Raw genomic sequence first — 57,440 nt, 5'->3', positions numbered from 1 at the left:
GGACTAAAAAAAGATGGATTTTTGGATAAGACTTTTGATGATACGCTCGAGATTTTTTATCACGGCACAATCGATAAGAAGGAATTCTTGGTTGAATAAAATTTCGTGCAGAATTTAATTCGTGCGTTTGATTCCCGCGCAAAATTCGGTTCATTGTAATGATAGAGCTAGAAAAATACGTTGCGGGCTTAATTTGCTTTTAGAATTCGGCTTTGATTTTGCTTGCCTCTCCTAAAGTGTAAATTTTATCGGGATTTGTGAGGCTATTTAAAACGCGCGCACCACTAGCGCGAAATTTCATTTTCGGAAGTAAAATTTTTAAGCGATTCGGCTGCATTTAAAATTTACACAATTTTTATAGAGTCCGTTTTAATTTTACGTTCCGTAAAATCCGCGCTAACTTATAAAATTCTATTTTTAGCTCTAAATATTTGCTTTTTTGCTACAACTTTATGATTTAAATTTCAAAAATTTCTCTAAAAGGAGTTAAACTCCCAAGCGCTATTGTCGCCTCGGTATGGGGGAGCCAAAATTTCGCTTTGTATCAAAGGCGAATCCTATGCAAAGTGCACGCTAAATGAGCAGGCGGAGCAAATAATTTCAAATTTAGCGGCGCCTGTCTTATCGGATGCCGCGAAGCTGCATATTACAAAGACGCGGCGAATACAAAAAATGGTCGCGAAATTTTACCTCAAGAGCCAATCTCGATTTACTTCACCAGCTCGTAATTATACTCTTTCGTGCCGTCGAGTAGATTTGTGACGTTGTAGCCTCGCTCATTTAAGGCTTTGGCGAGCTTGGCGCTGCGGTTGCCGCTGTAGCAGTGCGTGATTATCTTTTTGTCTTTGTTGGCCTCAAGCACGTCCTTGTAGTTTTCCAAAGGCTCGCCGTACGGGATATTTATCGCGCCCTTCATATGCCCCGCGTCGTAGTCCTGCTTCTGCCTAGCGTCGATGATCAGCACGTTCGGCTCATTTGCTATTTTCAAAAACCCCTTCGCGTTTATGCTGCCGACCTTATACAGCTCGTAGTCGTACTGCTTCACTCCGGGCGCGTTCATAAGCATGCTAAAGCCCTTTTGTTTAAGCAGATCAAGCGCCTTGCCGCTGCGATTACCGGTATTGCAATAAAGCACGACGTTTCTATCCTTGTAGGCGCTTATCTCGTCCAGCCTACTTTCCAGCTCCCCAAGAGGGATGTTGATCGCGTGTTTTATGTGGCCTGCGGCGTACTCCTCCGCGCTTCTAACGTCAATGACCAGATAATTTTCTTTTGCTCTATTGTCCTCCTCTATTGCTGATAGCGCCGCGCCGCTTATTGCATAGCCGCTAGGCTGCTGCGTCTCGGCGCCGCAAGTCGCAAAAGATCCCAATGCCGCCAGTAAAACCGCGCTTTTTAAAATTTTGTGAGAAATAAATTTCATATGTTTCCTTTGAATTTTAGCTTTTAAAGCGGGAGATTATATCAAAAATTTAGCTAAATAGTGTGAATTTGTGCGGAATGCGTTAGATTATGCCGACGCGAGATTTGCCGACGCGAAAACGCGAAAGAGACTCAAATAAAAAACTTTTGCCAAAATAGCTTAAAGGCTCGTAGATAAAGATGCTTTGCGCAAATTTGTCTTTTTGAGGCGAAGCAACAAATCCAAAAAACTCACATTTGCCCGAAGGTAAATTTTCTACTTTTGCTAATTTTCATTATTTTTCAAGTATAAGTAAGATATAATCCCAAACTTTTCGGGGCGCCGTTGCGGCTCTTAAAGGGATTAAGATGGTGTCAAGAGAGAGACTTGAACTCTCGACCTCCGGCTTATGAGACCAGCGCTCTAACCAGCTGAGCTACCTTGACACGAATAAAGAAACGGCAGTATAGCTAAATATTCTTATTTTTAATTGAAACACTTTAAAAGGAGAGAAAATGAATGCGGCTTTGATTTTATTAGTCGTCATAGTTTTGTTAGTTTTGGCGTTAGTGGGCGTTTACAACTCGTTCATCGCTAAGCGCAACCAGGTGAGAAATATCGCTTCCACCGTCGATACGCAGCTTAAAAAGCGCTACGACCTCATCCCAAATTTAGTTAGCGCTACGCGCGAATATATGAGCCACGAAAACGCCGTGCTAACGCGCGTTAGCGAACTTCGCTCACAGGCGATCAACGCGGCTTCTAACGCGGATAAATTTAAGCTAAATAGCGAAATTTCGGCTCTTTTAGGGCAGATCCGCATCGCGGTGGAGGCGTATCCGAACCTCAAGGCTAACGAATCCTTTGCCAAGCTACAAAACGCGTTAGGCGAGTGCGAGGAGCAGATCAGCGCCGCACGCCGCGCTTATAACGGCGCCGTTACGGTTTATAACAACGCCTGCGAGATGTTTCCTACCAATATCATCGCTAGCGTTTTCAACTTCGCCAAGGCAGAATTTTTCGCCGCCAGCGAGCAAGAAAAGCAAGCTCCGAACGTCTCTGAGCTTTTCAAAAAATAGGCGCGAGACGTAGAAAATTTACGATGAAATTTTAAAATTTTATCGCGAATAACGCTTAGTGCCACAAGGCTAAATTTATAGCGAGCAAAACAGATCGCGCGCAAAATATATGCGCTTTAAAGGGTTTGCTTCGCACCCCCGCCTGCTCGTCATCTCGTTTGAGATATTTTGCGATGCGCGGTACTTAGAATTTTAACAATAAAATTTATAAAACTAATTTGATTTGTATTTTCTCGGCGCGCAGGAGCTTGTTTTAATAAACGGCGCAACGCCAAATTTTAAAAGTCTAAATTTCGCAGCGTAAATTTTGGCTAGCTTGCCGCCGATGTTACTTGCAGAAGCGGCGGCAAAAGTAACGCCTCGTTAGTTGTGAGTAATTTTACAAATTTGCGCTTCGGTCGCAGTTGCGAGATCCTTCGGTGCAAGAGCGATCTGTTTTCCGCGTACGCCCGCGCTAACGTAAATTTTCTCCTGCGTTAGCGCTCGCTCGTCGATGAAGGTGCGGAAGTGCTTTTTCATCCCAAGCGGCGAGCAGCCGCCCCTGACGTAGCCCGTGACCTTTTGTAAATCCTTCAAATCCATCAGCTCGCAACGCTTCGCGCCGCAGATGTGCGCTAGCGCCTTGAGATCCAGATTTAGATCACCTTGTAGGCAGGCTACGACATATTCGTGATCCGCCGTGCAAACTATCGTTTTATAGACACGTTCGATCGGCTCGTTCACGCTGTTTGCCACGTGCACCGCGTCTAAATTTAAAGGATCCACCGCATATTCTTTGATCTCGTAGGGAATTTTCAAGCTATCCAGTACGCGCGCAGCGTTTGTCTTTGAACTCATTTCGCCTCCTTAAATTTAATAGCGGATTTTGTTTTCTTTCAAAAAATCGCGCAGATCTTCGTATTCGCTCTGATCAAAATAGCGCCATTTGCCGGGCTTTAGCGTTCCAAGGCTCATTCTGCCGAATGCCGTGCGCTTAAGCTCCACGACGTCCAGATCGAAATAGCCGAAAAATCTACGCAGCTCGCGGTTTTGGCCCTCGTTAATGATCGCTTTTATCTTCGTATAACCGCCGCTGCTAGGCATTATGCGATAGCCCAAAAAGGGTTTAAATTCCATCGATTTGATCTTGCTTTTGGCGTGCGCGCCCTTGCTCGCATCTGCGGCGAAAAAGCCTTCGCGGATCGCCGTTACGACCTCCTCCTTCACCTCGCCTTTTACCTTTAGATAGTACTCTCGCTCGATGTCGCTGTTCATCAGCGCCGTAGCGATCGCGGGCGCATCGGTTAGCAGCAAAAGCCCTTCGCTTGCAAAATCCAAACGCCCTACGCTAACAAATCTACTAAACCCCTCCGGCAAGCTATCGTAAATCGTCCGCCTGCCGCGATCGTCTTTTTTAGTAACTAACTCGCCTTTGCGTTTGTTATAAACGATCATCGTAAATTCCGTCTTGGGCTTGATAAGGCGCAAGCCTATGCGGATCTTCTCCTCGCCGCTAACCTCTATAAAATCGCTAACGACGCGACCGTTAATGCTAACTTTGCCCTGCTTGATCAGCTCGTCCGCCTCACGGCGCGAGTAGCCGGTGTTATGGGAGATAAATTTATTCAGACGCATCTTTTGCATTATTTTAGTCCCAAGCTCGTTAGATCGTGAATATGCAAGATCCCCGCGGGCACGCCATTTTCGACTACGGGTAGGACTTGAATTTTGAATTGCTCGATCAAATTTAACGCATCTATTGCGAGCATATTTTTATCATCCAGCATTTTAGGGTTTTTGGTGGCATATTTTAGCGCGCCGTCATTGATGTCAAAATCCTCTCGCATCAGCGCACGCCGCAGATCGCCATCACTTAAAATCGCCTCAAGCGCGCCCTTTTCGTTCACTAACAAGACGGTGCCGAGCTTTCCGTGCGTCATAACGTCGATAGCTTGTTTTAGGCTGGCGTTACGGTTTGCGAGCGGCAAATTTTTACTTTGCATCACGTCCTTTACTTTGACGAAAAGTCGCTTGCCTAGGCTTCCACCGGGATGAAAATTTGCAAAATCTTCTTTACCGAATCTACGCTGTCTCATCAAACAGATCGCTAACGCGTCTCCTAACGCAAGTGTTAGCGTCGTAGAAACCGTAGGCGCGGCACCTAGCGGGCAAGCCTCTTTGACGATACCAAGGCTTATGAACTCATCGCTAACCTTACCGAGCGAGCTGTTTTTATCGCGCGCCATCGCGATGATCTTCACGCCGAAGCGTTTGAGATGAGGCAGAATTCTAACCAGCTCCTCGCTCTCGCCGCTAAAGCTGATCGCAAGCACCATATCGTCCTTGCCGATCATGCCCAAATCTCCGTGCAGCGCCTCGGTAGGGTGGACGAAAAACGACGGCGTGCCGGTGCTGGCAAGCGTCGCAGCGATCTTGGCGCCTATGTGTCCGCTCTTACCCACGCCGGTGACGATTACCTTGCCCTTGCAAGCTAGGATCAAGTTTACGGCTCGCTCAATTTCGCCGCCGATAAGATCCACATGCCGCAAAAGCTCCGCTCCTTCGAGCCTCAGCACCTCTCGTGCCGTATCTAAAATTTCACTCATTCAACCTTCTTTTTAAAATTTGCCTTCATTTTGTGCCTCTTTGCGCCGCGTCTAAATTTGAGCTAGCTAAAATTTCACGCCTTTGAAATTTACACCATAAAATTCTAATCTACAAAATCGCCGCGCTCCCCTGCCTGCTCACCGCAGGCTTGCTAGACGCTCTTTAAATTTTGCTTTACGCCGAAATTTTGCGCTCGAAATTTTACTTGCCGCTTTGAAATTCCAACGCTGCAAAGCTCGCTCACATCGCAAAATTTCAGACCCGAGCGCTAACCGGCGCCATTAAAATTTCACTTGCCCGCCGCAGATCGAATCCGCCTTGCACGCTAAATTTAGCCTCGCTTACATCAAATAAATCACCGGCACAATGGTCGGATATTTTTTGATCTTTCTAAAGATGTGCTTTCGCACAGCCTGGCGAATCTTGCCCTCCAGCGCCCAGTGATCGAGCAAAATTTCATCTTTTAAATTCGCTAAAAACTGCTCGATGATGCCCTGCATCTCTTTGGTAAAGTGCGCCGTTTGGTTATCGGCAACGAGCCCGTAGGTGATGACGCGCGTCTGGATGAGCCTTTTTTCGTTTTTGTCGATCTGCGCGATGATTACCGCGACGCCCGCATCAGCTAAATTTTGACGGTGCTTGACGATCTCGTCGGAGATCTGCTTGTTGATCTGATTATCGATGAAGACCTTGCCCGTCTTGACGGTCTTGACGCGCTTTAGATATTTTTCGCAAACCTCCATCTGATCGCCATCGTTCATCAGATAGATATTTTTCTCCTCGATGCCGCACTCCATCGCAGTTTCTTTGTGCTTTACGATGTGGTTGTACTCGCCATGCACAGGTAGGAAAAATTTCGGCTTTATCAGGCGCAGCATAAGCTTTTGCTCCTCGATTGAGGCGTGCCCGCTTACGTGTATCTCGCTGAAGTCCTGATACGCGACCTTTGCACCGCTTTTTAGCAGATAGTTAAGCACGGTCGAGACACTACTTTCGTTGCCGGGGATCGCCTTAGCGCTGATGATTACCTGATCGGTGGATTTGATCTTGATATATTTGTGCTCATCCGTCGCCATGCGGTACAGCGCGCTCATCGTCTCGCCCTGCGAGCCGGTGGTTACGATCAAAACCTCATTATCGGGGTATTTGGAGACCTGATCGGCATCGACGAAGATTTTTTTGTCTAAATTTACATATCCAAGCTCCATCGCGGTAAATAAATTCCGCTCCATGCTTCGCCCGATGACGCAAACCTTGCGGCCGTATTTTACACCGCGCTCAATAGCCTGATAGACGCGGTGGATGTTTGAGCTGAAGGTGCTCATTATCACGCGCCCCTTACAGCTTGAAAATATCGTATCAAAGGTCTTGCCTACCGAGCTTTCGGACTTTGTGATCCCCTCTTTGTGCGAGTTCGTGCTATCGCTCATCAAAAGCATAACTCCGCGATCGCCGTAATAAGCTAGGCGGTTCAGATCAGTCGGATAGCCGTCAATCGGCGTGTGATCGATCTTAAAATCGCCCGTATGGATGATCGTGCCCGCTTTCGTTGTGATTGCAAGCGCGCTTGCATCGATAATCGAGTGCGTTATATGAATAAACTCAACCTCAAAATCGCCGATCTGATAGAGCTGACGCTTCTGCACGGGACGGAAGTAGCTACGCTCGGCTTTTAGGCCGTGCTCTTCAAATTTATTGCTTATCATCCCCAAAGGAAGCGGCGTAGCGTAGATCGGGAATTGAAATTCTTTGAAAAAATATGGCATCGCGCCGATATGATCCTCGTGCGCGTGCGTGATAATGATGCCTTTGATCTTGTTTTTTATCTTGCGAACGTAGTCAAAATCTGGGATCAAAATATCCACGCCAAGCATACTCTCCTCCGGAAAGCTCATGCCCACATCGACGATGATGGCACTCGTATTGGTCTCAAAAACGGTCATATTCGCGCCGATCTCGCCCAGTCCGCCAAGCGGCGTGATACGCACCGTCTCATCGCTGCGGTTAGCATTTTTAAGCGGATGCAAGCGCTCCTCGTGGATCAGCTTATTTTCCGCGATCGCCTCTTCCATCGCCTTTTGCCACGGCTCGTTACCAGTAAGACTTTTTGGCATATTTGAGCGTTTTTTGTGCTTTTTCTTTTTCTGAGCGTCTGAAGAGTTGTCGTCTAAGGCGTTAGAATTTGCGCTTTTTGCGTTATTGCCGTCTAGTTTTGCGCGGCCCTCGCGGTTTAAATTTGAACCGCCCGCGCCGTTTTCGTTGCTTTTTGGGTATGCGCCGCCGAAATGCGCACCACTCGCGCCGTTCGAATTGCCGTTTGACGAACCGCTAGCAGAATTTGATCCGTTGCGGGAGCCGTTTTTTGGACCCTTTGAAGGAACGGAATTTTGCCCGTTTTTCGCGCCTTTGTTTTTGCGAGAGCCGTTTTCATGCTCGCCGCCGAATTCTGCGCCGCCCGCAGAGCCCTCGCTTGCGATAGATTTTTTTAGATTTTCCTTGCGTTTTTTATAGCGATTGCTTTTTTTGAGTCGTTCGACGCCGTTTTCATTTCTGTTTTCTTCCATCTTTTACCTTTAAATTTTTAAAAATTTCTAAAAAAAGGGTGGAATTTAACTCGTGTGCCCGAACTGTGGGCGGAATTTTCAAATTTAAAAAGATCTCTTCGGCTAAGCCTCTATCAAATTTTGCGCTTAAATTTTTAATAAGCGTCTTTCGCGGCGCGCTGAAAGATACGCGCAAAAAGCTTTTAAATCTCTCGTATTCATCGGGGCTTTGCGGCTTGCCGCGCATCTTCGCATCGCGATCGTTTATGCCAGCTTCGGGATGCAACGCAAAATGAACGCCTCTAAAATTCCTGCGCTTTAATAGCCGCATAACCGACGAAGTCACCTTCGGCGCGGGCTCGAAACAGTCGGGCTCAACGTTGAACAAAAGCTCGCAGCCGCCCGCAAGATCGGCCAGGATCGAAAGGGCGCTAAAATCGCTCTGTCCGGCTTTGGCGCAGAATTTTAAAGCGACTTCCTTTTGGATCATCACCAAAAATCCGCTGCATAGCTCATCGTCGATCGCCTGCAAAATCATCTTCGTAGCGACGTAGTAGGGCAAATTTGCGACTAAAAAATATTCGCCGCGTTCAAGTCCCCGCTCCTGCCAAATCCGCAAAGCATCGCCCAAAACGAGCTCAAGCTCGCCGCTAGCGATCTGCTGCGCAAATTTAGCGCTTAAAATTTGATATAAATCTTCATCTATCTCGAAACTTTTTAATCTGTAAAATTCCAAAAGCTTACGAGTTAAATCACCTAAGCCAGCCCCGATCTCAACGACATTCTGTACATTCTCGGGAATCGCTTGGATGATCTTGTTTAAAACGGCTTCGTCTTTTAAAAAATTTTGCCCGAACTCTTTTTTCGCCCTAATCATCGCGAGAGTCTAGCCAAATTTTACTTATAAAGTCATTATGTTAAGTAAAATTTGGCTAAAATCATAAAAAATTTTATTATGAAGGGCTGCTTTGAATAGATTCGCAAAACGCATAATCCCATGCCTAGACGTCAAAGACGGACGAGTAGTAAAGGGCGTAAATTTCGTAGGTCTCGTGGATGCGGGCGATCCGGTCGAGATAGCCAAACGCTACAACGAAAAGGGCGCGGATGAGCTGTGCTTCCTAGATATCACGGCGTCGCATCTGGGGCGCGATACGATCGTGGACGTCGTGGAACGGGTTGCGCGCGAGCTTTTTATCCCGCTGACCGTGGGCGGTGGCATCCGCACGATCGATGACATCTCTCGCCTGCTAAACGTCGGCTGCGATAAGATCAGCCTCAACTCCGCCGCGATAAAAAATCCGAATTTAATAGACGAAGCGGCGAATAAATTCGGCTCGCAGTGCGTCGTAGTCGCGATCGACGCGAAACGAAATTCTAGTGAAATTTCGCGCGGCGATTTACGCGACGCGATACGGAATTTGAACGCAAATTTACGCAACGAAGCACAGAATTTTAGAGAGACTTCACGCAGCTCGCAGGGTGAAATTTTAACTGGGAACGGCGGGCCTTGCGGCTATAGCGTGTTTATAAACGGCGGTAGGCTAGATACAGGCAGAGACGCGCTTGCTTGGGCGAAAGAGGCGCAGGAGCGCGGCGCGGGAGAAATTTTGCTCACGTCGATGGACTGCGACGGCGTTAAAAACGGATTTGAGTTAAATTTAACGCGGATTTTTAGCGCGCTTGATATCCCTGTGATCGCAAGCGGCGGTGCGGGTAAAATGGAGCACTTTAAGGACGCATTTTTAGCGGGCGCAGACGCATGTTTGGCAGCATCAATCTTTCACTTCAGAGAAATCGAAATCAAGGCACTAAAAGCGTATTTGCGAGAACAAAATATCGAAGTGAGACTGTAAATTTGGCCAAGTTTATACCGCAGGATTGAAACTTAGCCGCCAAAGCAACCAAACAATTAATTTTATTTCAGCCTTTCATTATCTTGCAAGTTTTTTGACAAGTATGATTTTGCTTAGATAAAATTTATTCGTTTTAGCTAAATCATAAGCTTTTTTAAATACTTTTCCATCTTCTACCCGCCACCTACGCTGCTACCATTATGGAAGGTAAGGGTATAGCTCTCCTAGATATTTGCTTAATTTGATTTTAATTTTATCAGATAACTTACCACGATAAAATTTCAAAATTTAGCTTTAAATTTATCGTCATTTTGCTATGATTAGTGAAAAATAACGAAAGCGTGAATGAGTAAATGATAATATCTGCCGGACGAAATGAAATTTTTGATTTTGCCATGCCTATGGGCGTAGGGCTAGTGGATATGAGTATAAATTTGACTAAATTTTTATGCGAAAATAGAAAAAATTTGCCGAGCGAGATCATTTTCGTGGGTTCTGCAGGGCTATACAAAGAGGGTAAAATTCTAAAAATTTATGAAAGCAGATCGGCTGTAAACTACGAAATATCAGCGCTTTATGGGCTTTCATACTCTCCAATTAGCTATGAAATTCTAGCTAGGAATTCTACCAATGTTTCATATGAAACAATAACTAATAGCTCAAATTTTATCACGACCGATAAAAAATCTGCGCTAAAATTTTTTGAACGAGGTTATTTTTTAGAGAATATGGAATTTTTTGCGGTTCTTAAGGTAACACAAAAATTTCAAATTCCCGCTTACGGAATTTTTTGTGCGACGAATTTTTGTGATTCAAATGCTCACGTAGATTTTTTAAAAAACCACGCCGCCGCAAAAGAAAATTTAACTAAATATATAAAAACCAAGGCATTAATTTGAAAAATATCTTTGATTTTACGATGAAAGAGCTTGAAAATTTCGTCGAACCAAAATTTAGAGCCAAGCAAATTTGCGAATGGATTTACAAAAAGAACGTGGACGACTTTGCACAAATGCTAAATCTACCAAAAGAAATCCGCCAAAGTTTAGCCCGAAATTTTTATTTAGATCCACTTGAATGCGTCAGATCCGAAACAAGTAGCGATGGCAGTATCAAATATCTTTTCGCTCTTAAAGACGGCAAGACGATAGAAAGTGTCTTATTGCCGATGAAGGATGAGCTGCGAGATGAAAACGAAAAAATTATAAGACACGCGCGCTACTCAATCTGCGTAAGTTCGCAAGTGGGTTGCAAAATTGGCTGCAGCTTTTGCCTGACAGCAAAAGGTGGCTTCGTACGGAATTTAACTCCAGGCGAGATCGTGGCTCAAATTTGGCTCATCAAGAAAATGAACGCGATCCCGTACGAGCGCCGCGTCAATGTCGTATATATGGGGATGGGCGAACCGCTTAATAACCTAGACAACGTTGCCAAAGCTGTGCAAATTTTAAAAGAAAACGACGGACTCGCCATAGCGCCGCGTCGCCAAACGATAAGCACTAGCGGACTTTCTACGCAGATAAAAAAGCTTGGCGAAATGGATCTTGGCGTGCTACTCGCGATCTCGCTGCATGCAGTGGATGACGAACTGCGTGAAAAACTAATGCCGATAAATCGGGCCTACAATATCGCATCGATCATGCAGGCGGTGCGCGAGTTCCCAATCGATCTGCGAAAGCGCGTGATGTTTGAATACCTAATGATCGATGGCGTAAACGACCGCTCAAGCGATGCCAAAACGCTAGTGAAGCTTCTGCACGGCATTCGCGCAAAAGTAAATCTGATCTATTTTAATCCGCACGAAGGCTCAAGCTTTGGCAGGCCAAGCCCTGAAAATATGGTGAAATTCCAAGATTATCTCTGCGCGCACGGCATTACTTGCACGATCCGCCAGAGCAAGGGGCTAGATATCAGTGCGGCGTGCGGACAGCTCAAGCAAAGAAACGAACAAGGTAAAATTTCGGCTCAAAGTGGTATCAGTGCCGATAAAATTTCGAACAAGTAGAGGAAAAATTCGGCGATTATTTTCAGATCATAAGGCAGATCAGTAAAAAATTTATAACGGAGTAGCAATGGACGCGCAAAAATAATGGAGGAGATCGGCGTCTTCTTAGACAGATCGCTGCTTAAAAAATCCAAGATCACAAAGGCGGAAATTATCCGCTTTATCGAGGCAAAATGGGCGGAGGCGGACGATGAGAAATACCGCGTCTACGCCTCATACATCTACGCGGCGCGCATGGTAAATGAGTACAAATGGGCGGGCGACGCCCCAAATATGTTGCGCTGGCTAGGCGAGATGGATAAGCACGCCAGAAGCAATGAAAATCCGCCCTATGTGAGCGATTATTACAAAGGCGAGTGCTGCTTGGAGTGCGGCGTGGAGCGGGAGGCGCTTAAATTTTTGCGCAAAAGCTACGAAGCTAATGAAGAGTATCTTTTCACCCGTAGCCCAAAGGTCGCGGAGTTTTTTAATGCGCATCTTGCAGAACCTAAAATTTTACCTAAATTTGAAGATGAGGAATACGAGGACTTTAGCTTCCCGCTGCGACTGGAGTATTTCGGTAAAGCTTTAGAGCAAGAGGGCGAGTTTCGCTGCACCTTTTTAGATGAAGACAGCGAAGAGACGGACGAGCCAAGCCGGGCGCAATCGGACGCACTAGAGTTTCTAAAGCAAAATCAGGAAGAAATTTTAACGGGCATCTTAAGCGAAATTTTAAAAAACTACCCAAAATGGCAGGAGATCTACGACTATCCGAGCGAGACGAAAAGCGATTTCATGCCAGGCATCTGCACGTCGCAGGAGCTTAGCGAACTATTGGAGCTGCAAAATATCTATATCCTAGACAGCGCGAAAATCGGCTTTGAGTTTAGCTGCTCGTGGGACATGGAGCATGGCCTAGGCGTGATGACGCGCAAAGGCAAGGTCGTAAATATCGGCGAAGCAGAGGTGGCGTTTTTAGTTGTTTGAATTAATAGGTAATTTTAATAGCATAAAATTACCTATTAATTACTTTTAGCTAAAACTACGCATTTTTTCTTTATTTCTTCCGCAACAATAAATATCTATGCAAATACAAGAATCGCAATAGTATAAATTCGCGAATTTACAATCATGATTATATAAAGCGTGATAAACATAGAATTTATTCACAGATGCCACACATCTCCTCTTTGGTATTTATAAAATTTCACGCATATATGCTGTCGTGCCGACATTTCTATATTTCCATGCCATCAAACTTGCAGTTGCAAAAGGAATACCAAAATAATCCGCAAGCTTTTACTTATCTCTTGGTTTCAAGTTTTTATACTGTAGGATATCAAAGACATTCAATAATTATCGCCCAAAGCTCATACCTCTACTTGGTGGTGTTATCTTTATTGTGCGCTCTTGTTTTTTACTATTCTCTAAATTAAGCACTCTCTTGCAATACTCTCCAAAAGAAGCTACTACCACTCCCGTTCCCATGCTTGCTATCAATGCTGAGTTTTCTAGATTGACCAAGCCTCCGGTTCCACCTTTTTGCTTAAATAAAAAATTAGCATATTCGTCAAATTCTTTTTTGCATATTCCATGTTCTTGATTGTATTTTTTAAAAGAATCGACATCGGATTTGAAATCTTTTATACTACCGCCCAACCTATCTTGAAGCATCCAGTATTTATGAGCTTTGAGTTCAAATTTATAATTATCTTTGCTACCGAAAATAAATATATGAAACCCGCCGTCTAACCAAGTTGAATTATATGTCTTTATGGCCTTGGCGCTTTCTTCCCAATCTTTATATTTATTCTTTTCTAAGGATAAATTCTCAAATGCTCTTTTAAACTCTATAAGTAAAAACTTCCCATTATTATGAGTTAGGACATCGCCTAGTTTTTCTACATCGCCATCAAATGGAGCTATATCGATGCCTAACAAACATTGCTTTACAAAATAATACTCTACTGTTTTTTCCCACCACAACATTTTCATCCTTTATTCAAAATTACTAATATTCTAATTATGAATTATAGCTATCACAAAATAAAATCGTCTTAAAATTTTCAAATAACTATAGATGAGAAATTAATAAATTAATGCCGTTGTAAGCACAAAATTTTATAAAAACCAGTAAAAGCAAAATCCTCGTCATAAAAATAATCATCGCCGCTTCAAAATTTTATTGAGTTGCTTAAATTTTACCTATTTTCGCGAGATTATAAAACTCTTTTGCGGCATCAAATTTGCTTTTTATCTCGTATCGTTCGCCGCTCAGTTCAAAGCAAATCGCATTCGCGTGCAGTAGCAATCTCGGCGCTCCCGTCGTTCTGATCCGCTCCGTCTCATCCATATTTTTATCCAATATCAGCTCCGCTTGCTCTCGAGAAAGCCCATACAGCGGCTCTCCCAATATCGGCGCACCCGCGGCGAATAGATGCAGCCTGATCTGATGCTGCCTACCCGTCAGCGGATAGCACTCAATCAGGCTAGCGTCTATGTCCGAGAGATATCGCAGCGGGCGAATCAGCGTGATCGCCTCCTTGCCGTCGCGCGATATTTTCATACGAATTTTAAGATCGGCAAACTCGTCGCTAGTGGCGATCGGAGCATCGATCACAAATCCCTCAAAATCCTTTAAAAATTTCAGTTTCTCGCTAAATTTTGCGTATTTTGTAGGCTCGAATTTTTTCAAATTTACACAGCCCGTAGAAGTATCCAGCAAAGATTTAGCCACAGATAAGGCGCAAGGTTTATGTCCGTTATCCGCGCTACTCATCGCGATAGTGGGTTTAAGCTTATCACTCACGCCGCAGGATAAGGCATCAAATTCAAATCCGCCGCCAACATCGCCAGTAGGAGCGCCAGAATTAAATTTAGCTTGCGCGCCGCCAGATAGAGTGCTGCACCATAATCCCCTACTCGCACCATTAGACAAGATATTAAATCCAAATTTATCGCCCGCTCCTTTTAAAGCTCGCATATCGCGCAGATCTGATACGCTACTTGGTAAACTCACAGCATCGCCCGCAAATTTTGATCCGCAAATTTCATCAAAGCCTAGAGCATAGCAACTCTCTATCTCACCATTGCAAGCGGCACTTTGCAAATCAGCTTGCAAGCCCTCTCTCAAATCCCCTCGCACGAGCGCTAGATAGCTTTTCATCACCCTACGCTGTTCGAAGCACTCTTTAAGCTCGCGCGCCGCGTCTTTATCCTTAGCGACGATAAGAATTCCGCTGGTTTCTAAATCAAGCCTGTGCGCTACGCACGCGTCCTGCCCGTATAGCGACCAGATCTCGTCATACATATTATAAGGCGAGTTGCGCCCGCTCGGATGGCTAAGAATTCCGCTCGGCTTGTCAAATGCCGCAAACGCATCGCACTCAAAGATAGGCTTCAGCCCGCGCGGCTCGCATTTGTAATCGATCAAAAAAATTTCTCCGTGCGCGACGGAATTTTTATGCAAATTCTGATCCTCTGCATCGGTTACGCGATGCTTGTCACAGATGCGCTGCGCGGATTTCATGTCGTATCCGAGGCTAAGCAGAATTTCGTAAATTTTGCGCCCCTCAAAGCTTCCCAAGCTTCTTTTCTCATAACCCATATTAAACTTTCAGCCCCATTTTTATATAATTTTTGCCATCATTATACAAGAAATTCTAACCGAAAGGCTACTAAAATGGTCGAAAGATACGCAAGAAAAGAGATGTCTGAAAAATGGAGCTTGCAAGCCAAATACGACGCGTGGCTAAAAGTCGAGCTCGCAGCGGTTAAGGCGTGGAATAAGCTAGGTTTAATAAGCGACTGCGATAAAGATAAAATTCTACAAAACGCAAGCTTTAAAATCGAGCGGATAGATGAGATCGAAAAGACGACCAAGCACGACGTCATCGCGTTTCTAACGAGCGTGAGTGAGAGCCTTGGGCAGGAGAGCCGCTTCGTGCATTACGGCATGACTAGTAGTGACTGCATCGATACTGCCGTCGCGCTACAAATCAAAGAAAGCATGGAGCTCATCATCGAGGATGTGCAAAATTTAAAAGCCGCGATAAAATCTCAAGCCATGAAGCATAAAATGACGCTGATGGTCGGGCGCAGCCACGGTATCCACGGCGAGCCGATCACTTTCGGACTCGTGCTTGCGGTCTGGTATGATGAGATAAATCGCGCACTAGAGCTTTTGCAACATGCAAAAAGCGTCATCAGCTACGGCAAAATAAGTGGTGCGATGGGGAATTTTGCCCACGCTCCACTAGAGCTGGAAGAGCTGGTGTGCGAATATCTGGGGCTAAAGCCCGCCCCCGCGTCCAATCAAGTCATCCAGCGCGATCGCTACGCGCAGGTAATGAGCGCACTTGCGATCCTAGCTTCCAGCTGCGAAAAGATCGCTATCGCAATCCGCCACTATCAACGCACCGAGGTTTATGAGGCAGAGGAATTTTTTAGCCCCGGTCAAAAAGGCTCTAGCGCGATGCCGCACAAACGAAATCCTGTTCTTAGCGAAAACGTAACGGGACTATGCCGTATGATCCGCAGCTTTGCGATACCCGCGATGGAGGACGTAGCGCTATGGCACGAACGCGACATCAGCCATAGCTCGGTCGAGCGATTTATCCTCCCCGACGGCTTTATAACTGCTGATTTTATGCTAAATCGCTTGACAAGCTTGATCGAAAAACTGCTCGTATATCCCGAAAATATGATGAGAAATCTAAATTTAACCGGTGGGCTCGTGTTTTCGCAGCGTGTGCTGCTAGAGCTGCCTAAACGAGGAGTTAGCAGAGAGGATGCCTATAAGATCGTACAGCGTAATGCGATGAAGGTCTGGGCGGATCTGCAAGAGGGCAAAAAAGCTATAGATGAGCAAGGGCATAGCCTATTTTTACAAAATCTGCTCGCAGATACAAAGCTGCGAGAAAAACTAAGCGAAAGCGAGATCAAAGAGTGCTTTGACTACGGATATTACACCAAAAACGTAGACGCGATTTTCGCTAGGGTTTTTGGCAAATAGCAGGCACGGCGACTTGCTATTTTAAAGCTCCGAGCAAGCCTACAAAATATAGCGAAGCGGCTAGAAATTTATGTTTGCGCCGAAGCGCTTTAAAAACAGTGATTGAAATTTTAAAATTTTGACAAAGATAAAATTTTAGTAAAAGCGTAGCGCTTGCGGATAAATCTGGCATCTAAATCCGCACGACCAGAAACCACTGCTTTTACCGTAAATTTTTTCTACGGTTGCAACTAACCTTAAAATCGTAAAAATTTAATGCTTTAAAACGGTAAAATTCTTCGGTGTAGTAGTTTTATAATTTTACCGCAAAATTTTAAGTGCTAATCTCAAAGCTATAAATGCGAGATTTCCATCAAGCAAAATGGCACTTCTGCGTTGGCTCAAGCTAGGAGTCGTGAGATATCCGAAGCAATTATGAAACAAATTTAAAGTGGCAAATGGAGACATTGATAAAATTCCGCTTTTTCAACTTGGAATTATAACGATTCTTAGAAAAAAGTGGATTGAGTAAAATTTCATAAATTCCATCAATTTAAGCGCTTAGCAGATAGCACTAAAAATAGGAAATTAAGCTTGGGTAATGATATTTTTAAAAATTTTAAAATTTTATACGCGTAAGCGGGTAAAATTTGACGTCTAATATCGGCAGCACCCTTGATCATCATATATTACGTCTGAATTGCTAGCAAATTCAGGATTAAACAATCCTGCCTGCAATTTGACATCTAATAATTATTTGGAATTTAAAAGCGGATGGAGCAGGAGTTCGTTCGCTCCATCCTGCGCTAGCACGTTAGAATTTTTAGAATTTAAAGTTATATCCTAGATATAGCCCGTGGTTGGTTTCATATACTTTATCTAAGTCTTCATCTAGTTTGCTAGCCTTGTATCTTGTATAGTCCGCCTTGTAGCCAAACTCGATCTCGTTATGCTCATCAAAGCTATATAAACCGCCCAGTCTTGCGCCAATGACCCAACCCGGTGCGGTCTTAGATGCGGAGCCGCTAGTGCCGTCAAAGTCGTTATAAGAATCTTTGTATTTCAAAAATGAAACTCCTGTATATGCGCCCGCTACGAGTTTAAAGCCATTTGTAATCTCAGGCGTAAAATCCCCACCTACTAGCAGGTTATGTTTGCTCCACTCGTGCTTGAAATTTCCATATTCATCACTGCCGCTTTTTGAAGTCTTGAAGTCATACATATACTCACCGTATGCTCTAGCTATACCAAAATCATAGCCGCCTTTAAAACCTATCGCAGCTTGCCCTTTACTGTCTTTATCTGTATCCGAATAATCCTCGTCCGTCCACTTAGAAGTAATGCTAGATTTAAATGAATAATCCCCCTCGATGCCTAAAAGTAAACCCTCGCTAGAGCCTACGCTAACGCAAGCCGCAGCGGCAAACGCCGCGATTAAAATTTTGTTTTTCATATTTTCTCCTTACAATTTATGATTTCAAGGCTTCTCGCCACAGCCGCTCTTACCGTTTTATAACTTACGATCTTTGAGCCTCCTCCACCGGATTCGCTTACAAATCCGTTTAAAATTTGTTGATTATAATAGCCCCCCCCACTTAAATTTCGATAAATTTTTAAGGTAAAACGCAGAATTTTATCTCACTCGCCTTGGATAAAATTTTATCTCGCTTGCTAAGGACAGAATTCTATCTCGATTGCCAGCACGGAATTCGACGAAATTCTACGCCACCTCCCTTAGGCAGCTAGCAAATTTAAATGCCAGAGCCATTAAAAAATAATCTGTGATGAAATTTAAAGCGCTTATTTAGTTGCTCGTTTTTATCTATAATTTAAAATTTACACACGAGATAAGTGCCGTGTTACCGATAGTAACTGCACTTTTAAAAATTTAAGACGATTTGATTTGGAATTTATAAAATTCCCGCCTCATTTTTGTATCATAAGCCAAATCCAAAAAAGGAGTATCTATGGAAGAACACAAAGTGGAGTTACGCAACTCCCGCTTACAAGGGCCGCTGGACTCAGACGTAGACGAGCTAGGTTTAGACAGGCTCACCGACACCGTGCCGTTTCCTAAGCGCGGCGTAATTATCATGGCGATTGCCGCTGCAGTGGGCTTTGCGCTATATGCTGCACTACCATTTGAGCCCAATGTCAAAAAAGGCCTTGCGCTGCTTGCTTTCATCGCGATTATGTGGCTTACAGAGGCTGTGCATATCACGGTAACCGCGCTTATGGTGCCGGTGCTTGCTGTAGCTATCGGACTTGGCAAATTCGCTAAAGATGGCACTTTCACGGCTGCCACCATCAAAAGCACGCTTGCAAATTTTGCAAACCCTACGATCTTTACTTTTTTCGGCGGTTTTGCTCTGGCAACGGCTCTGCATATGCAAAAGCTAGACAAAAAGATCGCGATGTGGCTAATCGCCCGCGCAGGCGGTCGCTTGGGTGTAGCTGCAATTTTGATCTGCCTTGCTACGGCGATCCTTTCGATGTGGGTTTCAAACACCGCAACTGCTGCGATGATGCTTCCAATCGCGCTTGGAATTTGTGCTAATATGGACGAGAGCAAAGATCGCGGCACGCTCGTGTTTTTGCTTTTAGGCATCGCGTATTCTGCAAGCATCGGAGGTTTGGGCACGCTCGTGGGATCTCCGCCAAATTTAATCGTAGCTCAAGCCTTGCACTACAGCTTCGCAGACTGGATGAAGGTGGGTTTGCCGCTAATGTGCGTGATGCTGCCAATAATGCTTGTGGTGCTTTATATAATTTTCAAGCCGAATTTAAGCCATAAAGTAGAGATGGATCTGGAGCATATCCCTTGGACTCGCGAGCGCGTTATTACGATCATCGTATTTGCTCTAACAGCGCTTGGCTGGATATTTTCAAAGCAAATTTCAGCCCTTGTGGGCTTTAAAGTGGACGATGCTTACGTCGCCATCTGCTCGGCAGTCGTAATCGTCATACTAGGGCTTGCCAAATGGCACGATATCGCAGAAAATACCGAGTGGGGCGTGCTACTGCTTTTTGGCGGCGGACTTACGCTAAGTGCGGTTTTAGGGGATTCCGGAGCCTCTAAGGTGCTTGGCGATCTAGTCGCGCACACTTTCGGCGGAGCGCCTACTTACATCGTACTTTTAGTAACAGCGGTTTTCATCATCTGCCTTACAGAATTTACGAGCAATACCGCCTCTGCTGCACTTTTAGTGCCCGTATTTGCGGGTGTAGCGGCTCAGATGGGACTACCGAAAGAAACTCTTACGATTATCATCGGCGTAGGCGCGAGCTGCGCTTTCGTAATGCCGGTAGCGACGCCGCCGAATGCTTTGGTTTTCGGCACGGGACGTATCCGTCAGATAGAGATGGTGCGAAGCGGCGGAATTTTAGCTGTGGTTTCTGCAATTTTGGTCTCGGGCTACGCGTATATTTTTTACTCTTAAAATTCCGTCAAAATTCTATAGTCCGAGTATCTGCTCGGACTAAATATATTTATAAGATATATTTTTAAACTCCTAAATTTTCGGAATCTTTATAAAAAAATTCTAATTTAATACTATTTTAATCAGTTATCTGTATAATATGCATATTTTACGGAAAGAAGAATTTATGGATTTTGATTTTATAGCTAAATTTAGCCCGATGTTCATAAAGGCGGGAATTTTAACGCTAAAGCTCGCATTTTACGGGATTTTACTATCCATCATCATCGGTTTTATCTGCACGCTGATAAAATATAAAAGATTGCCGCTGTTAAGCCCGCTCGTGAGCGCATATATCGAGCTATCGCGCAATACTCCGCTTTTAATTCAGCTATTTTTTCTATACTACGGCCTGCCGAAGCTGGGCGTTCAAATTTCAGGCTTTACCTGCGCGATCGTGGGGCTTGCGTTTTTGGGCGGAAGCTATATGAGCGAGAGCTTTAGGCTCGGTTTTGAGGCGATAAAAAAATCCCAGATCGAAAGTGCGATGAGCCTAGGTCTTAGCGAAGCACAGATAGTCTTTTACGTCGTGCTGCCGCGCGCCTTTGCGATCGCCCTGCCCTCTATCAGCGCAAACATAATCTTTCTGCTTAAAGAAACCTCGATCGTTAGCATCGTAGCGCTCGCCGATCTCGTTTATGCCACAAAGGACGTGATCGGGCTGTATTACAAGACGAACGAGGCGCTATTTATGTTAAGCGTTTCGTATCTGATCATAATCCTGCCGCTTTCGCTAGCGCTTACGCTGCTTGAAAAGCGCCTTGCGTATATGAGAGGCTAGCGATGGAACTCTTAAGCGGCGAAAATTTAATCAGGCTTCTTGGCGGGCTCGGGATCACGCTGCAAATCGCGCTCATTTCGATCGCGGTTTCTCTCGCTCTAGGCTTGGTACTTGGAATTTTAATGGCCTCTGGGCGCAGAGCCTTATACATCCCGCTTAAAATTTGCCTGGAGATCGTGCGTATCATGCCGCCCATCGTTTGGCTATTTATCGTATATTTCGGCGCGAGCAAGGCATTTGGCATACACATCTCAAATATCGCGGCTTCGATCATAGTCTTTAGCGTCTGGGGCGTTTTTGAGATGATGGATCTGGTGCGCGGCGCCGTGCTTAGCATCCCTAAGCATCAGTTCGAAAGCGCCGAAGCACTCGCATTTAGCAGATCTCAAATTTATCTCTACGTGATCCTGCCGCTTGCGATGAGGCGCCTAGTGCCCGCAACGATAAATTTATTCAGCAGGATGATAAAAACAACCTCGATCGCCGTACTAATCGGCGTCATCGAGCTCGTCAAGGTCGGACAGCAGATCATCGAAGTAAACGTCTTCCGCGACAATTACGCGCCGCTAATCATCTACGGAGCGATATTTTTCGTATATTTTTTGATCTGCTATCCGATCTCGGCGCTTTCGAAAAAACTAGAAAACAGGTGGAGCTGATGGAAATTTTAAAAATCGACAAAGTCAATAAATTTTACGGCGAGCTGCACGCGCTAAAGGACGTCAGCCTTAACGTCGCGCAGGGCGAGGTCGTTGTGATCCTAGGCCCTAGCGGCTGCGGCAAAAGCACCCTACTTCGCACAATCAATGGGCTAGAGCCAGTACAAAGCGGAAATTTTATAATCGAGGGCGAGCGGATCGATCAAAATTTCAAAGAGTGGCGTAGGATCAGACAAAAGATCGGTATGGTCTTTCAAAGCTACGAACTTTTCGATCACTTAAATGTGCTGCACAACATAATCTTAGGTCCCGTGAAAGTCCAAGGCGTACCGCGCGAGCAAGCTGTAGAGCTAGCCAGGCATTGGCTCAAAGTCGTAGGACTAGAAAATAAAGAGCGAGCCTACCCCAAAGAGCTTAGCGGCGGGCAAAAGCAGCGTATCGCGATCGTACGAAGCCTTGTGATGAAGCCCAAGATCATGCTTTTTGACGAGGTTACCGCGGCACTTGATCCCGAGATCGTGCGCGAGGTGCTAGACGTAATGCTAAATCTCGCCAAAGAGGGGCAGACGATGCTAATCGTAACGCACGAGATGGGCTTTGCGCGCGCCGTAGCCGATCGCATAGTTTTTATGGACGACGGGCATATAGTGGAGATTAGCGAGCCCGAGGCATTTTTTACCGCTCCAAATAGCGAGCGCGCGAAGAAATTTTTAAATATGTTCGAATTTAAAAAATAAATTTTAATAAAGGAGAAAAGATGAAAAAAACGCTAAGCACGCTTTTTATCTTAGGTGCGTTATTTTTCGCAGGTTGCAACGACGAGGGCAAAGGCTCCTCAAATTCCGCGCAAGGCTCCGTCGCGTCGCAAAGTTATATCGACGGGATTAAAAAGCGCGGCGTAGTAAGGATCGCCGTTTTCGGCGACAAGCCGCCGTTTGGCTATATCGACAAGACGGGCAAAAACGCGGGATATGACGTGTATTTTGCAAAACGTATCGCAAAGGAGCTTTTGGGCGATGAGAGCAAGGTGCAGTTCGTGCTCGTAGAGGCCGCCAATCGCGCGGAATTTTTGGCGTCGGATAAGGTCGATATCACGCTTGCAAATTTTACCGTCACGCCAGAGCGCAAAGAGGTCGTGGATTTCGCACTGCCGTATATGAAGGTAGCCCTCGGCGTCGCGAGCAAGGATGGCGATATCACCGATGTTTCGCAGCTTAAGGACAAAACGCTTTTAATCAACAAAGGCACGACCGCGGATCTGTATTTTACGAAAAACCATCCCGAGATTAAGCTTTTAAAATTTGACCAAAATACCGAGACTTTCGGTGCGATGCTGGACGGCAGGGGCGATGCGATCGCGCATGATAATACGCTTTTGTTTGCGTGGACTAAGTCAAACCCGAGCTTTAAGGTGGGTATCCGCTCGCTGGGCGATCAGGACGTCATCGCGCCTGCGGTCAAAAAGGGCAACGACGAGCTTCGCAAATGGCTTGACGATCTAATCGTAAAGCTCGCGGACGAGAAATTTTTCCATGCCGACTACGACGCGACGCTAGCGCCGGTATACGGCGACGACATCAAGGCTGACGACGTCGTAATCGAAGGCGGGAAGCTATAAATTTAGATTCGCCGTCTAGTTTAGCGGGGCGATCTTACTAAGCCCCGCAAGCTCGCAGCGACGCTGGCGCTGTAGCTTTACCAAAACGGCATCCATAAACGCCCATAGGCGGCGAGCGCTTTTATAAGCTAGCTAAATTTATCGATCTATAGCAGCAAAGCTTTGCTCTCGCACGGTAAATTTAGCCGCCGAGTAAATTTTAGCCGAGCCGAAACGCAGCTTAGCGCAGGTCGTCGCGGCAAAATTTAAGTCACGCGCGGCGGCGTAAAATTTCAAGCAATAAAAATTCTAACGCAAACTGCTCGTGCGGTAAAATTTATGTCGCACGAGGGATGATAAATCGCAAGCGCTCGCTCGTTAAACGGATCGAGAATTTATAAAATTTTATCGGCTCAAGGCGGCTCGTAAATTCTGCGCGGCTAAATTTTCCGTACCGATTTAAGAGCCAAACGCACAATCTGCGCAACGCATTCATTTCCACGCCCAGCTACACAGCCCATCTGTGCCGCTAAACCTACGATCCTGCGCGCTTTGTCTGCATATCTGTGTGTCGCCGGAGCCGTATACGACCCGCCGCCGTCATACTCTACCGCGCCGCCGCCCGCCTCATTCGCTCCAAATTTTGCGGTTCAAATTTAGCTCGCTCACGATACCCACAAGCGCGCCGATCTCATCTACGTAAAGCTCTATCGTGGCGTCCTGCTTTAGCGAGCAGTCGATTCTAGGCTCGAAATTATCGCGCCAGGTCTCGATCGCCATGTAAATTTTATCCTCCCTTAGCACCGCGTTTATCTGCGAGCCCAGCCTTAGATAGACCTCCGTCAGTCGCTGCATCAAAAGCGGCGTCAAAGCGTATCTCGCACCCACCTGATCGGTCGTATAGACGTCGAAAAACTCCTCAAATTTCACGTCGTCCATATTCGCTCGCTGCCCGTATCTGCGCAGATTTCGCGAGTTTTTGTGACATACCCGCACCTCGCAGCTAAGCCTTTTGTGAAAGTCCGCGACGAAAAGCACTCCTTGGAATTTTACGTCGGTGCGAGTGCCGTTTTTGGTGCGCACCTTTTCGGCGGCGTAAAAGTCGCTGAATCTAACGCGCACGCCCTGCACCTCCCCGTTCATCATATCCTCGCTCGATTGCTCGTTTATGTAGCAGTCGTAAATTTCAAAAAACTCATCCGTCCCCAGCCCGCCATTTTCATCGTAGCTAAGCCCGAAGCTTTTTGCGATGCTCGCGACGACCCTGTTTTTAAAATTTGATCTGAAATTCCGTCTTTTGCTCGCCGTCAAAAGAGCGCTCACGACGCCGTAAACGGAGATGCCGAAAAATATGCCGGGCGCCGCTTCGTCCCAAAAGCGCGCCACCAGCGCGCCCACGCCGGTCCCTACGACAGCGGCGATTAGACCGGCCTTTTTCACCGCTTTTTGCAGCGCCGCACGCTCATCCTCCAGGCTCTGCAGATCAGCCAAAAAGTTAAATTTTGACCCGGCTACTCCGCTCTCTTTGCCCCCGCCCTCACCTTCGGCGACTTTGGGCTCAAACCTTCCGTAAGTAGCGCTCATGCAGCTGTCGCTGTCTTTAAAGCCGCTACCCTCGCCCGCTTCAGCTTTTAATACCTGCCTCTCTTTCGCATCAGCGCTTAAAATTTGCCCATCTTGCGCTGCGCCCTGCCCTAGCGCGCCCGTATCTTGCGCCGTATCAAAGCCGCTAAATTTATCAAAATTTGCGCGTTGCGCGCCCTCATTTTTGCCAAAGCTTAGGCTGTAAAATAGGCGGTAGAGTAGTCCATTTAAGAGGGGAAAGATGATGAAAAGCGCGACTATAAGCCAGTTCGTATCAAACGAGACGGGCTCTGCTCTAGTATTTAAAAGCACGTAAAGCCCGAGCAGCAGCAGGGCTATCAAAAATGAGACGAGCTTGCTAATGCGCGCGAGCTTTTCGCGCCGTTTTTCAAGTAGGTAAAGCTCCTCTAAATCGCCGTTTCTATCCATAATCCGCCTTTTGTAGCGCATTTAGCGCCGGTTTATTTGCCGCGCGCCAAATTTAAACGCTCGCGCGCCGCCGCCTGATCGCCGCTAAATTTAGCGCAAAACTCGCGCCCTACTGCGAAATTTTAAAATTTGCTCCGTCGCTTTAAATTTGGCTGTTATAAAATTTTAAATTTCGTCCTTGCCGCGCCGCAGTTCGTTTAATGCGGACAAATCTTTAGCGCCTCTTTCAGCCGCCCGAGCCCGTCTTTTAGCAGCGCCCTAGAGGTCGCGATATTTAGGCGCAAAAATTTCTCGCCGCCCTTGCCGTATTGCGCGCCACAGGAGAGATACAGCCCTGTTTTTTCGCGGATGAAGCGCGCAAGCTCCGCGCTATCCTGCGTGTAAGCGCCCGCATCAAGCCACATCAGATAGGTCGCGTCTTGCGGCACGACGCGCACCTGCGGAAGCTCACGCGCGATAAATTCCGCCGCGAATTTACGATTTTCGCTGAGGTATTCGCGCAGAGCATCCAGCCACGCCGCACCCTTCGTAAATGCGGCGATCGCTCCTTGGACGCCGAAAAAATTCGGCTCGGCGATGTCGTCGGAATTTAGCGCCTTTGAAATTTTATGACGCAAGCGCTTATCAGCGACAAAAACTGCCGCGCTTTGTAGCCCCGCGATGTTAAACGCCTTGGTTGGCGCGATTATGCTAGCCGAAATCCTCTCGCAGATCTTACTTGCCGCAGCGAATGGCGTGTAACGCACGCCCGGCTCGGTCAGATCGCAATGCACCTCATCGCTAAGCACCGTCACGCCGTGCTTCTCGCACAGCTCGCCGATACGGGCGAGATCGTCCCTGCTAAAGGTACGACCGACCGGATTGTGCGGGTTACAAAGGATAAAAAGCGTCGTCTGCGGATCGGCGAGCTTTGCCTGTAGATCCTCCCAATCGATGCTATAATTGCCGTTAGCGTAGGCAAGCTCGTTTTCTATCGGCACGCGGGCGGCGTTTTTGATGCAGTAGTAAAAGCAGTTATAAACCGGGCTCATCAGCAGCACGTTTTCGGCGGGCGAGGTGAGCTTGCGGATGATCGAATCGATCGCGGGCAGCGTGCCGCCGGCATAGATCAGCCACTCCTTTTGAATTTCATAATCGTGGCGCGCGAGCCACCAGCCTTGATACGCGCTGCGCCACTCATCATCTACAAGCGAATAACCCAAAACCCGCTCGTTCAGCCGCTTTTGCAGAGCCTCGATGATCTCGGGCGCTACGGCAAAGTCCATATCCGCGACCCACATCGGAAGCTCATTCTCGCCCACGTCCCATTTAAGCGACTTCGTGCCGCGGCGGTTCGGCAACGTGTCGAAGTCGTATTTCTCTTTACCGAAGGTAAAATCAAAAAGTCCCATCTTATGCCCTTATCTCAGTAATGATCTCTATTTTAGACGCGTCTGTAGAGCCGTCTAGGATCAGCTCGCCGATGCTTGCTGCGCGGATTAGCCCGCTGCTTGGATTTTTGACGCTATCGATCGCGCCTTTTACCTCGGCATGCACGTCGCTGTATTCAAACGCTAGCGTCGTGTTTATGAGCTCGCAGTCTTGCAGGCGCAAATTTTGCATATAGCAAAAACCCTGTAGGCTCTCGATCTTGCAATTTTTCAGCGTCACGTTTTTAGAATTCCAGCCGAAGTACTCGCCCGCGATGAAGCAGTCCTCGACCACGATATTTTCGCAGTTCCAAAACGCGTCCTTGGAGAGGAGTTTGGAATTTTTAATCGTTACGTTTTTGCAGCCGTCAAAGCAGTAATCCCCGAAGAGCGATAGGTTTTCGATGCTTAAGCTTTCGCAATCAAGCCCGAAATACGCGCCCTTTGCGGTGACGTTTTTTAGCGTGACGTCGCTGCAGTGCCACAAAGTCTCCTGCGCGTCGTGGAATTCCACGTTTTGCAGCGCGGCGTCTTTTACGCGGCGAAACCCCTTGGGCGCGCCGTAGAGGCAGTCTTTTAGTACCACGCCGCGGCTATACCAGATCCCTGCGCGCGCGATCTCGTCGAAGAAGCAGTCCTGCGCGCGGATATTTTCGGCATACCAAAACGGATATTTCCACTCAAATTTACAGTTTTGCGCGACGATATTTGCGCTGTGTTTTAGCGGCGACTCGCCCTCGCCGAAGACGGAATTTTCGATCCGAAGATCCTTTGCGCCGAACAACGCGCGCTCGCCGCTAAAGTGCTTTTGTCTTAATATTTGCATGGCTTTCCTTAAATTTTAAAATTTGCTTCAGATTATACAAGGAATTTCAAAATTCCGCGTAGCTTGGGCGTATGAAACGCAAGCGAATTTTAAAAATTTTAAAATTTAGAGGCGGCGAGGGGCTAAATTTGACGCGCCTCGGTAGTGGTTACGAAACATATGCGGCGAATGCACGACAAATCGCCGCGCGCTTATAAAGGCGTTTTTGTAAACGCCCTAATGAAGCGCGCCTAGATCACTACGGCTATTCGCGTATTCGTTAGGCACCCGTATCTGCCCACGATAGGCACCACTTGAAAGCCGAATAAAAATTTATCGCGAGTGGCGTTTTATAAAATTTGTAAAATTTTCTACAATCAACGTGCAAGTTCCCCTAAAGCGTCGTGTCTGAAAAAGCGCAAATTTTACCCCGCGCACAAACGGGGTGCGTCTAATGCTCGTGGTTATGCAAGTGGATGTCTTCGCCGCGGTCTCGATCTGTAGCACGCTTTCGCAGATCAAAATACACAAAAAGCCCACTAGGCTCGCCATCCTCGTAAATTTCAAGTTTGTAGCGCATTACGGCGTGCGTGCACACTGCAACATCAAGCGTCGCTTCATAGCCGTCTGCGCTGCGCTTTAGCGGGAATTCCGCATTGCCCATATTCATACTCACGCCTGAAATTTTAACGCTCGGATTTTTCAGCTCACGCGAAATTTCGCTTATTTTTAGCTCGTTTGCTCCCGCTTCGATCGGATGGCGCGCTACGCTAAAGAGCGCCTTCTGCCCGCCGGCGTTAGTCTCGCAGTCCTGTGCGGCTAGATTGCAACCCAGACGCGTCCTTATATCCTTAAATAATGCATCGCTCTCATCCGCGCTAAATCCTAAAGTAGCGGCGAAAATCAAGCTAAAACGTAGAGCCTTTATCATTATGATCCTTTGTAAATGAAATTTATGCGCAATTTTAGCAGAAAATTCCGCGCCTATTAAAAATATTTATTAAAATTTTAGCTAAAATAACGATATCTTCTACGAAAGGATGAAAAATGGCTGAGTTTTTAATCAAAGACGCCAAGGACGGCTGCAAATTCGATCTACTCTATGACGGACACGTGCTATGTACTTCGGAGGTTTACACGAGCAAGACCGCTTGCAAAAACGGCATCGAAAGCGTAGCAAAAAACGCCGCGCTAAATAAGATCGAGGATCAAATCGCGGGCGGAGAAAAGCTAAACAATCCAAAATTTGAGCTTTACACCGATAAAGCAGGCAAGGTTCGCTTCCGCCTAACGGCCAGCAACGGACAGATCATCGCCGTTAGCAAAGATTTTGAAGCCAAAGCGGACGCTCTAAAAGTAATAGAGCTTATCGTAAAACAGGCTGCAAAAGCCAAGATCAAGGAGGCGTAAATGGACATAAACGGACTTGTAAATATGGTCTCTGCACTCAAAAACGACGATAAAAATTTAAGAGAATTTCAAAGCGGCCCTGTCGCTTTTATCGAAAAATTTCTAGGCGTGGACCTGCCCGATGACCAGATAAATGCGATAATTGCGGGCATTAGCTCAAATTTTTTAAGCAAAAACGAAAGCGGCGGATCTAGCTCGCTAGGCTCGATGTTGGGCGGACTTTTGGGCGGCGGCGAGGACGTGCAAGCAAACGCCGTCGATAGCAAAGGCGTGGATTTTAGCGCGCTGATCGGCAAAATCGCAAGCGCCAAGCTCGACCTTAACGGCGACGGTAAAATCGATATCAACGACGCAAGTAGCTTTTTGGGCGATCTTTTAGGAGGCGGCGCAAACGGCGAAAATAAGGGGCTAAATTTAGGCAGCCTGCTAAAAACGTTTAAAATTTAAACGAGCTAAATTTAAAATGCAGGCCGGATTTTAACGCGACGATGTTTAAATTTGCGCGCGCTATTTTAATCCGCGCCTGCGTCGTTTAACGCTCGCGTAAAGAATTTAAATTTATACTGCATTGCGCACAAAAACCTTGCGCTTAATTAAGGAGGGCTAAAATTTAAAGCAAAAGTTATTTAAAATTTAACCCGTTTTACTTTTGCAGAATTTTATTTATAGTGCCTTTGCGGAGCGCCCTGCTCGACTCTCTTTAAATCCTCGTTTCAAGGTGAAACAACCTCAAATGCCGCTTAAATTTTATCTTTGTCCTTCAAACGTCCGCTTTAAATTTAGTCACTCTTTAGCTCTGTTTTATTTCTTTACTGATTCAAATTTCCATGTAGCGCACCATAGCATATCGTCAAATTTCATCAAAATTTTAAAAACGGCTATAAATTAAGCGCGAAAGAGTTTGCCTAAAAAGGATATATTTTATTTCTATTTACTGTTTAGGTAGTATAATCGTTCTCGTCCGACAAGATAAAACCTCCTTTTTGTATGAAGCCCGAGCGTAAAAGCTCGGGCTTTTTTTATACCCGAAATTCTGCTATAATCCCGCCAAAAACTGCAAGGAATTTTATGCTTACACATATCGACGAAAACAATATGCCCCGCATGGTAGATGTCGGCGCCAAGGACGAGAGCGAGCGCGTAGCCACCGCTAGCGGCATCATACGAATGAGCGCGGAGGCGTTTGCCGCCGTCAAGCAAAATACGGCGAAAAAAGGCCCCGTGCTTCAAACCGCCGTAGTTGCCGCGATAATGGGTGCTAAAAAGACGAGCGAGCTAATACCGATGACTCATCCGCTTACGATTACTTCGATTAAAACCGATATTGAGGAGCTTACGAGCGAGTACGCGTTTAAGCTTTTCGTAACTGTGAAAATCGCGGGCAAAACGGGCGTCGAGATGGAAGCGCTAACGGGCGTGAGCGTGGGACTGCTGACGATTTATGATATGCTAAAAGCGATAGACAAATCGATGCAGATCACCGATGTCGTGCTGCAGCGCAAAGAGGGGGGTAAGAGTGGCGTGTATATTAGGGGCTGAAAAGCCAAAAATCGACTATCCACTCTTTTGGGAATATAAAGTAGTCCTAGACGCGACTACCCAAAAGCGCGAGCAGATCGATGAAATTTTAAAGGGCGAAAATTACAAAATAGACTTTTCGCGCTTTTCAAACGGCGGCAAATATATGAGCTTCAACGTAAGCGTTTTCGTTAAAGACGACTTGCATCGAAACGAAATTTTCGAGCGCTTAAAAGCCCACTTTAAATATGTATTGTGACAGGAGATGAAATGAAAGAAGCATTAATCAAAAAATTCGGCGCCGATCTCGCGCAAATTTCACAAGCCGAGCTAGCCTCATATGTGCAAGAGCTCGCCTTGCAAGAAGCCACGAAGGCTTTGTGTGAGCTTGACGACGAGAGTAAAAGCGCCAAAAGCACGCAATTAATCCTAGACTTCGCAGCCGAGTTAAAAGACGCGGGCGCGCTTAGCGATGAGACGGCAGAAGCCCTACTTAACGGCGTTAAAAAGGCGCTGTGCGACGAGGACGAGCAGGCTCTTTACAAACTCATCTACGACTACGACGATCTGCGCAAAAAGATCGCTTGTAAACAAAAGGCGATTAAAACCCTTGTTTTGCGCAGCTACGACGATCTGGATACCGCGCTGCAAAACGCAAACGAAGCGGAGCTAAAAGAACGCATAGGCTCGGCGCTACAGCGAGCGATCGCGAGCAAACTTCCGCTTGCGGACGTACTTAAAGAAGCAAGCGAACTGGCCTTCATAAGCGTGCTAGAAAGCGGAACCGACATCGAGGATACCGCGCACGAGACGGCGAAAAACATCGCATTTTCAGCTATCGGCGACGGGGAATTTACGAAATTCCGCACTAAAGAAATTTCAAAAATCATCATAAATCGCGCGATTTTCGTCGCAAACGAGAGCAAAAATACGGCCTCTGCGCTGATTAGAGGCGCGATTTTAGGCTGCTACGACGGCATAAATAAAGCTGCCGAAAGATACCGCGACGAGCTAAGTTTCTCGCCAGCAAGCGACGCACAGAGCCTAGAGAACGAAAGACTTCAAATTTCGCAGATGAGTGAGCTATTTAGCGCCGTGCTAAGCGATGCGGTCGCAAGCTCGGAGGAGCCCGCTAAAAGCGAGATCGCCAAGATCGCCGATGAAGAATTCGGAGGCTACCTGGCTAAATTTAGAAAAATTTCAAGCGATCTTGCCGAGCAACTAAGCGCCAAAATCGGCGAGATCGAACTTGGCGAGCGCGCGAAAAAGGCGAGCGCCAAAGCGCGCGAAATCACTCAAGAGCTAAGCCAAAAAAGCGCCAAAATCATCGAAAACCTCGATCTGGACGAGAAACTGGACGCAATCAAAAAAGAGCTCAGCGAATTTGAAAAGAAGATGAGCCAAAAATTTGCCGAGCTAAAAAGCTCCGAGGTCGCCAAAAACGTAAGCGAAAGGGCGCGCGAGATGAGCGCTAAGGCTTACGAGGCGGCAAAAGAGACGATCGCCAAGCTAAAGTCCAAAAAGGACTAAATGGGCGCCGCGGGCGCGAAATCCTAGCGTCAAGTATGGCGCCCACGGCTTTACGTTGCATAATTTACTCGCTTGCCTTAAAGTCCGCACCCTCCAAAATAATGGAGCTTTCATTAGAGTTTGCGAGGCTTATGCGGAATTTTTCATGCGCTTTAACGGCGCTGTAAAATTCCATGCTGATAAGAATTTTACGAATTTTGCATAGCTAAATTTAGATGCGCGCTGCAAAATTCCGTGCCGCCAAAAATCCTACGGCGATGCGAGACCCCGGTCCAACCAAATCTTGCCGCAGCGATAAAATTCTAAGTGTAAAATTTTATAGCTGACGCGGCACATATAAAATTCCAAAAACGGCGCAGATTTTTAAGCTTAAAATTTCATCGTACAAATTTGCATAGCCGAATTTTAAAATTCTAAACGCATAAAATTTAAAATTCCGCCCCAAAGTGATATAGCACGGTTTGCAGTTTGAAATTTTATCCCGACGCGCGCAAATGAAATTCCGCGAGATAAAATTCTACGAAAAGGCGTCTTGGCGTTTGGCATTTCTGCGATCATTTCAATTCCCACAACGAAATTTCATTGCAGTGCAAGATGCAATGTGAAGGGATACCGCTAAGCTAACAATTAGAATTTTGCGTTGCAAAGATTAGCGCGGCTTATTTCGAATCATAGCGACATCCGAGCCCATTTTATCGCGCGATTTGATTGCGCAAATTTCAAATTGCTCTTATCCACCCAAACCGAGCGCCTGGTGTAAATGAAATTCCGCCATATTTATCATAGTCTACGCTACGTAAATTTAAAAGCTGTACCCCCCCCTACTTTATTTGGGCACAGAGGTGCCTTGTTTATACAGCGCCGCGTTTAGATAAAACACTGCTTTCACACAGCAATGCCTCGTTTACGCCACGATAAAATTCTGCGAAATCTCCGCTAAATTTTATCGCTAAATTACAAAGCCCAATTCTATTTTAAAGGAGACGGCCGTCCTTAAATTTTACGACAAATTCCAAATAGATCGCGCCTGCAAAATCCGGCAATCCAAAATAAAATTCTAAAAATTTAACCAAATTTTGCTAAAATCGTCGCAAAATTTTAAGGAGAAAAGATGAAAAAATTAGCTCTTTTAATATCCTTTGCTGCGATGATGATTTTTAGCGGCTGCGCGAGCACCACGCAAGGCGGCGCCGTAGGCATCGATCGCTCGCAATTCATCACCGTAAGCGAAGCTGAAATGGATCAAAGTGCCGCGCTTGCCTACAGGCAGATTACCGCCCAAGCAAACGCCAAGCATGTCCTAAATACCGATAAAAAGCTAACTGATCGCGTTAGAGGCATCTCGAGGCGCCTAATCGCTCAAGTTGGCGCATTTCGCAAAGACGCACTGAAATGGAACTGGCAGGTAAATGTCATCAACGACCCTACGATCAATGCTTGGTGTATGCCTGGCGGTCGCATCGTCGTATATACGGGCATCATCGAAAAGCTTAAGCTTACCGATGCCGAGTTAGCTGCTATTTTGGGGCACGAGATGTCGCACGCACTGCGCGAACACAGCCGCGAGCGAGCCTCGACTGAACAGATGAAAGATGTCGGTATCGCCGTAGCAAGCTCCGCAGCAGGGCTTGGAGATCTAGGCTCAGCAGCTTTGAACATGGCGGCGCAGTACACATTCACGCTGCCGTTTTCGCGCACGCATGAGACGGAGGCCGATCTGATGGGCGTCGAGCTGATGGCGCGCGCGGGATACGATCCAAGGGCGGCGATAAATGTCTGGGAGAAGATGAATAAGCTAAATGAGAGCCATCCACTTAAATTTATGTCCACACACCCTTCAAACGACGATCGCATCGCCGATCTAAAAGAGGTGATGCCAAAAGTCTTGCCGCTTTACGAGGCTGCCGCGAGAAATAGATAGTCTTGCGATTTAAAATTTCGCAAGAGTTTGCGCGCTGAGGTTTTTTAAGTAGCAGGTTTTATCGTCGCATTTAAATTTCTTAATGGACTTGCGCGCGGCGCTAGGATTATCCGTCGCCGCGCCGAAGCTCTATCGCGATAGAATCTCGCCGTGACAAAGGCCTGCCGTGGCGCGAAATTTTAAATTACCGCAAAATTCTACCAATACGCGCGATAAACATAATCCGCGCTGAGATAAAATTTCATTTCAAAATGCAAGTGCCGGACGGAATTCTGCCGCATAGGAGGCCGAAATACCCGTCGATGCAGAATTTTACGGCGCGAAATTTTACTATTTTAAGCGCGGCGAAATTTAGAGTAAAATTTTGCTCCTTTGGACACAGATAGAATTTTACCGCGGTCGTATACAAATGAAATTTTGCGGCCGTAGCCCAGTATGAAAATAAAATTTATTCGGCCGGGTGGCAGGTTTTAGCGCTATTTTGCGCAGCGACAAGTCTCGCGCGGACAGATGAAATTTCGTGCGATAAAAGAAGCAAAATTTCAACTCTGCAAAATTCTACGAGCGGCGCGAGGCATTTTCCATATCTTTTGGATTTTAAAGCGTTTTTAGATATAATCATAAATATTTATTTTTAAATTTCAAAGGATAAAAAATTTGGACACGGACAGTTCGGTTTTAATGTTAGTTTTAGCTTTTGTATTCATCTTTATGAATGCTTTTTTTGTTCTTTCGGAATTCTCAATCGTCAAAGTAAGAAAGTCTCGCCTCGAAGAGCTTATCAAGGATAAAATTCCAAACGCAAAGCTCGCTTTTAAAATTTCAAACTCCCTTGATACCTACCTCAGCGCCACTCAGCTAGGCATTACGATAAGCTCGCTCGCCCTCGGCTGGATCGGTGAGCCCGCGGTATCGAGACTGATCGAGCTGCCACTAAGATCCATCGGCATAGGCGGCGGAGCGGCGGCACATACGATCGCCTTCGTCATATCTTTTACGCTCGTTACGCTATTTCACGTCGTGCTTGGCGAGCTGGTGCCAAAATCCATCGCTATTGCTAAAACCGAGAAGATCGTGCTTTTCATCTCTAGGCCGCTTCATATTTTTTGGATTATGTTTTTTCCGATCATCAAGGCGTTTGATTTCATAGCTGCCGTTTCGCTTAAAATCATCGGCGTAAAGCCCGCCAAAGAGAGCGAGCTCGCGCTTTCTGACGAAGAGATCAAAATCATCGCGAGCGAGAGCCTAAAAGGCGGTGTGCTCGATAGCCTAGAGACCGAGATCATCAAAAATGCCGTCGATTTCAGCGACACGGTCGCTAAAGAGATAATGACGCCAAGGCGCGATCTCATATGCCTAAATAAGCAAAAAAGCTACGATGAAAACTATGCAACCGTATTGCAGTCGAAATTTACGCGCTTCCCGTATATCGACGGCAGCAAAGACAACGTCCTGGGCCTCATCCATATCCGCGACATCATCCAGCAAAGGGGAGATAAAAGCTTCGATAAGATCGTGCGCAAACTCATCATCGTGCCTGAAAACAGCCCGATCTCTAAAATTTTACCGATGATGAACAAACAGCGCGTGTTTGCCGCGCTCGTCATCGACGAATACGGCGGCACGGCGGGATTTTTGACGATGGAAGATATAATCGAAGAAATTTTCGGCGACATCAACGACGAGCACGACGCGAATGCGCAAAATTTCAAACGTATCGACGAGAATACCTTTGAGTTTAGAGGCCGCTTCGAGATCGAAGGCGTCGAGGAGGTGATGGGCATCGACTTTGATGAGGAGACCGAACAGCTAACGATCGGCGGCTACGTCTTTAATCTTTTCGGCAGCCTACCTGAAATAGGCGATAAAATAAGCGATGAAAACTGCGACTATGAAGTGCTGCGAATGGATGGCACAAGAGTTTCGCTCGTAAAAGCGATCAAAAAAGTAGTCGCGCAACCGCAAGAAAACGAAGAAGCGGAGAAAAATAACTAAGCCAAAGTATGGGTTAATAAAATTCGCTCTGTGATGCTGCGTGCCGGAAATTTCAAGCGCGCTGCCGCTTACGACGCTCCCAATTCCCATCTAGGGTAAAAATTTATTCACCGCTCCCGCATATATTAGGCACAGGAATGCCCGCCGCCCTTCAGAGCGCCATAAAGTGCTATTTATAAGTCCTCTGCATATTACAAACGAAAGGTGAAATTCTACCGCGAAAATTCTGCCAGAGCGGCGTTAGATAGAATTTCTCGATGACCCTGTTTTCTTGCGAGATCGTAAATTTTAAAATTTCAAAATTTCGCGGAATTTTAAAATTCTAATTGATCTAAATTTCTCGCCTAACTTAAATAGTAAGCCCTGCCGCAAGCCCAGGCCAAGTGAATTTTAAAGCCAAAGCCTAAGCGCAAAATTCCGCGAAGAAATTCTAAAATTATAAAGATAAAATTTTGCCGCGCAGTATCGCAGAATTAACTCTATCGATTTTGATCATAAAATTCCGCCAATCCTACTTTAAAAATTTGCGATTTTAAATTCTAAAAATCCTCAGTAATCAAATCGGCACGCCTTAAAATTCCGCATAAATAAATCTTAAATTCCTTTTTGCTACCATAACGAAAATTTTTCACACGGATGGCTTTATGACAAAACACAAATTCTCATCGCGTTGGGCCTTTATCATCGCTTGCGTGGGCTCTGCTGTAGGTATGGCAAATGTCTGGGGCTTCCCTTACAAACTCGGCACAAACGGCGGTGGCGCATTTTTGCTAATTTACGTTTTTTTCGTAGCGCTGTTTTCATACGTAGGCCTAAGCGCCGAATACGCGATCGGTCGCCGCGCCAAAACAGGCACGCTGGGCTCATACGAATACGCGTGGAAAAGCCGCGGACTGGGCGCTATCGGTAAGGTTATCGGCTGGCTACCGCTTGCCGGTTCGATGTGTATCGCAGTAGGCTATGCCGTCATCATCGCCTACGTTTTAAAGGCGCTAGTCCAAGCCATAGACGGCTCGCTAATGAGCGAAAATACCGATACATGGTTCAACTCTTTTGCCCTTACGCCCTACTCCGTGGTACCTTATCACTGCATAATCGTCGCAGGCACGCTGCTGACGCTGTTTTTCGGCGCCAAAAGCATCGAAAAAACGAATAAAATTATGATGCCGCTATTTTTCGTGCTATTTGCAATTTTGGCAATTAGGGTCGCGACGCTGCAAGGCGCTGCAGGCGGATATGCGTTTCTTTTTGGCGCCGATTTTACTAAGCTAGCAGATCCGATGGTTTGGATTTCTGCGATGGGACAGGCATTTTTCTCGCTATCAATTACGGGCTCAGGGATGATCGTCTATGGCGCGTATCTATCCAAGGACGAAGACATCGTATCTGCGGCGAAAAATACCGCGCTATTTGACACGCTAGCCGCGATGGTAGCTGCGCTAGTGATGATCCCTGCAGTATTTGCTTACGGAATGGATCCCGCGGCGGGGCCTAAGCTACTTTTCGTAACTCTGCCTAAAATTTTGCAAGATATGGCGGGTGGTAGAATTTTTGCGGTGATTTTATTTACCGCCGTGATTTTTGGTGGAATTTCATCGCTTCAAAATATGTTCGAAGTAGTCGCCGAATCGCTAATGCATAAGTTTCCAAGGCTAAGCCGTGCATTCACGCTTGCATTATTGTGCGCGATCTGCCTGGGCGCGGGCCTTGGTATGGAAGCGATAAGCTCATGGGGTCCGTGGATGGATTTCGTATCGATTTATATCATTCCGATCGGAGCAGTAATCGGCGCGATATCGTGGTTTTGGGTGATTAAGCGGAATGAAATTTTAGATGAGATCAATCTAGGCGCAGAGAGGGTTCGCGGCAAGCTCTGGTATGATATCGGGCGCTTTGTCTATGTCCCGCTGGCGCTACTTTTATGCATAATCGCGCTTAGTATGCATATTTCGTTTTGAATTAAAATCTTGCTAGATTTAGAATTAATAGTGTTCTTTCGTAATGGAGTTTTAGCAAAGCACATTTATAAATCATTGCATTATCCATTATAAATAATGTATAATGCAATCAAAAAGGAGACAATATGACGCGATCTATAAACGTAAATTTTAGAATGGATGCCGAGCTTAAAAAAGGGTTGGAGGAAGTATGTTCTGAAATGGGGCTAAATTTAACTACTGCTTTTACAATATTTGCTAAAAAAGTATTGCAAGAACGCAAAATTCCTTTCGAGCTGACAGCAGATCCCTTTTACAGCCACGAAAATTTATCTCATCTTAAGCGCTCTTTTGACGAATTAAAGGAAAATAGCGGGATTGAGCACGATTTGTTAGAAGCGGATCGATGAAAAAAATCTGGTCGCAAGAAGCTTGGAAGGATTATCTGTATTGGCAGGAAAATGATAAAAATATCCTAAAGCGCATAAATAAGTTAATCCTAGATATAGGGCGTAACGGCTACGATTGTATAGGCAAACCCGAAGCGCTAAAGGGCAATTTATCGGGGCTTTATAGTGTTAGAATAGATGGAAAAAATCGGATCGTATTTAGAATATCTAATGGCGCCATAGAAATAGCTCAGTGTAAAACTCACTATGGAGATAAGTAAAATACGCACAAAAGCATCAATATCAAAGCGGTAGTATTTGTCCCAATAAAAACTTTCACACCCAAAAAAAGCGTAGAATTTTAAAATTTTATCTTATTTTATGGCTTAAAATTTTGAAATTCAGTGCAGATTTAAAGCAGTAAATTTCAAAATTTTACCTTGGCTGTTAAAAAGAAATTTCGTCATCAAATTTAACAATAGAAATTACTTTTTAATAAATACCGTATCTACAAAAGAGTATCGTGAGCTGCTGCAATATTTCAAGGCGCTAAACGTAAAAATAGAAGAAGATCGGACCGACTTTATACCGCAGGCTCAAAATAGCGGCTATTTCACCGATAAAAACGAAATTTACAGCGACGATTTTAGTGATACACAAATTCCGAAGAAAAATTTTAAATGGAAGCTTAGGCGGTTTTTTAGTTTGGATTGAAATTTTAGTCCAAACGGCAAGTTCTTAAATTTATCGAGAATTTCACGAGCAAATAGAGAGTAGGGCGGCGAGGCAAATATTGCTTGCTGTTATCTCCAGCCTGCCACAGCTCAAAGTTACGATAAATCAAATCAACTCAGTCATCACTGCAAGCGCAAGGCTATAAAATTTAAATCAGCTCCGCGACCTATCGTTGCAGTCGCGAGGCTATAGCAAGCAAATTGGTCCCGATACACAGCCGCGACTATATAAAGCCGCGGCAAGTCGAAATCGATATGTCTCGCCGTAGCAAAACCACGGCGAGCTTGACTAAAGCCTGTAGAGGATCGGCGTATCTGGTTCAAGCCAGCAATGAGCCAGTCTTAAACCCCAGACCGCTTCTAATCCTTACTTCGCCCCTTTAGGCGGCATAAACGCGGTTAGTTTGATATCCTCGCCCGCCTTGTGTTTATAAAGCTCAATATCTACTAACGCCGTGTGCGCGATGTTGCCGTTGGCAAGCTCGCTCGTAGGAAGATCGATCGTAAGTACGTTCGGATTTCCGTTTTTGCAAAGCCCCTCGGCGTTAGGATCGTACCACGCGCCTTCGAATATCTGCACCACGCCGCGCATTATGTCATCGCTTACGTTGGCTCCCGCTAAAATTTCACCGCGAGCGTTATACACGCGCACCAGATCGCCCTGCTTGATACCGAGCTCCTTAGCGTCCTCGGTATTTATTAACACCGGCTCTCGATCCGCGACGGCGTATCTCTTGCGATTTGAGGTGTTGCTCTGCTGTGAATGCAAGCGGTCATACGGATGCAGACTAATCAGGTGAAATTTCGCAGGCTTATCCTTCATCCCGAGCCACTCGACGGGCTCGAACCACATCGGATGCGCGCCGCAATCTTTGTAGTTCATCGCTTCGATCGTATCGGAGTAAATTTCAATCAGCCCGCTAGGCGTTCCCAAAGCCTCCAAAACAGGATCATTTCTAAAATCCTCAAAGCTCACGTATGCAGCACTCTCTGGCGTTTCGTAAAATTCCGTCGGCTCGTTTTTCTCCCACCACTGCTCAAAGCTCGGCATCTGTATTCCCAAAGCGGTGTTTGCGTTCACGGCGCCAGCCGCTCCTTCGTAAAATTCTTTGATCCAGTCCATCTCCGTTTTGCCGCCGTCCGTATAGACTTCGGCAAGCCCGTCAGCGTAGGCCTTACAAAGATCGGTAAAAATTTGATAATCGTCCTTCGCGCCGTGCTGCTTGGCGACGACCTGCTTCATAGGAATGATATGCATATTGGAGTAGTCCCCGCTCATCGTAATGTCGTTACGCTCATACTCCGTCGTGGTCGGGAACACGATGTCCGCCATCTTCGCAGTCGGCGTCCAGTAAATTTCATTCACTACGATAGTGCGCGGCTTGCGCCAAGCCTTGATATTGGTGTTGGTGTCTTGATGGTGCACGATCGGATTTCCGCCGACCCAGTAGATAAAATCTATCTTCGGATAGGTGATCTTTGCGCCATTCGCGTCGATCGTCTTGCCCGGATTTAGCAGCACGTCCGCGATGCGAGCTAGAGGGAAGGCAACCTTCGCCGTATTTACTAGCCATGCTTGGGCTGCTTCGCCGCCTTGCTTCTGATCCTGCGCAAGCCCTAAAAATTTGCCGTCCTTAACGACGCCGACGCTTGCCGCGTTCATTCCGCCGATCACGCCGCCCGCGCAGGTAGGCGCGCCGCCGTTAGCGTAATGGTAGCTAAAGCCAAAGCCGCCTCCGGCAAGTCCGATCTGTCCTAGCATCGCGCACAAAGTTACGATCATCCAGTGCGCCTGCTCGCCGTGATGAGCGCGTTGGATCCCCCAGCCCGCCATTATCATCGTGCGATTTTCGTAAAATTTTATCGCAAGCTCTTTGATCACGTCCGCGCTAATGCCACAAATTTCACTGGCCCACTCGGGCGTCTTAGCCACGCCGTCGCTCTGCCCCGTGAGGTACGGCACGAATTTTTCAAAGCCCACGGTGTAATTTTGTAAAAATTCCTTATCGTACTTGCCTTGCGAGTAGAGGTGCTGCGCCATGCCTAGCATCATCGCTACGTCGGTGTTAGGGCGAGGAGCGATCCATCGCGCCTTGCCTTCGAAATACTTGCCGCTTACGGTTTTGATCGGATCAATGATGATGATCTCTTTGTCGCTGTTTTTTAGCTGCTCGAAATACTTAAATCCCTGCTCGTCAGAGCTCGTCCATGCCACGCGAAGCGTAGAGATCGGATTGAGCCCCCAAAAGACTACAACTTTAGAGTTTTCAAGCACCACCGGCCACGAGGTTTGCTGCTCATAGACCTGATTTGAGCCGGTTACATAAGGCATGATGACCTGCGCCGCGCCCGTAGAATAGTCGCCCGTGACGCCCGTAAAGCCGCCGCTTAAGTTCATAAATCTATGAAGCAGCGTCCTTGAGACATGCACGTTGCCCGTGCTCTGCCAGCCGTAGCTGCCCGCAAACACCGAGTCCGCGCCCTTTTGCTCGCGCGTCTTTTTAAGCTCGCGCGCGACGAGTTTGATCGCATCTTCATATTTTACCTCGACCCATTCGTCAAGTCCGCGAAGCTCTGGCTTAGGATTATCGGGATCGGCGAGATATGATTTTCGCACCATCGGCGCTTTGATGCGCGTGTTATAAACGAGATCCGCCATCGTATTTTGAAGAGTATTTGGAATTTTAGAGGTGATCTTCCACGGCGCGGATTTTACGATCTTGCCGTTTTTGACGCTCGCTTTTAAAATTCCCCACCGCGCCGCGGTTAAAATTTCGCCGTTTTTCTTAAGCGCGGTAAGTTTATCCGCCGCAAGCATCGAGCTTGGGATGAGCGGAAGCGCCGAGACCGCCGCGCCGAGCTTTAAAAAATTTCGTCTTTTCATTTCATATCCTTTAAATTTACGTCCTTGGAGTGCTTTTGCAGATACTGCACCACCGTCCAGCTCTCGTCTTTGCTAATAGGCGTGCGCGAAAGCATCGATTTTATGTAGCCGGGCCATTTGTTTGCCTCGTAGCTTGCGGGCTGATGCAAGGCATGGCAGACGCTACACGAGGTTTCGAATTTTTCTTTGGCTTCGGCGAAAATTTTATCCACGTCGCCGCTTAGCGCGCCCTCGTCGGTGTAGGCGGTTATTTTAACCTTATTAAAGCCGTCCTCTTCGCCCAAGCTCTCGCTTTGAAATTTAGCCTGCTTCGAAAACGCCAGCGCGATTATGCGCGCTTTAGGCGTAAAATAAATAACGTTGGGCGCCTTTGGATTTTGATAGCCCGTGATCGAAAATTTCACTACTCCGTCCTTGACCTCCAAGACCTCTATGGCATTCGTAGGCAGTAGCCTGCCGTCCTTGTGCGACAAATCGCCGCTTACGCTTACCTGCTTTAGCACCGTGCCGTAAAGCGTTTCGCCCGCCTTAACCTCGGCGCCAGCGTAGCTTGCGATCGCAGCCGCAAGAGCCGCCGCAGCCGCAATAGAATTTAAAAACTTCATGCTTATCCTTTCTTAAAATTTTAAAAACTTCTCGTAAATCTGCCGTATAAAAAGCCCGCAAACATCACGGCTAAAACCGCTGCGAATGCCGCAAAGGCTACCTGCGCGCACTGCGCCGCGTCTGCAAATTTAATGCCTGGCACCAGATAAAATCCCTCGCCGTAAAATCCGCCAAAAAAACTCTGCACTTCGCTAAGCGCGGTGCCTGCGGGGAAGGACGGGGTGCCCGTGCAGCTTGCGGGGCGAAATAGCTCCGGTAGCAGGCTATCAAGCGGCGCCGCAAAAGGAAATGCGGGCGCTGAGAGGCAATTTGCGGTATCCGCGGCGGGGTGCGGCGCGGAGCTTTGTAAATAGCCGTATATCGCGCCCGCAAATCCGAGCGCGTAGGCAATGAGCCTTGCTATGAAGCCAAACGGCATCAGCAAGCCTATAAGCGCGCCCGCGCCCGCTACGGCAAAGCCCAGACGCACGAGGGCGCTCGTCTGCGTAGGCGACATAAAAAGGTAGCGCTGAAAGAAAAAATACGATACCGCAAGATACCCAGCACTTATCACAAAGAGCCAAAACCACGGCGTAGCGGTATTTTGCCACGCGTAAACTTTCAAAATCAATCTATTCAAGATCTCCTCCGTCTTATAAAATTCTTAAGAATACTTTTTAATCTTAAGATTTAAATTTATGAGAGAATTATAGCAGTAAAAGATAAAAATTCAGGTCTACATTGCCCTAAATAGCGGAGTTTAATAAGCTTTAAGCTTAACGTATAAAATTTCAATTTTAAAATTTGACGCTCCTTGCGCAGCACAAAACGTTTTTGAGATATGAAATTAAAATGATAGATTTTATAAAATTTTATCTTTGTTCGAGCCTGTTTTGATAAAAAATATATCGATTTCCAAACTCCGTAGCTCCAGCACCCAATAAATATTATGAAGATGATATAATGAGCCGAAATTTTGAATAATATCACTTTATAATTTAAGGACGAGGTGCCGTGTGAAATTTAACATAAATGCCGTTATCGGCGGGGCGGATGATGTGCCGATCTATATGCCGGATATTATAAGAGCGGCAAGGCAAGAGATTAAAAGGGTTTTTAGCGATTTTGAAATGCGCTCGCTGCAAAAGATCGATATTTGCCTTTGTTTGAGCGGGGAAGTATCGAGATATTTTCCGAAATCCGGAATTTATCAACCGAAATATTATCTTAAAAGCAAAAAAATTATCGCGTATATTCATTTTAGCTCAGACGAGTGGGGCTCCGATAAAAAGACAAATGCGGATAAATTTTTAGAAAAGCCCAAGCAGTACCTTATAGAGCTTGGAGATATTACCGGACGGAAAATTGCGAATAATAGTTTGGAGTTTGACGATACGCAGTACAAAGACAATATAAATAAAATTTTTGAAAATTTAGTAGTAAATTGTTGAAATAAAATTTAAAAGGGCTATCTATCTGAAGCGGTAAAATTCCGCTTCAGATAAAGTGGGCGCTAACCGAGCCCGTGAAATTCCAAACGCCCTTAAGACGCGAAATAGCGACGAGGGAGTTTGGAATTTCATCATCAACGATAATTTTAAAATTTGCCTGAAATCTTATTGACGAGCTTAAGGCGCCTTGGTTGGCGCCTATAGAATTTTTAAAGCTCAAGCAGGCGATGCGCGAGCAGTGGAGGCAAGGCTAATTTTAAGCGAGGCGCTAAATCGCGGCTTTTAGCGCTTCAAATTTCGCGTCTTGCTCGGCTAGAAGCTGTCCTTTCTCATCGCGCGAGACGTAAATTTTAAAGATATTCTCGCCCGCCTTGTCGTAAAAGCCCACAAATTTCGAGAGCATCCCCATGAAAGTCTGCGTCACGAGGATGATCTTATCGATCTCATCCGTCTTTAGATGACCTGCTAAAATGCCCAGCCCGTGCGCCTCATCGCCGTTTGCGCCCATGCCGAAGTTATAATATCCGCGCGCGCTCTTGCCGCTTGGGATCTTGGTTTTAAACTCGATGATAAAGCTCGGCGTATTTTTTACGAAAAGTACCTCGCCCCAGCCCTCAAGCCCCCTAATGACCTCGCCGAATTTATCGCCGTTCGCGCTTTTTCCGAAGCGCTCGGGCAGATTTAGCAGTACGTCGATCTCCTTCGCGCCCAGCTCCTTGCAGATCTGCGCGATCGAAATTTTAGGATTTTGCGCAAACAGCGCCTCTATTCTCTCTTTCATTTTCATCCTTTCCGAAATAAAATTTTGAGCGCCATTATAATATAAAAATTCTAAGTTACAGATAACGGCAATCAATTAAAGCGTAATTGAAAAGATTATTTTAAGAAAAATTTAGCGCTGCAAAGTGCTTATGCGTAGAATTTTAAGTGATAATACAAAGAATTTCATCTGCACGGAATTTTAGAATTCTAAAATTCCGCAAAGTTTAGAGCTTTATCATAGCGGATCGTATCCGAAGCGATTGGACCCACTATCACCGCGCTGCACGAAAAACACAAGCAGCACTATCCAACCCACAAATGATACCAAAAGCCCGATATCGCCGAAAAAAGCACCCACGATCGGCATTAAAATAAGCAGAAAAAACCAGCCGCTTCTATCGGTATCATGTAATCGCCTGACTGATACAGCGATGGCTGGCACGAGCATAGCTAGTTGAAAAAGCGCATCTATAATGCCGATTTCTTGATGGACGATTTTGCCGGCTATTATTTGATTGTACCCTATCGTAGTGCCTAAAACGCCATCTATCAAGCTCAAAACAATCCCGCCAAGCACGGTAAATAGAAAAAACCACCAGTACTCCGACCTTGATGCTCGCCCGCTAAATGCGGCGTATTTTTGCTTTACGCAAGTTTGCACAGACTCCATAAAAGTCATTTTAAACTCCTTTTTTAAAATAATGTAGGATTATACTAATCGCCCCTTAAATTTAAATACCTAAAACTCCCGCCTATTCATCTGCCTTACGTGATACGCCAGATGCGCTAGGCCGTAGCCGCCTTTTGAAGCAGTAACCCCCTTGGTGGCGTAAACCGCTGAAATATTTAGAACTGCTGCGACAACCTGACCTATGGTAGATACTAGAACTAAAAGCTGCGAGCCAAGTATCGCAAGAACTAGAGTTATCATCTCCGTAGCCGCGATAACATAAAACGCTCTCAAATAGTCTTTCTCGCCACTACAATCATAAAGCTCCTTGCTAATTAATAACCGATAAATCAAATATACTAACATGCACACGCAAGAAACACACAGTGCAAAGACAGAAGGCTTAAAAAGCCCAAAGCCTATAAATACGATGATTAACGCACTTATAGTCGAAAAAACTCCAGCAATCGCAGCATTTGATAGCAAATCCGTGCTGCGTATTGCGCGCGCTAAAAAATATAGCCCTACAGCTAAACATATTACCAAAATAATCCCGATACCTTGTAGTGCACCAGCCTTGTCCGCATTTTTAATATATCCACTCACTGCACTTAGTACCTCAAGTCCAAATGCTACATAAAGAGCGGTTTCGGCATTAGATAGACTCTCGCCACATTCCATAACATCGTCCGCATAAAGATAGGTAATATCTCCCACACCTACGGATACATTTAGCTTTCGCACCATATCAGGCAACCTAAAAAAGTCGCTAATAAGCCAGATTAAAAATAAAACATTAGGCACCGAGAAAATAACCATAAAATGAAAAAAGCCCTGTTCTATATCTTTTAGGTCTGATGCTTGCACGTCCAAATCCGGACGAGATGAGTTTACAAGCGCCAACAGCTCGTTACTTTCTATACTCGTCCACATGACAGCAACCACTACTAAAAAAAGCCAGATGAGAAATGGCAGCCCACCTAAAAGCTGAAAAATCGCGGAGATTATACGCCCAAGATAAAATCTATGCGCGCCGAAAGGTCCGAGAAACATATAAAATACATAGGCTTTATTTAGATCGTAAGCCTTAGCCGCTGAGATCTGCCTTGCTGAGCTTTGCGTAGAGCCAATTCTATCGGAATTTAAGGAAGCTGAATTTTGCCAAGTGGAATTTTGCTCTGTAAAATTCTGCGAGTTCGCGGCATTTTTAGTAGAATTCAAGCCTTTGGCGTTAGAATCTTGCTCACTAGAGCCTGTCACGGCAGAATCTCGCAAAATAGAATTTTCTTCATCCGAGTCTTGAGCTGCAAAAGCTAAATTTTGCTCCGCAGAATTCTGTGGCGTAAAATTCTGCCTTGTGGAAGCGGAATTTTGCTCTATAGAATTCTGAGCCGCAGAATTTTGCTCGCTAGTATCATCCGCCGCAAGTTCTTCTTGCGCTAAATCTAAATTCTCAGATTGCTCCTGTGGTTTCTCATCCAGGGGCTTTTTTTCTTCGCCGCTTTTACGTCTTATGCTGGCTAGCGATGCAGGATTGCTGCTGCTGCCCCAAATATCTTCGCCCATCTGCTCTCCTTGATTTTTAAAGCAATTTTACCTGAAATTTAAGGAATTTTTGTATATTCGCCGCTACGAATTCAAAACAAAGGACAAAAATGCCAACAGTAACATTTCAAGGAAAGCCTGTAGAGCTAAGCGGGCAGGAGATAAATCTAGGCGATCGCGCGCCACAAGTGCGCTTAGTGACTCAAGATCTAAGCGAAATCGAGATCGCTAGCGGCAAGCATGTGCAAATCATAGTCGCCGTGCCGTCGCTAGATACGCCCGTCTGCGCGACGGAGGCACGTAAGTTCAACGAGCGCGCTGCATCGCTTCCCAACACCGAAGTAATCGTCGTTTCGATGGATTTACCGTTTGCGATGGGGAGGTTTTGCACGACTGAGGGGATAAAAAATCTACGCGTTGCAAGCGATTTCCGCGATAAGGAATTTTGCCGCCGCTACGGCACCCTCATCGCCAGCGGCGCATTGGCAGGTCTTAGCGCCAGAGCGATCTTCGTCATAGATACCGCAGGCGTTGTGGTTTATAAAGAACTCGTAAGCGACATAGCCTCTGAGCCCAACTACGACGCAGCCCTGGATTTTGCAGAGCTCGTCGCTCGCAACAGCTGCTCTAACTGAGCAAGATAATAGATCCAAGGTTTGGATAATTTTCGCATCACTTTAGTTCACTACTTTAAGCAAATTCGCCCTACTGCAAGTAAAAAGCGAAGTGGGGCGCTTAAATTCTACTTCAATTTTACATTTTGATTTTATGCTTTAATTTGTGCTCCAGCGTACGCAAAGCTGTTAGCGCACAGAAATAACAAGCGAACGAGCACGAAATTTATAGGATCGCCTGCTGCTAAATTTTAAATTTAGCAGCAGCGGGAGTTAAAATTTTAAATTTGCCTGCTTAGCCACTCCGCGCGATAAATTCGCTAAAAGAGATCTCCTGCGCGTAAAATTTAACTCCGAGCGAGGCGAGTTTGTCTTGCAGCGGCAGTGCCAGCTCCTCTATGCCGCTAAATACGCAAAGCGGCAAATTTCGCGTCCTATCTTTAGTCGCCGCAAAACTCTCGTCCTCAAAAATTTTCTTTAAAAACACGAGCGTTTTTACCTTGTCCGCGCCTAAGTCCTCGATAAAAACGCTGAAATATTTATATCCCGGCTCCTCGCGCGCTTCATCTTCCTGCGCGTAGTCGTCCGCCAGCTCGCGGTAAAATTCATTGTTTAAATCAGCAAGCGTCGCGATCGCTTCAAGCGAGCAAGGCGCCTCAAGGGCGGCAAGGGCGGTTAAAATTTCTTCAAATTTAACGATGTCGTCCGCGACCTTTATCGGCTCCCACGAGCCGGCGCCGTAATAGGCAAAATACACCGGCGAAGCGTCCCCGAGGGTAAAATCTACAAAAAAAGGATCGTCCATACCGTTACGCGCGATGACCCGCCAGCCCTTGCGCCACTGCCTGGGCGCGTCGCCCGCTAGCTCCTCGCCCGTTTTGCGGCTAACTAGCCTATACCCCTTCTGAAAACTCTCAAACTCGCCCTCGTCGGGGTAGAAAAAAGGCAGTAAAATGTACTCTGAAACGATGCGTTTGCGGATAAAATTTCGGATTAAATTGGGGATTTGCATGGCGATGCCTTTGGGTTAAATTTGAGCGAATTTTAGCAGAGTTTTTAATCCGCGCAAAATTTGCGTTCAAATTTGAGGGATACGAAAGAAGTAAATTTACGCTCAAAGTTTGGTGAATTAAATTTGAGCACAAAAAGGCAAGCCAAAATTTACAAGACGAGACGACGCGCCGCCAGAAAAACGTAAGCGGAAGTATTTTAAGATGGATTTGAATGTTGCGACGAAAATTTCGTCCCAAGACTAGGCAATTAGTCTGTCGCGGGGCGAAATTTTCTAGCTCATTCAAAGACGCTTAAAGACGACGCGCTAAATTTTATAGCGACTGCAAAATTTTAGGTTTACCAAACGCCGTTATAGGTTTAATCTCCCCCTTAAATTTCTCGATTTGGGCAAGCACGGTGTGAGCCGAGTTGCTTTGCGCGAGACTTGACGTACCTTTATCAAACGTAAGCACGTTTACGCAGCCGTGCTGGCAGAGGCTCTTCTCGCCCCAAACCTCGGGATCGTACCACGCGCCTTCGCAGATCGCTGCGACGCGCTCGGGCACGATGTCGGTGACGAGCACGCCCGCTAAAATTTCGCCGCGATCGTTGAAAACGCGCACGATGTCGCCGTTCGCAAGCCCGCGAGCTTCGGCGTCTTTTGGATTTATGAGCACCGGCTCTCTGCCGCTAACCTCGGCGAAATTTCTAATTATAGAGTTATTTAGCTGGCTGTGCAAGCGGTAGCGAGAGTGCGGGCTTACGATGTGAATCGGATACTTCGCCGTCTTTTTCGCATCCCCCAGCCACTCTTTCGGCTCGATCCAAGTAGGCATCGGCGGGCAGTCGGCGTAGCCCATCTTAGCGATTACTGGCGAGTAAAGCTCTATCTTGCCGGACGGCGTGCCGAGGCGGTTTTTGGCAGGATTTTCGCGGAATGCCGCGAGGCGCGTGTATAGCGCACTGCTCTCATCGTCCTTTTCAAAGCGCACGAAGCCCTTGTCGTAAAATTCCTCAAAGCTAGGCATCGTTATATTTAGGCCTTTGGCTTGCTCTACGGCATCGGCGTAGAATTCCTTCATCCATCCTAACTCATCCTTGCCCTCGCTAAAGACCTCGCCGTATCCCCAGCGCTTGCAGATCTGCTCGCAGATCCAAAAGTCGCTCTTGCTCTCGCCCATCGGCTCGATTGCGGGCCTGTAAGCGACTATATATTCGCCCGTAGCGCCGGTTTGGTTGATGTCGTTGCGCTCGACCTCGACGGCCACCGGAAGCACGATATCGCTAAGCTTCGCTGTGCTCGTCCAGTAAGGCTCGGCGGTGATGACGGTATCAAATTTACGCCACTGCTTGACGATATTATTCACGTCTTGATGGCGCGTAAACATCGATCCGCACGCCATATAAGCGACTCTCATATGCGGTAGCTTGATTTTAGTGCCGTCGTAGTTGATCTCCTTGCCCGGGTGCTCCAGCGCCTCGATGCTGCGAGAGGATGGGATGGTGATATTTTTCGCGTTTTTCCAAGGCGCAGAGCCCGTGTTTTCGTATTTTTCATCTATGCGCGTGCTAAGTCCTTTTAGAATCGGAGCCACTTTATTCGTAGCGCCCGCAGAGCCGTAGCCTAAGCTAAATTCAAAGCCGAGCCCCTCCTTGCCAATATGTCCTAGCATCGCATTAAGCGCCACTAGCGCCCAGAAAGGCTGCTCGCCGTGATCGGCGCGCTGCAAACCGCGACCGATTAAAATCGTGCTCGGCTCCTTTGCAAGCGCCGTAGCAAATTTCGCAATAGCCTCCTCGCTAAGCCCGCAAATTTTGCTCGCCCAGGCTGCGTCCTTTACGATTTTATCGCTCTCGCCTAGAAAATACGCTTTAAATTTATTAAATCCGACGGTGTATTTTTTGATAAATTCCTCGTCGTAGAGCTTATTCGTAAACAGATAATGGCACATACCGATGATGAGCGCAGTATCGGTGTTTGGGCGCACGATGATATCTTCGCTGCCGAAGTAGCGCGCGGTGTCGTTTCTCATCACGTTTACGCTGTAGGTTTTGATGCCCGATTTTTTAAGCTCTTGCATACCGATGTAGCCGTCGTGCGTAGGCGGAATGGATGAAATTTGATTGGTTACTGCAGGATCAGTGCCCCAAAATACGACGTTTTTAGCGTTTTTGACGATCGCTTTCCACGTAGTAGGCGCATCGTAAACGGCGCTTGAGCCCAGCACGTGGGGCATGATAACGAGCCCAGCGCCGGTCGAGTAGTCGCCGCTTTCCTCTACGTAGCCGCCTAAAATTTTAAGCATTCGGTGCGCTACGGTGCGACCCCAGCCGATCTTGCCGCTGCCGCCCCACCAGTAGCACTCGCCGTAGATCGCCTCGGCGCCGTATTTGTCGAAATTTTCTTTTAAGGCTTTCGCCGCTAGATCAAGCGCTACGTCCCAACTAACGCGCACGAACTCCTCTTTGCCGCGCAGTTCGCTTTTGGCTGCACCTTTAGCCTTTAGATAGCTTTTGCGCACCATCGGATAGAGCACGCGGTTTTCGTTCTGCACGGAATCGGGCAAGCTGTAATTCATCGTGTTTGGAAATTTATCGCCTTCGAAATCGCTTACCGAAACGATCTGCGACGAGTTTAAATTTAGCCAAAAAGGGCCGAATCTATTCGCGCCGAATACCTTTTTGTTATCAAAAATCGTCTGCGTTACTCCCTCAATCCTGCTAGCACTTGCTGCGCTTGCGCCTAAAATCCCTGCCTTTAAAAAGTCTCGCCTTTTCATCTGATCTCCTTTATCATTCAGGTTTTTTTGCGTTGTGTTGTAGATATTTTATGATCAAATTTAGCTCGTCGCCCTCGAGCGCTACGTAGTTTGCATTGATCATCTCTTGTAAATTTGCAGGCCATTGATTTGCCGTGAAGCTATTCGGCTCGTGAAGCCTATGACACGCCGAGCAGATCTGCTCGTAGTTTGTCTTTGCCTCCGCATAAAGCGCCTTAGCGTCCTTGGCTACGGCATCCGAGCCGACATCGTAAATCCCCTCGACCTCGTACCAGATCTCGCCGTAATCGTCCTCGAGCTTTTTGCCCTTTTTAAAATTTGCTTCGGCTTCGTTCGTAAAAATCGCGTAAATTTCAGCCTCTTTCATATTTTTTTGGATTTGAAGCTGATAGTTTTCGCTCACGACGCCTTTGATTTTAATCTTGGTAACGCCGCCATCGCTGGATATCACCTCGATCGGCGTTAAAATTTCAGCCTCGCCGATTGCTTTGCCGTCTTGCGAGATCGTAGCGGTTTTAGAGATTACCTCTCCGCCGAAAAGCGAACACGCACAGATAAATGAGATAAAAATTTTCCTCATAAAGTATCCTTTCTGGGTTGTCTTTAACGCGAATTATAAATCAAAGATAAATTTAAATTTGTCGCGATTGCGACGAATTTATCCTTTTTATGTAAAATTTACGTGAAATTTTATGCAAAGAGCTGCTATGATAGATAGACTAAATAACGATTACAGCGAGAAATTCGACTTTTTAAGTAGGGAGCGGATTGCTAAATTTAGGCGCGAAAGCTACGCTCGCGGCGACGTGATCTACGCGCAGAAGTTTAAATTTATCATTCTGCTGCAGGGTAGGGCGAAGCTAAACTGCTACGAAAACGGCAAGGAATTTATCTTTAGCTTCGTAAAAAGCGGCGCCTACGTCTGCTTGGATAAAAACACGAGCCTTGAAATTTTAAGCGACTGCGAGACGCTGCAGATCAATATCTCGGAGCTTTTTGAGCTGCTCGGAGATGAGTTTGCAAGCTCGATCATAAACGCGCTTATCAAAAATATCTACTCGCAGCGAATTTTAATTAAAGAGATCGTCTTTGCGAAAATCCAGACGCGGATTTTAAATTTTCTAAATCGCATCGCAAACACAGATAAGATTGCGGAGCTTCCCTTTAATATAATGACGCTTGCAAGCCTGCTCGGCGCGCCTCGCCAAAACGTCTCCTCGGCGATTACGAAGCTCGTAAATGACAAAAAGATCGTGAAATTAAAGGGCAATAGGATTAAAATTTTGTAGTTTGAATCTCGCGGCGAATCTAAATTTAAATATAAAAGGCTATTTTGAGCGAAACCGCCTCGTAAAAAAGGGCTAAAACCAAAATGGAATTGGCCCTAAATTTAGCCTATTTGCAAAGACTATGCAGGCGCTTTAAAAAATCGAGCCTCTGCTTGCAGGTCGCAACGGATCGTCTCCAAAGCGGTTACCTCCGTTAGTGCCTTGCTGGATAAAAAACACGAGCAATACTACCGGACCTATTATCGGGACAAGAATTAACAGATAAAACCAGCCGCTTCTATCGGTATCATGCAGACGCCTTACCGCTACGGCGATAGAAGGTAAAAGTATTGCCAATAAAAAGATTGAGTTAATGAAACCGATCATTCTACCGGAACTCGTAACGGCATAGGTGCCTAAAAAGCCATCCAATACTAACGTTATGATTCCTAAAAGTGCCGCAAATAATGCAAACCACCAGTACTCTGAACGTGGTGCACGCCCCTCAAAATTGCAATAATTCTCTTTGAGACAAGTGCGAATAGACTCTATAAAAGTCATCTCAAACTCCTTTTTAAAAATAAGATAAATTATATAACAATGGCACTTAAATTTGTCCTTTATATTGATTAAATTTTAAAATTTACCTCCGCAGCCGCACTGTCTGGCAAATACATTAAAATTTATCTCGAATGAACTTAATAGCGAGCCGTTTGATAAGCGGAGGAGGGCAGGTTAGGCGGAACAAATTTTACTTTTTCGCTCGCGCTAAATAACAAAGTAGGGCGGCTGCGACTAGCACAATTATAATAGCGATTTTATCTGCTTTGCCATGCCATAGCCGTATAAATTTTAAAATTTAGCCCTTTTGACGACTTAAAATTTTAGAAATTTTTGCGGCGTCGTAAGTTTTCGCCTGCGCTTTTAGAAACTCGCAAAGCTCTTTCTGCTTACAAAGGTCGTGAGCGAGCAAAAACTCCGCCGCAGCGTCGTCGTCTAGCACCACAGCTACTTTGATAAGCGTTTCGATCTCCTTTTTATCGATGCTCGCAAAGCTTTGAAATTTTAAAATTTCCTCTACATAGCGTAGCCTCCCGTCGCGGAATTCTTTAAATTTGGTGCCCGCGGCAAACTCCCTCGCAGCAAGCGGCAGCGCCTCTTTATATCCGAAAATGGAAACGTTGTTGTCGCTTAAAAATATTAATTCGCTGCCCGCAACCGAGCCGACTACGTCTTTCGTATCTCGCGCGCCCTTTTCGATCAAGAACTTAAACGCCTCGAAATTATCACTTGCCGCGGCATCTCGCAGCAGCCCGCTAGTCTTGGCGTTCGCGCCGTTTTGCACCAAAAGCTCTAAAAGCCGCATCGCATCGGCGCTATCAAAGTGATAAAGCTTTGCCGTCTCGCCGCTAAATTTCGAGCCGAAAAAGATCGCGAGCTTTAGCGGCGAGAAAAAACCGCCGTCTCTGCCGTAATTGAGATTTGGTTTAAATTTAAGGATTTTTTCTATCCGCTCGAAGTCGAATTTTGAATTTCGCAGCACCTTCGGATTAAAAATGAAAGCAGTGAAAATTCTATCTTTAAACTCCCCGAAATCCTCGTCGATCCTGCCCCTGTTTTGCGCCGCGAAGGCTAAAAGCGCGTCCAAGCCCGCATCTATCTGCGCATCGCTAGCATTTTCATCGTAAAAAATTTCAAAATTTGGTTGTGATAAATTTGACTCTGCTTGCTGTGAAGCAGAAACTCTCGCGTCATCCTTAGCGGCGCCGAAAGCGCAGCCCGCAAGTAAAAGCCACAAAAAGATAGAATTTTTCATATCGCCCTCGCTTAAATTTTGCGCGATTATATCAAATCTAAGGCTAAATTTAATGGCGCCTTGAAATTTCATAAAAAGCAAACGGCAAATAAATTTAGCCCAAAAAAGCGCCTTTTGATTTTAATTTCGCTAGAATTAGCCGTAAATAACCTAAACAAAGGAGCGGCAAATGAAACTACTTTTTACTTTGATCTTGCTTTGTGCGGGGCTTTTTGCAAACACGCTGCAAGAGATCAGAAATAGCGGCGTCATCAGAGTAGGCGTCAGAGATGGTAGACCGCCTTTTAGCGAGATTAGCGGTGGTAAATTTGAAGGCTTTGAGATCGAGCTTGCCAATGCAATCGCAAAGGCGATTTTCGGCGCCAAACAAGGCGAAGTGCAGTTTGTCTCTCTAAGCGCCGCCGATCGCGTCTCGTATCTAGTCAATAATAAAGTCGATATGGTCGCAGCTACCTTCGTCATTGATGCGGCGCGCAAAAATCACGTAGACTTCTCGATGCCGTATTTTTCGACCAATCTCGGCGTACTAACTCGCAAAGCAGACGCCATCAAAGATATATCGCGTTTGCGTGATATGAGGCTCATCACTGAAGAGGGCACGACCGTAGATAATTATCTCAAAAAAGAGAAATTTACCAACGTAAGCTACTGCAAAAGCACAAGCGAATGCTACGCGATGATCCGAGACGGCAAAGCCGACGGATACATCAACCTTAATATCACGGTGCTAGCCTACGCCGTCGTGGACGATACGCTCGAAGTGCCGTTTCAAAACTTCGGTAAGCCCGATTTCATCGGTATTGGCGTGCAAAAGGGCAACAAAGAGCTACTTGATTTCATTAACGCAGAGCTTGTCAAACTAAGCAAAGAGGGCTTTTTCAAAAAGGCTTATCAGGACACTTTCGAGCCTTTTTACCGCGGCACAGCGGATAAAAAATACTTCCTGCTAGATGGAATTTATGACTTATTATAAAAGCGAGCTAGAAATTAAAATATAAAATTTATCGAAGGTAGCTTGTATAATTAAAATCTTGGGATTTAAAATTTAGCGAATTTGCGAAATTTTAACTCCCCGCTCTACTCCTAAATTTCAAGCCTGCATACGCGCGGTGATTAAATTTTAAACCGCTTGAATTTATTTTCTCTAAAATATATAGTGCTATAATTATTTCAAAACTAAAAAGTAGGGGGCTTTTTATGAGATTACTTTTTATTTTAGCCTTATTTTGCGCTAGCATTTTTGCAAACACACTAGATGAAATCAGGCAGGCAGGGGTTATCAGAGTAGGCGTGCGCGAAGGTCGTCCGCCACTAAGCGAGTCTAATAACGGCAAGTTTGAGGGCTTTGAAATCGAGCTTGCTAGCTCGATCGCCAAAGACATTTTCGGCGATAAAAAGGGCGAAGTGCAGTTCGTAGCCGTAACCGCGGGAGAGAGAATCCCATTTTTGAAAAATAACAAGGTCGATATGGTTATCGGCACCTTTATGATTACGCAAGAGCGTAAGAAGCAGGTGGATTTCTCGCTGCCGTATCTATCGGTAAATTTTGGCATCGTAACGCGTAAAGAGGATCAAGTGAAGGACTTTGCGCAGGTTCGCGATATGAGGATTTCAATCGAAAAGAACCCAAACGGCTCGATGACCGAGCGCTATTTGCGCAAAGAGAAATTTAGCAATTTAGTTTACTGCAAAAATACCTCCGAGTGCTACGCGATGATGAAGGACGGCAGAGCCGACGGCTACGCCAATGACAACATCATCGTCCTAGCCTATGCCGTAGTAGACGATACGCTCGAAGTGCCATTTAAAAACCTAGGCGCAGCGGAATTCTTAGGCGTCGGCGTACAAAAAGGCAATCAAAGCTTGCTTGATTTCATCAATGCCGATCTAATCAAACTAAGCAAAGAGGGCTTTTTCAAAAAGGCTTATGAGGACACTTTCGAGCCGTTTTACCGCGGCACGGCGGATAAAAAATACTTCCTTTTAGACGGAATTTATAATATGCTTTAGACCTTAGAATTATAAGGCGCGGAATTTTGAAATTTTAAAATTCCGCTTCGTACACGGCGAGTATATATTCTGAAATCTGCAAATTTTGAAATTTTAATAGCCGAAAAATCCCGCAAAATTTTAAATTTTATCTTACGCTAGGTTTCAAAATATCTATTCCATTCGGAACAAAATTCTACGCCACGATAGAATTTTAAAATTTTACTCGCACCGAGAATTTTAAAATCTCGTGCTACAACATAATTTCGTAGCTCAGGGCTTTTGCGCTGCGATAAAATATGAAAATTTATCGTGCGGTATAGAATTCCGCAGATAAACGCGATAAATTTAAAAGGATAAAATTCCGCGTGAGGCGAAATCTAGCTCTCAGCAAAAGCGCAGTCGCCGCAGATGCTATTATTTAGCTTTCAGCCGTTAAATTTTACTCAAACGCCTTGTAGTGCGCCTCATCGGCGAATTCTAACATCTCGCGATCGCCTCTACTGTCGCCGTAAGCGATAACGCGATCAAACGCGCTCACGTCATATGCCGCGCGCACGCGAGCGACCTTTTGCGCGCCGTAGCAGTTCTGCCCCTCGATCTCGCCCGTGATGATGCCGCCTTTGCGCCGTATTTTAGTGCCTAAAAGCTCCAAGCCCTGCGCGTCGCACCACGGACGCAGCCAGTCTTCGAGCGAGGCGGTGACGATGACGACCCTATCGCCCGCGGCTTTGTAGCTTGCGATCTTGTCCATCGCGCTTTGTTTTAAGATATCTTCGATGTGGGTGGTGGAGTATTTTTTGCAAATTTTATCGAATTTATCGGCGCTCATGCCCGCAAAAAAGTAGCCCAAGAGCTTTCTGCGCGTAAAATTATTGCTCGCAAGACCTAATTTATACGCTGCCAAAATGGGAGATAGCACCAAAATCCCACGAAAAAATTTCTTAAATCCGACTACGTAGGCGACGAACTCGAGCAGTGAATCATCGCGCGTGATCGTGCCGTCAAAGTCGAATAAAACAAGATTCATTGCCTCTCCTAGCAAAATTTTAGCAGCTCAAATTTTAAAATTTGCCTATAAAAAAGGCGTGAAATTTAAAAGCTAAATTTCACACCAAATTTTAAAATTTCATCCAAAAATTCTATTTTTTCGCCATTCGTCTGCGAGTCGTAGGATCTAAGTATCGCTTGCGCACACGGATATTTACGGGCGTAACTTCCACAAGCTCGTCCTCCTCGATCCACTCCAAAGCGCGCTCTAAATTTAATACTCGCGGCGGCACGAGTTTGATCGCATCATCGCTGCCGCTGGCGCGGACGTTGGTTAAATTTTTACCCTTGATCGGATTGACGTCCAGATCGTTCGGACGGCTGTGTTCGCCGATGATCATACCCAGATAAACCTTCGCCTGCGGAGCGATAAAAAGCACGCCGCGATCTTGCAGGTTCCACAGGCTGTATCC

53 protein-coding genes and 1 tRNA gene (2 of these 54 cut by a window edge) are annotated in these 57,440 nt (G+C 46.1%); 27 read left to right on the top strand and 27 right to left on the bottom strand.

What is annotated here, in order from left to right; all coding sequences use genetic code 11:
• Positions 1-99, top strand: the end of a protein-coding gene (locus Q0460_RS10520; RefSeq protein ID WP_299086683.1) for a transporter substrate-binding domain-containing protein. It extends 690 nt beyond the left edge of the window; only the last 99 of its 789 coding nucleotides appear in the window; the start codon falls outside the window, past its left edge; the stop codon is at positions 97-99.
• 610 nt (positions 100-709) lie between these two features.
• On the opposite strand, the gene Q0460_RS10515 is transcribed toward Q0460_RS10520, so the two are convergent.
• Positions 710-1,423, bottom strand: a complete 714-nt coding sequence (locus Q0460_RS10515; protein WP_299086680.1) for a rhodanese-like domain-containing protein — start codon at positions 1,421-1,423, stop codon at positions 710-712.
• 348 nt (positions 1,424-1,771) lie between these two features.
• A tRNA-Met gene (locus Q0460_RS10510) sits at positions 1,772-1,848 on the bottom strand.
• A gap of 69 nt (positions 1,849-1,917) precedes the next feature.
• Between Q0460_RS10510 and Q0460_RS10505 the strand changes: the two genes are divergently transcribed.
• Positions 1,918-2,481 carry a LemA family protein gene (locus tag Q0460_RS10505; RefSeq protein ID WP_297962055.1) on the top strand — a complete coding sequence of 188 codons (564 nt, stop codon included), beginning with the start codon at positions 1,918-1,920 and terminating at the stop codon, positions 2,479-2,481.
• A gap of 363 nt (positions 2,482-2,844) precedes the next feature.
• Here the strand turns inward: Q0460_RS10505 and ybaK are convergent, their stop codons facing one another.
• From ybaK to rsmA, 5 genes are all read right to left on the bottom strand, one after another.
• Positions 2,845-3,318 carry a Cys-tRNA(Pro) deacylase gene (ybaK, locus tag Q0460_RS10500; protein ID WP_299086678.1) on the bottom strand — a complete coding sequence of 158 codons (474 nt, stop codon included), beginning with the start codon at positions 3,316-3,318 and terminating at the stop codon, positions 2,845-2,847.
• A 15-nt stretch (positions 3,319-3,333) separates the two neighbouring features.
• A complete protein-coding gene (locus Q0460_RS10495; RefSeq protein WP_299086698.1) occupies positions 3,334-4,095 on the bottom strand; it encodes a pseudouridine synthase in 762 nt (253 codons plus the stop codon).
• Between the two features lie 8 nt (positions 4,096-4,103).
• Positions 4,104-5,066: a KpsF/GutQ family sugar-phosphate isomerase gene (locus Q0460_RS10490; RefSeq protein ID WP_299086676.1), complete on the bottom strand. Its 963-nt coding sequence runs from the start codon at positions 5,064-5,066 to the stop codon at positions 4,104-4,106.
• A gap of 342 nt (positions 5,067-5,408) precedes the next feature.
• The gene (locus Q0460_RS10485) at positions 5,409-7,631 is read right to left on the bottom strand and encodes a ribonuclease J (RefSeq protein WP_299086674.1); all 2,223 of its coding nucleotides are present in this window, start codon (positions 7,629-7,631) and stop codon (positions 5,409-5,411) included.
• Positions 7,612-8,487: a 16S rRNA (adenine(1518)-N(6)/adenine(1519)-N(6))-dimethyltransferase RsmA gene (gene rsmA, locus Q0460_RS10480; RefSeq protein WP_299086672.1), complete on the bottom strand. Its 876-nt coding sequence runs from the start codon at positions 8,485-8,487 to the stop codon at positions 7,612-7,614. Before rsmA ends, Q0460_RS10485 begins: the two co-directional genes overlap by 20 nt.
• Positions 8,488-8,578: 91 nt before the next feature.
• On the opposite strand from rsmA, the gene hisF reads away from it, so the two are divergent.
• From hisF to Q0460_RS10460, 4 genes are all read left to right on the top strand, one after another.
• Positions 8,579-9,466: an imidazole glycerol phosphate synthase subunit HisF gene (gene hisF, locus Q0460_RS10475; protein ID WP_299086671.1), complete on the top strand. Its 888-nt coding sequence runs from the start codon at positions 8,579-8,581 to the stop codon at positions 9,464-9,466.
• A gap of 353 nt (positions 9,467-9,819) precedes the next feature.
• Positions 9,820-10,365 carry a purine-nucleoside phosphorylase gene (locus Q0460_RS10470; protein WP_299086669.1) on the top strand — a complete coding sequence of 182 codons (546 nt, stop codon included), beginning with the start codon at positions 9,820-9,822 and terminating at the stop codon, positions 10,363-10,365.
• Positions 10,362-11,471, top strand: a complete 1,110-nt coding sequence (gene rlmN, locus Q0460_RS10465) for a 23S rRNA (adenine(2503)-C(2))-methyltransferase RlmN (RefSeq protein WP_299086667.1) — start codon at positions 10,362-10,364, stop codon at positions 11,469-11,471. The genes Q0460_RS10470 and rlmN overlap by 4 nt, the downstream gene beginning before the upstream one ends.
• Positions 11,472-11,555: 84 nt before the next feature.
• A complete protein-coding gene (locus tag Q0460_RS10460) occupies positions 11,556-12,437 on the top strand; it encodes a hypothetical protein (protein WP_299086666.1) in 882 nt (293 codons plus the stop codon).
• 369 nt (positions 12,438-12,806) lie between these two features.
• On the opposite strand, the gene Q0460_RS10455 is transcribed toward Q0460_RS10460, so the two are convergent.
• Both Q0460_RS10455 and Q0460_RS10450 read right to left on the bottom strand, forming a co-directional pair.
• The gene (locus Q0460_RS10455; RefSeq protein ID WP_299086664.1) at positions 12,807-13,439 is read right to left on the bottom strand and encodes a hypothetical protein; all 633 of its coding nucleotides are present in this window, start codon (positions 13,437-13,439) and stop codon (positions 12,807-12,809) included.
• A 205-nt stretch (positions 13,440-13,644) separates the two neighbouring features.
• Entirely contained in the window at positions 13,645-15,057 is a 1,413-nt protein-coding gene (locus Q0460_RS10450; protein ID WP_299086662.1) for an RluA family pseudouridine synthase, read from the bottom strand.
• Between the two features lie 75 nt (positions 15,058-15,132).
• On the opposite strand from Q0460_RS10450, the gene purB reads away from it, so the two are divergent.
• Entirely contained in the window at positions 15,133-16,464 is a 1,332-nt protein-coding gene (purB, locus tag Q0460_RS10445; RefSeq protein WP_295152648.1) for an adenylosuccinate lyase, read from the top strand.
• 802 nt (positions 16,465-17,266) lie between these two features.
• On the opposite strand, the gene Q0460_RS10440 is transcribed toward purB, so the two are convergent.
• Entirely contained in the window at positions 17,267-17,896 is a 630-nt protein-coding gene (locus Q0460_RS10440) for a hypothetical protein (protein WP_299086660.1), read from the bottom strand.
• Positions 17,897-18,536: 640 nt separating this feature from the next.
• Here Q0460_RS10440 and Q0460_RS10435 point away from each other — a divergent pair.
• The 5 genes from Q0460_RS10435 (at position 18,537) to Q0460_RS10415 (ending at position 22,980) form a co-directional block, all read left to right on the top strand.
• Positions 18,537-19,883: a DASS family sodium-coupled anion symporter gene (locus Q0460_RS10435; RefSeq protein WP_299086695.1), complete on the top strand. Its 1,347-nt coding sequence runs from the start codon at positions 18,537-18,539 to the stop codon at positions 19,881-19,883.
• Between the two features lie 166 nt (positions 19,884-20,049).
• Entirely contained in the window at positions 20,050-20,703 is a 654-nt protein-coding gene (locus Q0460_RS10430; RefSeq protein WP_299086658.1) for an amino acid ABC transporter permease, read from the top strand.
• Positions 20,704-20,705: 2 nt separating this feature from the next.
• Entirely contained in the window at positions 20,706-21,362 is a 657-nt protein-coding gene (locus tag Q0460_RS10425; protein ID WP_299086656.1) for an amino acid ABC transporter permease, read from the top strand.
• Complete coding sequence (locus Q0460_RS10420; RefSeq protein WP_299086654.1) at positions 21,362-22,099, top strand: amino acid ABC transporter ATP-binding protein; 738 nt, start codon at positions 21,362-21,364, stop codon at positions 22,097-22,099. The genes Q0460_RS10425 and Q0460_RS10420 overlap by 1 nt, the downstream gene beginning before the upstream one ends.
• A gap of 20 nt (positions 22,100-22,119) precedes the next feature.
• Positions 22,120-22,980 (top strand): cysteine ABC transporter substrate-binding protein, encoded by an 861-nt coding sequence (locus tag Q0460_RS10415; RefSeq protein ID WP_299086653.1) that lies wholly within the window; start codon positions 22,120-22,122, stop codon positions 22,978-22,980.
• Between the two features lie 606 nt (positions 22,981-23,586).
• Here the strand turns inward: Q0460_RS10415 and Q0460_RS10410 are convergent.
• From Q0460_RS10410 to Q0460_RS10395, 4 genes are all read right to left on the bottom strand, one after another.
• Positions 23,587-24,972 (bottom strand): DUF3137 domain-containing protein, encoded by a 1,386-nt coding sequence (locus Q0460_RS10410; RefSeq protein ID WP_299086652.1) that lies wholly within the window; start codon positions 24,970-24,972, stop codon positions 23,587-23,589.
• A 197-nt stretch (positions 24,973-25,169) separates the two neighbouring features.
• Positions 25,170-26,363 carry a MalY/PatB family protein gene (locus Q0460_RS10405; protein WP_299086651.1) on the bottom strand — a complete coding sequence of 398 codons (1,194 nt, stop codon included), beginning with the start codon at positions 26,361-26,363 and terminating at the stop codon, positions 25,170-25,172.
• Between the two features lies 1 nt (position 26,364).
• On the bottom strand, positions 26,365-27,207 hold the full coding sequence (locus tag Q0460_RS10400; protein ID WP_299086650.1) for a DUF3737 family protein: 843 nt from the start codon (positions 27,205-27,207) through the stop codon (positions 26,365-26,367).
• Between the two features lie 430 nt (positions 27,208-27,637).
• Positions 27,638-28,117, bottom strand: coding sequence for a hypothetical protein (locus Q0460_RS10395; RefSeq protein ID WP_299086649.1), 480 nt, complete (start codon positions 28,115-28,117; stop codon positions 27,638-27,640).
• 116 nt (positions 28,118-28,233) lie between these two features.
• Here Q0460_RS10395 and Q0460_RS10390 point away from each other — a divergent pair, with 116 nt between their 5' ends.
• The 10 genes from Q0460_RS10390 to Q0460_RS10345 all read left to right on the top strand — a co-directional run bounded on the left by Q0460_RS10390 (position 28,234) and on the right by Q0460_RS10345 (position 38,167).
• Entirely contained in the window at positions 28,234-28,596 is a 363-nt protein-coding gene (locus Q0460_RS10390; protein WP_299086648.1) for a YegP family protein, read from the top strand.
• Positions 28,597-29,043, top strand: coding sequence for a hypothetical protein (locus tag Q0460_RS10385; RefSeq protein ID WP_299086647.1), 447 nt, complete (start codon positions 28,597-28,599; stop codon positions 29,041-29,043). It begins immediately after the preceding gene.
• A gap of 621 nt (positions 29,044-29,664) precedes the next feature.
• Positions 29,665-30,135 (top strand): cyclic pyranopterin monophosphate synthase MoaC, encoded by a 471-nt coding sequence (gene moaC / locus Q0460_RS10380; RefSeq protein ID WP_299086646.1) that lies wholly within the window; start codon positions 29,665-29,667, stop codon positions 30,133-30,135.
• Positions 30,113-30,373 (top strand): DUF493 domain-containing protein, encoded by a 261-nt coding sequence (locus Q0460_RS10375; RefSeq protein ID WP_297943912.1) that lies wholly within the window; start codon positions 30,113-30,115, stop codon positions 30,371-30,373. The genes moaC and Q0460_RS10375 overlap by 23 nt, the downstream gene beginning before the upstream one ends.
• An 11-nt stretch (positions 30,374-30,384) precedes the next feature.
• Complete coding sequence (locus Q0460_RS10370; protein ID WP_299086645.1) at positions 30,385-31,644, top strand: hypothetical protein; 1,260 nt, start codon at positions 30,385-30,387, stop codon at positions 31,642-31,644.
• A 1,111-nt stretch (positions 31,645-32,755) separates the two neighbouring features.
• Complete coding sequence (locus Q0460_RS10365) at positions 32,756-33,565, top strand: M48 family metallopeptidase (protein WP_299086644.1); 810 nt, start codon at positions 32,756-32,758, stop codon at positions 33,563-33,565.
• Positions 33,566-34,246: 681 nt separating this feature from the next.
• A complete protein-coding gene (locus Q0460_RS10360) occupies positions 34,247-35,560 on the top strand; it encodes a hemolysin family protein (RefSeq protein ID WP_299086692.1) in 1,314 nt (437 codons plus the stop codon).
• A 644-nt stretch (positions 35,561-36,204) separates the two neighbouring features.
• Complete coding sequence (locus Q0460_RS10355) at positions 36,205-37,518, top strand: sodium-dependent transporter (RefSeq protein WP_299086643.1); 1,314 nt, start codon at positions 36,205-36,207, stop codon at positions 37,516-37,518.
• Positions 37,519-37,643: 125 nt separating this feature from the next.
• Positions 37,644-37,907, top strand: a complete 264-nt coding sequence (locus Q0460_RS10350; protein ID WP_297901724.1) for a type II toxin-antitoxin system RelB/DinJ family antitoxin — start codon at positions 37,644-37,646, stop codon at positions 37,905-37,907.
• Positions 37,904-38,167 carry a Txe/YoeB family addiction module toxin gene (locus tag Q0460_RS10345; protein ID WP_299086642.1) on the top strand — a complete coding sequence of 88 codons (264 nt, stop codon included), beginning with the start codon at positions 37,904-37,906 and terminating at the stop codon, positions 38,165-38,167. The genes Q0460_RS10350 and Q0460_RS10345 overlap by 4 nt, the downstream gene beginning before the upstream one ends.
• An 820-nt stretch (positions 38,168-38,987) precedes the next feature.
• Here Q0460_RS10345 and Q0460_RS10340 read toward each other — a convergent pair.
• From Q0460_RS10340 to Q0460_RS10330, 3 genes are read right to left on the bottom strand one after another with little or no spacing between them, the layout of a single operon-like run.
• Positions 38,988-41,504 carry a molybdopterin guanine dinucleotide-containing S/N-oxide reductase gene (locus tag Q0460_RS10340; RefSeq protein WP_299086641.1) on the bottom strand — a complete coding sequence of 839 codons (2,517 nt, stop codon included), beginning with the start codon at positions 41,502-41,504 and terminating at the stop codon, positions 38,988-38,990.
• Positions 41,501-42,109 carry a cytochrome C gene (locus Q0460_RS10335; RefSeq protein ID WP_299086640.1) on the bottom strand — a complete coding sequence of 203 codons (609 nt, stop codon included), beginning with the start codon at positions 42,107-42,109 and terminating at the stop codon, positions 41,501-41,503. The genes Q0460_RS10340 and Q0460_RS10335 overlap by 4 nt, the downstream gene beginning before the upstream one ends.
• Before the next feature lie 20 nt (positions 42,110-42,129).
• Entirely contained in the window at positions 42,130-42,729 is a 600-nt protein-coding gene (locus Q0460_RS10330; protein WP_299086639.1) for a disulfide bond formation protein B, read from the bottom strand.
• A 376-nt stretch (positions 42,730-43,105) separates the two neighbouring features.
• Here Q0460_RS10330 and Q0460_RS10325 point away from each other — a divergent pair, with 376 nt between their 5' ends.
• The gene (locus tag Q0460_RS10325) at positions 43,106-43,540 is read left to right on the top strand and encodes an Imm12 family immunity protein (protein ID WP_299086638.1); all 435 of its coding nucleotides are present in this window, start codon (positions 43,106-43,108) and stop codon (positions 43,538-43,540) included.
• A gap of 268 nt (positions 43,541-43,808) precedes the next feature.
• Here the strand turns inward: Q0460_RS10325 and hutX are convergent, their stop codons facing one another.
• From hutX to Q0460_RS10310, 3 genes are all read right to left on the bottom strand, one after another.
• Positions 43,809-44,321, bottom strand: coding sequence for a heme utilization cystosolic carrier protein HutX (hutX, locus tag Q0460_RS10320; protein WP_299086637.1), 513 nt, complete (start codon positions 44,319-44,321; stop codon positions 43,809-43,811).
• Between the two features lie 216 nt (positions 44,322-44,537).
• Complete coding sequence (locus Q0460_RS10315) at positions 44,538-44,981, bottom strand: DUF805 domain-containing protein (protein WP_297917733.1); 444 nt, start codon at positions 44,979-44,981, stop codon at positions 44,538-44,540.
• 60 nt (positions 44,982-45,041) lie between these two features.
• Complete coding sequence (locus Q0460_RS10310; protein WP_299086636.1) at positions 45,042-46,538, bottom strand: NINE protein; 1,497 nt, start codon at positions 46,536-46,538, stop codon at positions 45,042-45,044.
• A gap of 89 nt (positions 46,539-46,627) precedes the next feature.
• Here Q0460_RS10310 and tpx point away from each other — a divergent pair, with 89 nt between their 5' ends.
• Positions 46,628-47,152, top strand: coding sequence for a thiol peroxidase (tpx, locus tag Q0460_RS10305; protein WP_299086635.1), 525 nt, complete (start codon positions 46,628-46,630; stop codon positions 47,150-47,152).
• A gap of 274 nt (positions 47,153-47,426) precedes the next feature.
• On the opposite strand, the gene Q0460_RS10300 is transcribed toward tpx, so the two are convergent.
• From Q0460_RS10300 to Q0460_RS10290, 3 genes are all read right to left on the bottom strand, one after another.
• On the bottom strand, positions 47,427-48,143 hold the full coding sequence (locus tag Q0460_RS10300; protein ID WP_299086634.1) for a hypothetical protein: 717 nt from the start codon (positions 48,141-48,143) through the stop codon (positions 47,427-47,429).
• 313 nt (positions 48,144-48,456) lie between these two features.
• Positions 48,457-50,904 (bottom strand): molybdopterin-dependent oxidoreductase, encoded by a 2,448-nt coding sequence (locus tag Q0460_RS10295; RefSeq protein WP_299086633.1) that lies wholly within the window; start codon positions 50,902-50,904, stop codon positions 48,457-48,459.
• Between the two features lie 13 nt (positions 50,905-50,917).
• The gene (locus tag Q0460_RS10290) at positions 50,918-51,484 is read right to left on the bottom strand and encodes a hypothetical protein (protein ID WP_299086632.1); all 567 of its coding nucleotides are present in this window, start codon (positions 51,482-51,484) and stop codon (positions 50,918-50,920) included.
• A 127-nt stretch (positions 51,485-51,611) separates the two neighbouring features.
• On the opposite strand from Q0460_RS10290, the gene Q0460_RS10285 reads away from it, so the two are divergent.
• A complete protein-coding gene (locus Q0460_RS10285) occupies positions 51,612-52,193 on the top strand; it encodes a Crp/Fnr family transcriptional regulator (RefSeq protein WP_299086631.1) in 582 nt (193 codons plus the stop codon).
• A 132-nt stretch (positions 52,194-52,325) separates the two neighbouring features.
• Here the strand turns inward: Q0460_RS10285 and Q0460_RS10280 are convergent, their stop codons facing one another.
• Both Q0460_RS10280 and Q0460_RS10275 read right to left on the bottom strand, forming a co-directional pair.
• Entirely contained in the window at positions 52,326-52,733 is a 408-nt protein-coding gene (locus tag Q0460_RS10280) for a DUF805 domain-containing protein (RefSeq protein WP_299086630.1), read from the bottom strand.
• Between the two features lie 298 nt (positions 52,734-53,031).
• Entirely contained in the window at positions 53,032-54,060 is a 1,029-nt protein-coding gene (locus tag Q0460_RS10275; RefSeq protein WP_299086629.1) for a hypothetical protein, read from the bottom strand.
• A gap of 97 nt (positions 54,061-54,157) precedes the next feature.
• Here Q0460_RS10275 and Q0460_RS10270 point away from each other — a divergent pair, with 97 nt between their 5' ends.
• Both Q0460_RS10270 and Q0460_RS10265 read left to right on the top strand, forming a co-directional pair.
• Positions 54,158-54,961: a transporter substrate-binding domain-containing protein gene (locus Q0460_RS10270; RefSeq protein WP_299086628.1), complete on the top strand. Its 804-nt coding sequence runs from the start codon at positions 54,158-54,160 to the stop codon at positions 54,959-54,961.
• 224 nt (positions 54,962-55,185) lie between these two features.
• Positions 55,186-55,998 (top strand): transporter substrate-binding domain-containing protein, encoded by an 813-nt coding sequence (locus tag Q0460_RS10265; protein WP_297987633.1) that lies wholly within the window; start codon positions 55,186-55,188, stop codon positions 55,996-55,998.
• A gap of 421 nt (positions 55,999-56,419) precedes the next feature.
• Here the strand turns inward: Q0460_RS10265 and Q0460_RS10260 are convergent, their stop codons facing one another.
• Positions 56,420-57,007, bottom strand: coding sequence for an HAD-IB family hydrolase (locus tag Q0460_RS10260; protein WP_299086627.1), 588 nt, complete (start codon positions 57,005-57,007; stop codon positions 56,420-56,422).
• A gap of 112 nt (positions 57,008-57,119) precedes the next feature.
• Positions 57,120-57,440 carry the end of a translational GTPase TypA gene (typA, locus tag Q0460_RS10255; protein ID WP_299086626.1) on the bottom strand. It continues 1,482 nt past the right edge of the window, so only the last 321 of its 1,803 coding nucleotides appear in the window; its start codon lies off the right edge, out of view; it ends in the stop codon at positions 57,120-57,122.

This window comes from uncultured Campylobacter sp. (genome assembly GCF_937980635.1).
In the GTDB taxonomy this organism is placed as follows: Bacteria; Campylobacterota; Campylobacteria; order Campylobacterales; family Campylobacteraceae; genus Campylobacter_B.
This window is presented reverse-complemented; position numbering and strand designations above follow the sequence as displayed.

Excerpts from the sequence above, each read along its gene's own strand:
- Q0460_RS10515 (WP_299086680.1), bottom strand. The coding sequence starts at position 1,423 with ATGAAATTTATTTCTCACAAAATTTTAAAAAGCGCGGTTTTACTGGCG.
- Q0460_RS10505 (WP_297962055.1), top strand. The coding sequence starts at position 1,918 with ATGAATGCGGCTTTGATTTTATTAGTCGTCATAGTTTTGTTAGTTTTG.
- ybaK (WP_299086678.1), bottom strand. The coding sequence starts at position 3,318 with ATGAGTTCAAAGACAAACGCTGCGCGCGTACTGGATAGCTTGAAAATT.
- Q0460_RS10495 (WP_299086698.1), bottom strand. The coding sequence starts at position 4,095 with ATGCGTCTGAATAAATTTATCTCCCATAACACCGGCTACTCGCGCCGT.
- Q0460_RS10490 (WP_299086676.1), bottom strand. The coding sequence starts at position 5,066 with ATGAGTGAAATTTTAGATACGGCACGAGAGGTGCTGAGGCTCGAAGGA.
- Q0460_RS10485 (WP_299086674.1), bottom strand. The coding sequence starts at position 7,631 with ATGGAAGAAAACAGAAATGAAAACGGCGTCGAACGACTCAAAAAAAGC.
- rsmA (WP_299086672.1), bottom strand. The coding sequence starts at position 8,487 with ATGATTAGGGCGAAAAAAGAGTTCGGGCAAAATTTTTTAAAAGACGAA.
- Q0460_RS10470 (WP_299086669.1), top strand. The coding sequence starts at position 9,820 with ATGATAATATCTGCCGGACGAAATGAAATTTTTGATTTTGCCATGCCT.
- Q0460_RS10460 (WP_299086666.1), top strand. The coding sequence starts at position 11,556 with ATGGAGGAGATCGGCGTCTTCTTAGACAGATCGCTGCTTAAAAAATCC.
- Q0460_RS10455 (WP_299086664.1), bottom strand. The coding sequence starts at position 13,439 with ATGTTGTGGTGGGAAAAAACAGTAGAGTATTATTTTGTAAAGCAATGT.
- Q0460_RS10450 (WP_299086662.1), bottom strand. The coding sequence starts at position 15,057 with ATGGGTTATGAGAAAAGAAGCTTGGGAAGCTTTGAGGGGCGCAAAATT.
- purB (WP_295152648.1), top strand. The coding sequence starts at position 15,133 with ATGGTCGAAAGATACGCAAGAAAAGAGATGTCTGAAAAATGGAGCTTG.
- Q0460_RS10440 (WP_299086660.1), bottom strand. The coding sequence starts at position 17,896 with ATGAAAAACAAAATTTTAATCGCGGCGTTTGCCGCTGCGGCTTGCGTT.
- Q0460_RS10435 (WP_299086695.1), top strand. The coding sequence starts at position 18,537 with ATGGCGATTGCCGCTGCAGTGGGCTTTGCGCTATATGCTGCACTACCA.
- Q0460_RS10430 (WP_299086658.1), top strand. The coding sequence starts at position 20,050 with ATGGATTTTGATTTTATAGCTAAATTTAGCCCGATGTTCATAAAGGCG.
- Q0460_RS10425 (WP_299086656.1), top strand. The coding sequence starts at position 20,706 with ATGGAACTCTTAAGCGGCGAAAATTTAATCAGGCTTCTTGGCGGGCTC.
- Q0460_RS10420 (WP_299086654.1), top strand. The coding sequence starts at position 21,362 with ATGGAAATTTTAAAAATCGACAAAGTCAATAAATTTTACGGCGAGCTG.
- Q0460_RS10415 (WP_299086653.1), top strand. The coding sequence starts at position 22,120 with ATGAAAAAAACGCTAAGCACGCTTTTTATCTTAGGTGCGTTATTTTTC.
- Q0460_RS10410 (WP_299086652.1), bottom strand. The coding sequence starts at position 24,972 with ATGGATAGAAACGGCGATTTAGAGGAGCTTTACCTACTTGAAAAACGG.
- Q0460_RS10405 (WP_299086651.1), bottom strand. The coding sequence starts at position 26,363 with ATGGGACTTTTTGATTTTACCTTCGGTAAAGAGAAATACGACTTCGAC.
- Q0460_RS10400 (WP_299086650.1), bottom strand. The coding sequence starts at position 27,207 with ATGCAAATATTAAGACAAAAGCACTTTAGCGGCGAGCGCGCGTTGTTC.
- Q0460_RS10395 (WP_299086649.1), bottom strand. The coding sequence starts at position 28,117 with ATGATAAAGGCTCTACGTTTTAGCTTGATTTTCGCCGCTACTTTAGGA.
- Q0460_RS10390 (WP_299086648.1), top strand. The coding sequence starts at position 28,234 with ATGGCTGAGTTTTTAATCAAAGACGCCAAGGACGGCTGCAAATTCGAT.
- Q0460_RS10385 (WP_299086647.1), top strand. The coding sequence starts at position 28,597 with ATGGACATAAACGGACTTGTAAATATGGTCTCTGCACTCAAAAACGAC.
- moaC (WP_299086646.1), top strand. The coding sequence starts at position 29,665 with ATGCTTACACATATCGACGAAAACAATATGCCCCGCATGGTAGATGTC.
- Q0460_RS10370 (WP_299086645.1), top strand. The coding sequence starts at position 30,385 with ATGAAAGAAGCATTAATCAAAAAATTCGGCGCCGATCTCGCGCAAATT.
- Q0460_RS10365 (WP_299086644.1), top strand. The coding sequence starts at position 32,756 with ATGAAAAAATTAGCTCTTTTAATATCCTTTGCTGCGATGATGATTTTT.
- Q0460_RS10360 (WP_299086692.1), top strand. The coding sequence starts at position 34,247 with ATGTTAGTTTTAGCTTTTGTATTCATCTTTATGAATGCTTTTTTTGTT.
- Q0460_RS10355 (WP_299086643.1), top strand. The coding sequence starts at position 36,205 with ATGACAAAACACAAATTCTCATCGCGTTGGGCCTTTATCATCGCTTGC.
- Q0460_RS10350 (WP_297901724.1), top strand. The coding sequence starts at position 37,644 with ATGACGCGATCTATAAACGTAAATTTTAGAATGGATGCCGAGCTTAAA.
- Q0460_RS10345 (WP_299086642.1), top strand. The coding sequence starts at position 37,904 with ATGAAAAAAATCTGGTCGCAAGAAGCTTGGAAGGATTATCTGTATTGG.
- Q0460_RS10340 (WP_299086641.1), bottom strand. The coding sequence starts at position 41,504 with ATGAAAAGACGAAATTTTTTAAAGCTCGGCGCGGCGGTCTCGGCGCTT.
- Q0460_RS10335 (WP_299086640.1), bottom strand. The coding sequence starts at position 42,109 with ATGAAGTTTTTAAATTCTATTGCGGCTGCGGCGGCTCTTGCGGCTGCG.
- hutX (WP_299086637.1), bottom strand. The coding sequence starts at position 44,321 with ATGAAAGAGAGAATAGAGGCGCTGTTTGCGCAAAATCCTAAAATTTCG.
- Q0460_RS10315 (WP_297917733.1), bottom strand. The coding sequence starts at position 44,981 with ATGACTTTTATGGAGTCTGTGCAAACTTGCGTAAAGCAAAAATACGCC.
- Q0460_RS10310 (WP_299086636.1), bottom strand. The coding sequence starts at position 46,538 with ATGGGCGAAGATATTTGGGGCAGCAGCAGCAATCCTGCATCGCTAGCC.
- tpx (WP_299086635.1), top strand. The coding sequence starts at position 46,628 with ATGCCAACAGTAACATTTCAAGGAAAGCCTGTAGAGCTAAGCGGGCAG.
- Q0460_RS10300 (WP_299086634.1), bottom strand. The coding sequence starts at position 48,143 with ATGCAAATCCCCAATTTAATCCGAAATTTTATCCGCAAACGCATCGTT.
- Q0460_RS10295 (WP_299086633.1), bottom strand. The coding sequence starts at position 50,904 with ATGAAAAGGCGAGACTTTTTAAAGGCAGGGATTTTAGGCGCAAGCGCA.
- Q0460_RS10290 (WP_299086632.1), bottom strand. The coding sequence starts at position 51,484 with ATGAGGAAAATTTTTATCTCATTTATCTGTGCGTGTTCGCTTTTCGGC.
- Q0460_RS10285 (WP_299086631.1), top strand. The coding sequence starts at position 51,612 with ATGATAGATAGACTAAATAACGATTACAGCGAGAAATTCGACTTTTTA.
- Q0460_RS10280 (WP_299086630.1), bottom strand. The coding sequence starts at position 52,733 with ATGACTTTTATAGAGTCTATTCGCACTTGTCTCAAAGAGAATTATTGC.
- Q0460_RS10275 (WP_299086629.1), bottom strand. The coding sequence starts at position 54,060 with ATGAAATTTCAAGGCGCCATTAAATTTAGCCTTAGATTTGATATAATC.
- Q0460_RS10270 (WP_299086628.1), top strand. The coding sequence starts at position 54,158 with ATGAAACTACTTTTTACTTTGATCTTGCTTTGTGCGGGGCTTTTTGCA.
- Q0460_RS10265 (WP_297987633.1), top strand. The coding sequence starts at position 55,186 with ATGAGATTACTTTTTATTTTAGCCTTATTTTGCGCTAGCATTTTTGCA.
- Q0460_RS10260 (WP_299086627.1), bottom strand. The coding sequence starts at position 57,007 with ATGAATCTTGTTTTATTCGACTTTGACGGCACGATCACGCGCGATGAT.